Below are 57671 nucleotides of genomic sequence, written 5' to 3'. Positions count from 1 at the left end.
CGGGTATCGCAACTTCGCTGGCACCTTTGCCATCGCCTAACACCAGATCAATTTTCGAACCTTTTGGTAATTTGCTGCCCGGCTTCAATACCTGGCCTGCAAAGTGAACTTCGAGTACACGGTCGCGGGCTATATCGGGTTTGTAGGTGGTGTCGCCCATTTTCAAACCGTAGTTGGATATCGTAGCGATAGCTTCGCGATAATTGCTTTCGGTCAGGTCGGGCAAGGCCACGGGTGGTGCCTGCCGCGTAACCACGGTGAGATAGATGGTACGGTCTTCTTTTACATTGGTACCCGCGTCAGGGTCTTGCTGAACAATGGTGCCGGGTGCTTTATCGCCTATATAAACAGAATCTATCTGGTAATGGAAGCCCTGTTGATCCAATAATTTTGTGGCATCGGCAACCTGCATGCCCTCCAGTTGGGGTATGGGTATGCCCGAACCATGCCGCGTATACAGATCGAGGCTAAAAAATGCCACTACAGTAATCAATATAACACTACCGATGGCCAGGCCAAGGTTAACGAGAAATTGTTTGGTTTTTAAGTACTCGAAAAATTTACGCATGTTATATTCGACAGGCTGCTGATACTTGTTTCAATTGAGTACCAAACATAGGGTAAAATTTTGACACCTCAATGTGTAAATGAGTAAATGTGCTTATGTGCAAATTGTTTGTTTGAAAACAAAATATTTACCATCCACTACTTACTAGCCTACATATTCGCGAATTTACTAATCTGCACATTTTCGCATTTGCACACCTGCACATTCTCAGATTTGCATATAAACCTCATTTGCACACCTGCACATTCTCACCTATCTTTGAACGTATGACAACTAAAAATTTAGCCCTTTTGGCCGGTGGCTTTTCCGGCGAATACGAGGTATCCATCAAGAGCGCCAAATATATAGCCCAAAATATCCGCACCGATAAGTACAAGGTTTATACCATCCTCATATCGCGCCAAAAATGGGTGTATGTTGATGCGGGTGGGATAGAAGTCCCTGTTGATAAAAACGATTTCAGTTTGACCCTTAACGGGGAAAAGATCAACTTCCAGTTCGCTTTTATTACCATACACGGCACGCCGGGCGAAGACGGCAAGATGCAGGGCTATTTTGATATGCTCGGCATCCCGTACAACACCTGCGATGCCACAACATCGGCCATTACCATGAACAAAGCTTATACCAAAGCTATTGTGCACGGCATTGAGGGACTGCATACCGCGCGATCCATCCAATTGTTCCACCATAACGATGTGGACGCGGCGGCTGTGGTATCGCGTTTAAAATTCCCCTTGTTCATCAAACCCAATAACGGCGGCAGCAGTGTGGGGATGAGCAAGGTGCACAACATAGCCGGCCTGCCTGACGCGTTGGAACGAGCCTTTTTAGAAGACCATCAGATTTTGGTGGAAGAGTTTATCAAGGGCCGCGAGTTTAGCATTGGGATAGTGAACCTTAACGGCGAATTAAAGGTATTGCCCGCCACCGAAATCATCAGCGGTAAAGAGTTTTTTGATTACGAAGCCAAATACACTGCCGGGGTATCGCACGAAATTACGCCCGCCGACCTGACCAATGAACAAAACAAAACCATTGTCCGTATTGTGAGCGAAGTTTACCTGCGCCTCAATTGCCGCGGCATGACGCGCCTCGACTTTATTTTGCAGGAAGGCACCGGGGATTTTTACTTCATCGAAATAAATACCACCCCCGGCCAAACCGAAGCCAGCCTGATACCGCAGCAGGTAAAAGCAGCCGGGATGGATATTGTGGAGTTTTATGATGCTTTGATCCACCCTTTGTGATGGAAGATGGAAGACGGAAAATGGAAGATGTGAAACAAAAAATGTCTTTTGTCCCGTCAGCAAGAAAGCTTCGGCCAAAAGCGGGGAAAACAATGGTGGCCTCGTGCGGCTGTAGGGCATAGCAAATTTTTCCTGACGTGTAGGGCAGGCGCGCGAAAGCGGAAAAAGATTGCAGCCCCGGTTTTCGCCGCTTGTGCGTGAAAGGCTTTGCGCGAAAAGAAGCCTCTTTGCTGACAAGCATTTTTGTTACTTTTAATGCCTCAAATTGCGACAGCAATCATTAACACCCTTAAAAAACAAAACAAAACAAAACGTTAATAAAGTAAAAGGCCTCTGCGGCCATAGCAGACACAAACTATGTAACAAACCACCCAGCCAACTATCTAACCCTTAATGCTAAAATTCCAAAATTTTAAAAAACTATACGGCGGGCTACCCGCTTTAAAAATTGCCGATATCAGTCTCGAATCGGGTATTTATTGGGTGAAGGGGGTAAACGGGTCGGGTAAAAGTACCCTGCTTAAATCAATAGCCGGTATATTATCCTTTAATGGCGATATATTGATTGGTAATAACATCAGTATCAAAAAGCAACCCGTAGCTTACCGCAAGCTGGTAAACTTTGCTGAGGCCGAACCGCTTTTTCCCGAATTTTTGACCGGGATGGAGATGATTCGCCTGTTTGCCGATGCTAAAGGCGCAACACAAGGGCAGGAGCAGGGCTATATTGAAAGTATGGGCATGCAGGCCTATGTCAATAACCCCATCGGCACCTACTCCAGCGGCATGCTCAAAAAACTATCGCTCGTACTGGCGTTTTTAGGAAACCCTAAGTTGATCTTATTGGACGAACCGCTCATTACCATCGACACCGCCTCGCTAAAAATATTGTACACCTGGATACACGATTTGAACCGCGACAAAGGTGTAAGCTTTATGCTATCCTCGCACCAGGAACTGGACGCAGTCGAACTGCCGAAAGTGGGCGTTTTGTTGGTTGAAGATAAAACTTTGCAGATCATCAGCTAATGGGCAAGCCGCTGTCAAATATCTTAGTCAAAATTTTCGTCGCGGGCTTTTACCGTGTGCATGGGGGTATTTTGTTCTTCCTGTTCCTGGTGCTGTTTGGTTTGGTGGAACCTAACCAGCTATTATCGTACCATACCGCGCTGATGCTGGCTTTTATTACCAGTCCGTTGATGATGGCCGTTGTATTTGGCGTTTGGCTGTTGTACACTTTTAAATGCTGGCATTATATGGCCGAACAAATCTATAGTCAGCACCAGCAGTTTTTGTTTTACGGCAGTACATCGTACACCAAACAAAAGCAGTTTAAGGCATGGTTTGTTGTTCAGGCCGCGGTTAGTCTCCCTGTGTTGGCCTATGCCGGGGTAAGTATCGGGGTGGCCGTTTATCACCATTACCTGCTTTCGGCATTGTGTATTTTGGCCTACCTCATCCTAATTGTCGCCTTAAGTGCCTGGTTTTACACCCAATTGGTCAACCGTTTGATCGATGGCAGCCGGGCCTCGTTCCTGTTGCGCTTTACGCAGAAATGGAAAAAACCATATTTCAGCCTATACATTTACCAGGTGTTCGATAAGCTAAAGGTAACCTATCTCATCACCAAGTTTTTATCGTACCTCATCATTAACGGTGTATTCCTGCTATTTGCCGATGTAAGCCACGATACCCGTGTAGCTGCCATCGCTATACTCGCCATTGCTGTGGCGCATGCTATCCTGATATTCCAGGAGCGCAGTTTCGAAGAAACCTATCTCATCTTTACCAAAAACCTGCCTTATGGCAAATTTGAATTGTTTGCGTCCTTTATTGCCGTATATGCTTTGTTGCTTTTGCCCGAGGCCGTATGGTTGTTCACCCGTTTTTCGCCCTTGATTGCCTTGGGGCTGTTCTCCTTCGGGATAAGCATCATCATGCTTTTTCATTGCCTATTATACCCCTTCGGCCTCGATATGGAAAAATACATGACCTGGGTATTAGGCTTGTTTGTAGGGCTGTTTTGGCTGGTGATGTTTAAATTGTTGTGGTGGCTTATTCCGGCCATAATTTTGATGGCGTATATCATCAAACCACCCAACCCCCTGGAGCGCGATTATTAATAAATTTTTAGCCACAAAGGCACAAAGACACTAAGCCTGTAAATTCGTGTTTTCGTGGCTTTGTGGCAACAATAACATTGCACATTTTTACAAAAAAATTATGAACTTTATCGCAAACAACTATACCTTCGTATAATCTATTAAATTAGTAGACATTAATCAAAATCAACAACATTATGGGCTTACGATTAGGCGATACCGCGCCAAACTTTACCGCGCAAACCTCGCAAGGCGAGATCACATTTTACGATTATTTAGGCGATAGCTGGGGCGTGCTTTTCTCGCACCCGGGCGATTACACACCTGTTTGTACCACCGAACTGGGCCGCACCGCAGCTTTGAAAGACGAATTTGCCAAACGCAATGTAAAAGTACTGGCATTGAGTGTTGATTCGGTAGAGTCGCACGATGGCTGGATCAAGGATATTAACGAAACACAGGGCGTAGAGGTAAATTTCCCCATCATTGCCGACCCTGACCGCAAGGTTTCGGAAGCTTATGACATGATACACCCCAATGCATCGGTAAACGCTACCGTGCGCTCGTTGTTCATCATTGCGCCCGATAAGACTGTGAAGCTCATCATCACTTACCCCGCATCAACCGGCCGTAATTTTGTAGAGATACTGCGTGTTATCGATTCGTTACAACTAACCGCCAATTACGGTGTTGCCACCCCGGCCGACTGGAAAGACGGTGAAGACGTGGTAGTGGTACCTGCAACCAAAACCGAAGACATACCGGCCAAGTTCCCCAAGGGTTTTACTTTGGTAAAACCATACCTGAGGATTACGCCACAACCAAATAAATAATTTTTCTTGCATTTTATTGTTAATTTAATATCTTTGAAATTGCAGGCTTAATTATTTCATTAAACACTGATAATAAACCGTTTCAGTTTGAAGAATTTGCCCGAATAAAAATTTAATACGTACTAATTATGAAAACTGGAAAAGTAAAATGGTTTAACACTCAAAAAGGTTATGGTTTTATCGTTACCGAAGATGGTAAGGATTTGTTTGTGCATTTTAAAGATGTGCAAGGTGGCGTAAATGCGATCAAAGACAACGATGAAGTGGAGTATGAAGTTGAAGAAGGCAGAAAAGGCTTGCAAGCCGTTAATGTAAAAAAGAAGGCATAAATTTATCAAACCATAAAATGCAGGAAACCTCCCGACAAAACCGGGAGGTTTTTTTGTGCTTTTTAACCGGGTTTTCATTTGTTTACTTATTTTAGCCCAACCAATACCTGTTAACAATATGACCAATACCCATACGGCAAAAATTTCGAGAAACGTCATACTCCTCATCATTGTGGCCGCGCTGGGCTATTTTGTGGATATTTACGACCTTTTGATTTTTTCGATATTACGCAAGGAAAGCCTGCTGGCCATTGGCGTTCCGGCCGACCAGATATTGAGTAAGGGCTTGTACATACAGAACATGCAGATGTTCGGGCTGCTGATCGGCGGTATTTTATGGGGCGTTATCGGTGATAAGTTTGGGCGCATCAAGGTTCTTTTCGGTTCTATCATGTTATATTCTGCAGCCAATTTTGCCAATGGCTTTGTTACCGATGTAGAAACCTATGCCATTATCCGCCTGATAGCCGGTATTGGCCTCGCGGGCGAATTGGGCGCAGGCATCACCCTGGTGAGCGAAAGCATGAGTAAAGAGAATAGGGGCTACGGTACTTCGTTGGTGGCCATTATTGGTTTATTCGGTGCGGTTGCCGCAGCGCAGGCTGCGCGGTTTGGCTGGCAGAAGGCTTATTTTATAGGTGGTGGTTTGGGTGTTTTGCTACTATTGCTGCGTATTGGCACCTTCGAGTCGGGTTTGTATAAGCAGGTGAAAAATAGCACTATATCAAAAGGCAATATCCTCATGCTGTTCAACAACGGCAAACGCTTTTGGAAATACCTATGCTGTATCCTCATCGGTATGCCATTATGGTTTGTGGTGGGTATTTTGATCACCTTGTCGCCCGAGTTTGGCAAGGCTCTCGGCGCGCCAACGCCGCTTAGCGCAGGTACGGGCATTATGTACACTTATATAGGCATATCCATCGGTGGCATATTCGCGGGTTTGCTGGCGCAATTCACCCGTTCGCGCAAGCTTACCATGTTAATTTTCCTGCTGGTTTCTGTAATCAGCGTGGTATGTTACCTCCGGGCAACGGGCATCACCCAAAACCAATTTGTTTGGCTATGCCTGTTTATGGGCACCTGTGTAGGTTATTGGGCAACCTTTGTAACCATCGCTTCCGAGCAGTTTGGCACCAATTTGAGGGCCACCGTAACCACTACTGTACCCAATTTTGTGCGCGGGGCATTGATCCCCATCTCGTTTTCGTTTTTGTTTTTTGTAAAGCAGTTTAACCCGCTAACACCTAAGGGTCCCAAACAGCCCGAGGCCATGATTAACAGTGGTTATATCATGATGGCTATACTGACCTTCATAGCCCTATTTGCGCTAAGCCAGTTAAAAGAAAGCTTTGGTAAAGATTTGGATTATGTTGAAGAATAAAACAAACTATTACCAACTTTGTAGCGTAATAGTTGTAACCTAATTTTATTGAATATGGTAGCCGCAGAAAAGGTGATAATGACCAAAGAGTTGATTGCCGAACAATATCAGCAAATTCAGGATGAGATATGCGCCGGGCTGGAACAGCTTGACGGGAAAGAGCATTTTGTTGAAGAATTATGGCAGCGCGACGGCGGGGGCGGGGGCAGGAGCCGCGTGATACAAAACGGCGCCATATTTGAAAAGGGAGGGGTCAATTTTTCGAGGGTGGAAGGGCAACTGCCTGAAACCATCAAAAACGCCCTGAAAGTTGAACAACAGGATTTTTTTGCCACCGGGGTTTCCATCGTTATCCATCCAAATCACCCGTTGGTACCTATCATACACATGAATATCCGGTATTTCGAAATGGAATCGGGCAAGGCAGGTAAACCGGCCATGAAATGGTTTGGAGGTGGTATTGACCTTACACCGCATTATGTTTTTGAGGATGACGCGCGTTTTTTTCATTCCAAATTAAAAGCGGTTTGCGATGATTTTGGTGGCGATGCCTATCACCGCTTTAAAGTTTGGGCCGACGATTACTTTTACATCAAACACAGGCACGAAACCCGTGGCATTGGCGGCATTTTTTACGACAGGTTAACGGCTACCGACGAACATTCGTGGGACGATATTTTCACCTTCTCAAAAGCAGTTGGGCGTTCGTTTTTGCCTATATATACCGAACTGGTGAACCGCAACCGAAATAAACCATTTACCGAAGCACAACAAGAGTGGCAGTACCAGCGCCGCAGCCGCTATGCGGAGTTTAATTTGGTGTACGATGCCGGTACCAAGTTCGGATTGGAAACCAATGGCCGCATTGAGTCGATATTGATGAGTTTGCCACCGCAAGCACGCTGGCTGTACAATTACCAGGCGGCACCGGGATCGGAAGAGGAAAAAACTTTAGGACTGTTAAAAAAAGGGATTAATTGGGTGTAATGAAGAGGTGGCTCGTACTAATACCGTTTTGTTTTGCGCTATTGTCGTTCAATTTGGCAACTTCCTTAAAAGGCGTATGGATATTTCAGGGCGGCGTATACAACGGTAAAGCCGAGGGCCCGCCAAAGGAATATAAATTACAACGGAACTATACCGATAAAGATTTTACAGCCTATGCTTATCAAAAGGGGTATAAAACCGAGAAATACGAAGCCGGAAACTACACACTAAAAGCCGACTCTTGCCTCGAAACGCAAACGTTTAGCAGCCAGCCCTCGCAGGCGATGGGCAAAACCATCCATTACAACTACAAGATAATCAATGGCGAGCTCATCCTTTCGGGAACATTGCCCAGCGGGATGGTGGTAGAAGAGCATTGGAAGAAAATCAAATAGCTGTTGGCAACATATTTGGCCATTTGGTATTGGGGTCACGGTATCAAAATCATTACAATCCAAAATATCATTCCACAATCAAAAACTTATCAACAGCGTACCCCCGTACCACTTATTTTCTTATCTTCGCAGGTCGCTTAAAAACACACCTAAATTAGATTTCATTTAAGCAATATCGAATAGGACAGAACAATGGCTGAAGATACAGAGAACAACGACCACGGTACCCACGACAGAATAATCCCCATAAACATTGACGAAGAAATGCGATCAGCATACATTGATTATTCAATGTCTGTTATTGTTTCGCGTGCGCTGCCCGATGTGCGCGACGGTTTAAAACCCGTTCACCGCAGGGTACTTTTCGGGATGCTTGACCTGGGTTTAAATGCCAACAAACCCTACAAAAAATCGGCCCGTATAGTGGGTGAGGTGTTGGGTAAATATCACCCGCATGGCGACTCCTCTGTTTACGGCACCATGGTGCGTATGGCGCAAGACTGGAGCTTACGCTACCCATTGGTTGACGGTCAGGGTAACTACGGCTCGATAGATGGTGATAACCCTGCGGCCATGCGTTATACCGAGGCACGTTTGCAAAAAATTGCCGAAGAGATGTTGGCCGACATCAATAAAGATACCATCGATTTCCAGCTCAACTTTGACGATTCGCTGGAAGAGCCGACCGTATTGCCCGCCAAATTCCCTAACCTGTTGGTGAACGGCGCGTCGGGCATAGCGGTAGGTATGGCCACTAATATGGCACCCCATAACCTCACTGAGGTGATCAATGCCACCATGGCTTATATTGATAATAAGGATATTGAGATTGGCGAGCTGATAAAATTTGTAAAGGGCCCCGATTTCCCCACTGCCGGTATCATTTACGGTGTGGAAGGACCAAGGGAAGCATCGGAAACAGGCCGTGGACGTATTGTGTTACGTGCCCGTGCCGAAATAGAGGTGCACGGCGACCGCGAGCGCATCATTGTAACCGAGATACCTTACCAGGTAACTAAATCGGACATGATCGAACGTACCGCCGAGCTGGTGAACGAAAAGAAAATTGAAGGTATATCTGCTATCCGCGATGAATCGAACCGCGAAGGTATCCGGATTATATACGATATAAAACGTGATGCCAATGCTTCTATTGTATTAAATAACTTATTCAAATACACATCGTTACAAACATCATTTAGTGTAAACAACATTGCCCTGGTACATGGCCGGCCGATGTTGTTGAACCTGAAAGACCTGATACACCATTTTGTTGACCACCGCCACGAGGTGGTTGTGCGCCGTACAAAATATGAGTTGGCCGAAGCCGAAAAGCGCGCGCATATACTGGAAGGTTTGTTGATTGCGCTTGACCATTTGGACGAGGTGATCAAACTGATCCGAAACTCAAACACGCCCGAGGATGCACGCGATGGCCTGATGACCACTTTCGCCTTGAGCGAGATACAGGCCCGTGCTATTTTGGACATGACGCTGCGCCGTTTAACCGGTTTGGAGCGTGATAAGATAAAAGCCGAGTATGCCGAGTTGATGAAACTGATAGACTACCTGAAGACCATTTTGGCCGACGAGGGTTTACGTATGCAAATCATCAAAGATGAGTTGACCGAGATAAAAGAGAAATACGGGGATGAGCGCAAGACTGAAATTGTACACTCATCGGCAGAAATGCAAACCGAAGATTTTATTGAGGATGAGTTGGTCGTAATCACCATTTCGCACGAAGGTTACATCAAACGTACGCCTTTAACCGAATACCGCACGCAAGCACGTGGTGGTAAAGGCGCCATAGGCAGCAATAGCCGCGATGCCGACTTTATCGAGCATTTGCTCATCGCATCGAACCACAATTATATGTTGTTTTTTACCGAGGCAGGGCGTTGTTTCTGGCTGCGTGTGTTCGAGATACCGGAAGGTACACGTACTTCAAAGGGCCGTGCCATCCAGAACATCATCAACATACCGAAAGAAGAAAACATCAAGGCTTATATCAAATTAAAGACCTTGAAAGACCAGGAATATCTGGAAAACAACTTCATCATTATGTGTACCCGCAAAGGTACCATCAAGAAGACATCGTTAGAGGCATATTCGCGTCCGCGTGCCAACGGCATCAACGCCATCAACATTAACGAGGGTGATACCTTGCTGGAAGCCACACTGACCAGCGGCAGCAGCGAAATTGTAATGGCACTGCGATCAGGCAGGGCTATTCGCTTTAACGAGTCGACCGTAAGGCCGATGGGCCGCACCGCGACAGGGGTAAGGGGTATTACCTTAGCCAGCGAAACTGACGAAGTTGTGGGTATGATAGCTATCGATGATGCCGAAACAACAGTTTTGGTAGTATCGGAAAATGGCTATGGCAAACGTACCGATATTGAAGATTACCGCGTTACCAACCGTGGCGGCAAGGGTGTTAAAACCATTAATGTAACCGATAAAACCGGGCCGTTAGTGGCTATAAAAGGTGTTACCGATAAGGACGATTTGATGATCATCAACAAATCGGGCATCATTATCCGTATCGCTTTGGATCAGTTAAGATCGATCGGCCGCGCAACGCAAGGGGTGAGGTTAATTACACTGAAAGAGAACGACAGCATCGCATCGGTAGCACAAATAGAACGTGAGGAGGAAGTAGAGGATGAGACAATTACAGGCGAAGAAGGCGCGACAGGGGAGGACAGAAACGACAGCGAGCCAACAGGGGAGGCAGAAACAGGCGATAAACCAGAATAACAACGTTGTACTCATGATCCGTAAAATAGTTTTACTGATTGCCGGTATTTGCTTTACATCATCGGTGGCACTCTGTCAAACAGAGGCGATGAAGGATGTGTCGAATAACCTTGCTTTGTACAACAAAAAAAAAGACCTCAGTTATTTAACTGAGGCAAAAAAAGCGGTAGACGGCTCGTTTAAAACACATGCCGACACGCTTAGCCTGGTGAAGAACGTGTATAAGGCAGCGGTTTATTCGACTATTGTGTATGCCGACTCGCTGAATACCCTTAAACTGCCCGACACCTTGTTGCTGCAAACCACCAAAATGGTGAACAAGCTCATCCAAAACCGGAAAATAAAACGTTTTGCCACCGAAATGGATTATGCCAAAGGTTGCGTTGCCAATGTTTACCTGCGCAAAGCTTTTGATTATTATGCCAAGAACAACTTTCGGCTGGCGATCAGCAATTTTAATATAGCCAAGACTTATGTTCCCTCGGCAAAGGAGATAGATGCCTACCTGGCCAATATTTACTATAAGCAGGGCAATTACAAAACGGCCGTAGTTTACTATGACGGTCTGTTGGCAGAACCAAAGCCCAGGATAGAGCACATACAAGCTGCCACAAGCATTTATAACGCACTGGGCGATACCACAAAAGCCTTGCTTGCTATACAAAAGGGGCTAAACCTGTACCCGCACGATAAATACCTGCTTTTTGATGAAGCCAATATTTACAACAACCGGCACGATTACAAAGCATTGAACAATTTGTTGGACGAGTTGCTGTATCTGGCGTCAACCGACTTGAACGTATTATTTATGGCAGCCACCTGTTGCGATCACCTTAACAAACTGGACCAGGCCAAACAACTTTACAAAAAAGCGATAGACATCAACGCGAACGATTACAACCCGACATTTAATTTAGGCCTGATTTACCTTAAAGAATCGGCAGTAAGCAAAAAGCACGATGAGCAATACTGGGCCGCCGTTTCAAAATCGCGCGATCTGCTCGAAAAAGCAAACGAAATAGATCCAAACAATGAACAATGCTTGAAAACGTTACAAATGTTATATTTGCAAACGAACAACCAAATTCAACTAAAGAAAATAAAAAACAAACTAAATCAATTAACAAACTAACCGGGCATCAATGTGATTTCATTTTTGTTCAGGTATCAACAAAAAAAATAAAAAATCATGAAAATCAAATTTTTGATGACAGGCATCCTCGGCCTCATCGCTGTAAACACAGTTTTTGCTCAAAAAGGGGAGTTGAGTAACGCCCAAGATCAATATAACAAGTACTTTAACATTTACAAGACTCCGGTACTTGCGGCGCAGGCTACAACTGCTATCAACGAAGCAAAGGTATCCATCGACAAGGCTTCGGTAAACGAAAAAACGGCCAATTTGCCTCTGACTTTTGCTGTTAAAGGTGCCGTTTACGCTGCATTAGCTTACCGTGATACTGTATCAAGCACATCAACTCCGTTATTTGCTACTGCCGAAGAAGCCTTAAAAAAAGCCAAAGAAGCAGATACCAAAGGCGAAAACAAAAAAATGATCGATGATGCCTACCAAACCCTTATTGTGATCAAATATAACGCCGGGGTTAAGAGTTACCAAAGCGGCAAGTACGAAGCTGCCTACGAAAATTTTAATTTTTTCCGCTCGGTGAAGCCGGATGATACAACGGCGTTGTATTTAACCGGCTTATCGGCCACGAACGCTAAAATGTATGAGGAAGCTTTGGCCAGCTATAAAAAACTGGTTACCATGCCATACTCAAAAAACCCAAGCATTTATACCGATATGTCGTTCATTTACCTTTCGAAGAAAGACACTGCCGCTGCCATCAAGGTAATTGGCGAGGGCATTGCCAAATATCCAGGCGACCAATACCTGACACGCAGGGAGATAGAACTTAACTTGCAGACCGGTAAAGCAAAAGAGGTGATCAGCAAAATAGAAGCAGCTATAGCTGCAGACCCTAAAAACAAAACGCTTTACTATTATGGTGGCCTGGCTTACTCGGCAGCCGGTATGGACGATAAAGCATTAGATTCGTATAAAAAGGCGATTGAGATAGATCCAACTTATTTTGAAGCGACTATGAACCTTGGTTCGGTGTTGTTAAAGCCAGCCATTGCATTATTTACTGCAGCCAATAAATTGCCGGCAAGCAAACAAAAGGAGTATGACGATGATATGAAGAAGGCAAAGGATTTGTTTGAAATTGCCAAGCCTGTTTTACAAAAAGCAGTTGACTTGAGACCAACGTCGTATGATGCCTTGTTTAACCTGAGGATGTACTACCTTGCTAAGAACGATGCCGCGACTGCAGCTTCTATCAAGAAACAATTAGATGCCTTAAAATAACAGAATAGGGCCCGTGTTTTTATGCACGGGCTTTATTTTGATTTAGTTACTTAACATAATATTAATTATAAGATTGAATTCAAATAAGGAAATATTAAACGTTGTGATAAATAAACAATTGCTCAAACAAAAAAGCCCCGGCTATTTGCCGGAGCTTTGTGTTATTTGGTTAAGGTATAGATTTAGTTTACGCGTTTGAAAAAGTAAACACCGGCATCGGCTGTTACTTTCAACAACAGTTCTTCTTTGTCGTTCTTTACATCAACAAAGAAAACTTTCTCGTCATCCGCATAGCTCGAAAAGCTGTACAGGCTAACAGAGTTTGTAGCTGCCGGGCGGAACTCAATCACGTCGCCAATTTTGTAATCTTTATACTCGGCTGCTATAGCTTTCTGCGCGTCGGCCGGAATTTTGGTAAACTCGGTGTTGTTTGTTACACCGATATAATCACCGGTAAGTGAGTAAAAGGCGGTCATTTTTTTGCCTTCGTAAGTGAACACTGCTTTTTGGCAATCATCATCACTTGTCCAGGTAACGGCTTCGGCACCTTTAAACTCATATTCAAATTGGTTTAAAACACCATTCGAAACATTCGCTTCAGTTTTTGCTTTCGCTTTATCTTTTTTACCGCCATCTGCCGCCATTACGTAGCTTATTGATAAGCTTCCAATCAATAACGCTGTGATATATACTTTTTTCATGACTTTTAAATTTTATTTGTTAATTTTTAAATTACATAACAAAAGTACAGCTACATTAATATAATTGCAAACTAATAGCCATTTTTATAAATATATCATAACAAAACGCTTATTTTGTTGAATTTATCAAATTTTTCACCGTAAACAGTGTCCGTTTTTTCAATTTGTTAAATCAACACCGTTGGGCTTGCTCAAATAGCAGGTAAATTATAGTTTAAAGAAAATAATTTCATTATAGCTAAGTCAAAACAATGTCAAAATCAGCCATTATCGGCAAAACCAGGATACAAAGTCATGCCGCCATCAATAAAAGTAGTGGTCCCGGTAATGTAATCGGCCTCGTCGGATGCAAGCCAGGCGGCCAATTTGCCAATATCCTCGGGCAAACCTATCCTGTTATAGGGTACCAGTGTCAACAATTTCTGCAACGCCTCGGGTGTATCCCATGCGGCACGGTTTATGGGGGTTTGTATTGCACCGGGGCCAATGCCCATTACACGTATTTTATGCGGAGCCAATTCCTGGGCCATGCTTTTCATCAACATCATTACGCCGCCTTTGCTGCTGGCGTAGTTAACATGCCCGCCCCAGGGTATTACCTCATGCACACTGCTCATGCAGATGATTTTGCCGGCAGCCCTGCTCCTGCCCTCAACCACTCCCCTGCGCATGAACTCTTTTACAGCCTCGCGTGAGCATAAAAACTGCCCGGTAAGGTTAATATCGATGACCATTTGCCAATCGGCCAGACTCATCAGGTGAAAAGGTGAGTCCTTTTGCAGGCCTGAATTGTTTACCAGAATATCGACCGTTCCAAATTGTGTTATGGTTTCGGCAAACATGGCCAGCACTTCAGGTTCTTTGCTTACATCAGCTCCGAAACTTATTGCCGTACCACCAAATGCCCTTATTTCGCCCACAGTAATATCTGCAGCAGCTTCGTTGTGGTGATAGTTTATAAGCACTTTAGCACCCTGTTTGGCCAATTCAATAGCCACGCCTTTGCCTATGCCGCTATCGGCGCCGGTTACAATGGCGGCCTGTCCTGTAAGTTTGGGGTTTGTATCCATATGTTCTGTTCAGTTGTTTTTACCAAAATAGATTATTTGCGCAAATGTTTTGCCCATTTGGGATTATTTTTAGATAAACAATGTATTAACTATTGTTTGGAACGGCTTTTGGTAAAACTTGTGTTTAATTTGAACTATTGGACGCAAATTGAATGAAGCGTTTTATTTTGGATTAGCCCATGTCGAAAAAAATACTTGCTGTAGATGATGATCTGTATATTTTGGATGCACTGACCGAATTGCTGATGTATTCGGGCTATGACATTTGTACAACGCCCCGGGGCGAAGACGTGTTCAAAAAAATAGACGAATGTGTACCGGATTTGATACTAATGGATGTAATGTTGGCCGGAATGGATGGCAGGGAGATATGCAGACAGCTAAAAGCTGACAATAAAACAAAAAAAATTCCGATAATCATGATATCGGCAACGCCCAATATGGGCGAATCTGCTGCCTACTCCGGCGCAGATGATTTTATCGGCAAACCATTTGATATTTCGCAGTTACTGGACAGGATAAAATTCCAGTTGGATTAAAGTTCGCGGATATATTGCAGGAACAATTCCATAGCCTTTATTTTACCCTCGGTAACATTAAAGTCTATCTTGTTCATCAGGTAATCTTCAATATCAAAATCTTCGTAATGGGGCAATTCTTTAAATAACTCCGCGCGGTTGTCTAAACCTAATTTTAAGGCGGCGTTAAATTCGGTCAAAAATTCGGCGGGGATGGGTTTATTGGCAATCCAACCGGCAAACATAAATGGCAGCCCGGTAAAATCCTGCCATACCTGAGCCAAATCGTACACAAAAGGGTATTTATCTTTTTTGCCAAATGTGCGGTCGCCAATTTGCACTAAAGCGGTTTTGCTATCGGTGGACATGGAATAATCGGCCGCGTCGACAATCAGTTCGGGTTTTAAAGTCCAATAATTTTTCAATAAAACCTTCGATAAGTTGTTTGATGAGCGCGATTGCGGGTCCAATTGGAGTTTTTCAACATCATGTATGGCACAGTTACTGAAAATAAACACCGAATTAACCGCTCCAACGGCGCCGATGCAATAATCGGACACAATGTTCCATCCGGGAATATTGAGCACGGCAGCGACCGGGATAAGGCCTATATCGACACGGTCGTCAATCAACTTTTGGGCGCAATCGGCAGGGGTATCTAAGCTAAGCTCGATTTTGCTGAGTATTTCGGCATGTTGCAGTCCGTAAATAAAGGGTTTGGTATTGGTATAACTAACAGCGGATATTCGTATTTTTTTCACAGGTCGGTAGCAAGGTGTTGCAAATGGTCGGAATTATTGAACTCGGTTATCTCGAACGTGGTACCATCATATGTTACCTTATAAAGTATCACGTTTTGGTGCGGAAACTCGTCCATTTTGGTTAAGGGCAAATTGGTGAGCAGGCATAAAAAAAGGCGCATGGCGCGGCCGTGCATACAAATCAGTACAGTTTTTTCATCCGGGTGGCTTATGATCTCGTTTAGCGCCCCCTTTTGCCTTTCCTGAACTTCGTTAGGGCTCTCCCCTTCTTCAAATTTCGAGTCGAGGCGACCTTCCAACCAATCGGTCATTATTTTTTTAAATACCACGCGGTTCTCCGGTGTACCGGGCTGGCCTTCGTAAATGCCCCAGGCCAGCTCATCCAGGCCGGCCAGCTTTTGATATGGGAAGCCGAGATCGATAAACTGCTGTACGGTTTGTTGGGTGCGTTTTAGTTCGGATACGTATATTTTATCGAAGTGCGTATCGCGGTAAGCTTTAAAAAAAGCGTCGGCTTGTTTACGCCCCGCGTCGTTCAAATCGGTATCGATGCCACGGCCTTGAATGATACCTTTTTTGTTGAGATCGGTTTGCCCGTGGCGTATAATGTAGAATGTTTTCTGTATCATATTTTAGTTAAGATAACCTGTTATAATTAATTGATAACGGGCAACTTATAAAACTTTGGCTTAAGTTCTTCTTTAAATTCAAAATCGTTATAATCGGTGATGACATTGTACAGCGTATCGCGTTCTAATGGGTGCCTGCCAACCTGTTTGATGAGCTCCACCAGTTGTTTGGTCGACATGGCGGGATGCTGTTCTTCGGCACCGGCCATGGAGTATATTTTGGTGGTATCGTCTAAAGTGCCGTCAATATCATCCACACCAAAATTGAGCGAAAGCTGCGCCGTAGTACGGCTGATCATGGCCCAATAGGCTTTAATATGGTCGAAGTTATCGAGATAAATACGTGCAATGGCATAGTTCCGCAAATCCTCCACTACAGAAACCTCTGGCACGTGCGACATCTGGTTATCCTGGTTACGGAATTTTAGCGGGATGAAAGTTTGGAAGCCGCCGGTTTCATCCTGCAGCGCGCGAAGGCGCTCCATATGGTCCACGCGGTGCCAGTACTTTTCGATATGGCCGTACAGCATGGTGGCGTTTGAGCGCATACCCAGTTTGTGCCATTCGCGGTGAATGTCCAGCCATTGGTCGGCAGTACACTTATCTTTGGCTATTTGCTCGCGTATTTCGGGATGGAATATCTCCGCACCTCCACCAGGTATCGACTCCAGACCTGCCTCTTTCATCAGCTTCATGCCCGTAGCGTAATCAATTTTTGCTTTTTTAAAGATGTAGTGGTATTCCACGGGCGTTAAAGCTTTTACATGCAGCTCGGGACGGTGTTTTTTGATGCGGGTAAACAGTTCGCTGTAAAAGGCCACATCATATTGGGGCAATACACCGCCCACAATGTGCACTTCGGTTACAGGCTCATTATCGTATTTTTTTACGATGTCCATCATCTCGTCCATAGTGTACTCCCAGCCGTCGGCGCGCTGTTTGATGAGGCGTGAATATGAACAGAACTTGCAATCGTACACACACAAGTTAGTGGGCTCGATATGAAAGTTGCGGTTAAAGTAAGTATTGTTGCCGTGGCGTTTTTCGCGGATATAGTTGGCCAATGTGCCTAAATAGGCCAATTCGCCTTTTTCGTACAATAAAACACCTTCATCGAAAGTAATGCGTTCGTTATCGTAAACCTTTTGGGCAATGAGTTTAAGTTCGGGGCTTAAATGCGGATCGTTCAATAACACCTTGAATTTTGATGCAGTATCCATCTTAAAAATTTGCCCAAAGTTAGCAAAAAGGATAATGCCATGAAGGCGGAAATTGGAAAGAATGTTTAAACAAACAAGGGTATGACAATTTCTTCTTTTTTGTGTCTTTGTATCTTCGTGGCAAAATTAATGTAGCCACGAAGGCACGAAGGCACTAAGTTATTTGACCAAATAGGTTGCAGTGGCCGATAAAGCCCCTCCGGTAGCTTTTACGCCCTCTACAATAATGCGGACGGTAGTTTTTGGATCGGCGTTGTAAAAGCTTACGGTGGCCTCTCCTTTCGTGTCGGTAATGATATTAGGCTCCCAGTGGATAGTGGTGCGGAGGTCGGGTTTGGTTTGGTCTTTTGGGGTATCGTATAAAGGTTTATAGAAGGTGCGGGCTTGGTAATAGCCGTTTATAACCGGCATTGATGTTCCGGGGTTATATCCTATGAGGGCATCTTCTTTTAAAGTTAAATAAATGATATACCTATCAACGGTAATCTGTCCGACTTGAGCGTCAAGTCCTGGGTCAATGGTAGTTTGGTCATGAGCATTTACTAAATTGCAAATGAAGTGTTTTACGACGATTCTTTTAAATTTATCAATGGATAATGGGTAATAGATGGCACGATATGACTCTGCTTCATCAAAGTGATCGGTAGTGTAATCCACTCCGTTTATAACAAATTGCGGAGGTAGCAGTTTCATTTTTGGACGATAAAGAATCTGCGGACCGAAAGGGGCATTTGTATAGTATTTAAACGTATCAATACATGGAATAACAACACCTGTAACAGCATCCTCTTTAGATTGCTCTGCTCCTTTCACATGTTGCAGCATATACCATTCAAGGGTTTTATAATGGTAATCCTTGGATGTGATATCAAATACCTGGTCGGGCCCCCAACTCGTCAAGGGTATGCCACTTTTTAGAACCGTTGTTTTTGATGCTCTTATTGTTACCGTTTTTAACGTTTTTGTCCCTTTTAAACTGGCTTCAGTGATTGCCGATTGTCTTTTTATGATAGCTGTCAGTACATTTGCAGGTATATCGGCGGGCGCTTCTGCATCGACAACATCAGCCACCGGTCTAACAGGTAACGTCGTCAATGTATCCATAAAAAACGTACCCAATTTCTCCCCTTTGGCATTTACCGATGACAGCCTTGCAGGATGTTGGCCATAAAATGGCAAACCCAAAAACGAAAAACTCCCGTCGGGCTCTGTGGTGTACGAAAACAGCTTTGCGCCCTTGCTTGCTGATGCATACAGCGTTACATTTAAGCCGGGCATGGGCTTATCGCTCTTCCCGTTCTTTACCTTGCCGGTAATATCTATACCGTCCTCGGCCTTATAACTGATCCTGATGGCGGTATCGGCCAACCTGCGCCAAATAAAATCGCGCCAGCCCTGGGTTAGCAGCAGCATGTCGAGTTGTTTGCTGCGGTTGATGTTGGTGGTATCAAAATAACGATTTGGTTGTTCTATTTCACCTCTCAGTTCCGATTGCAGCATGAGGTACGATTCAATATTTTCGGATTGAACAGGGACTATGCCGGCATCAACCACCGCCATGGAGAGACTGACTTTGCCGGCATTGGTTTTGATATTGACAGTAACTTTTTCTTTGGATTGGTATTGGGTTTTATCAGTTGTGATACTTAATGGAGTGGATTTGTGGCTAATGTAGATAAGCCGCTCACTATGCGGTTTACCTTGGTCATCGGTGAGGGTGATGGCGGTGATGCCATCGGGCAACAGGCTGTTGTCTATCCTGATAAGCGATTGTATATCTGTTATTTGTATAGATTGACTGAAGTATGTTTTACCACCATGCTTTCCTGCTAAGGTAAAGCTGTGGCCTTTTGCTTCAGCAAGTTCAGCATCGTTGCAACTGATGATCACGCTAGTGGTGGAATCGCCATGGTTTATCCGAATCGCAAAACCTTTGGTCAAGGATTGCTGCAAATCGGCGTTCAGGCCTTGTTGATTTTTGGTGCTGATGATTGCATGATAGCTTTGCCCTTGTATCGGCAACAGCACAAACAAACCCATGCCCAAGGTGTCGCAATTGAAATGCGCCACCGTATCGCCTGCCGAACTGAGCACGGCCCCTTTTACGGGGATGCCTTTGCCAAAAATATTTTCTGTTTTTACCGCGACGATGGAACTGATGCCTGTTATCAATGAGCCGCTTTCGGGATAAAAACGGGCGATGGGGATATGATTAATGGCCCGGATTTTTGTCGGAATCACTTTGCTTTGTTTGCTACCTGATTTGTTATTGACTGCGATGGTATCAGTTTTCTTTATTGATGTATTCAGGATGGTTATTTCTTTCTCAAAAACAAAGTTATCGCCAAAGTTGCGCATCCAGTTGGTGTAGGCACGCAGGGTGTATTTACCGGTTGGGATGGAATCGGATAGGGAAATATCGCCGTTGCCTGTGCCATAGTCCAAGCGGATAATCTCGGATGTGACGACCTTTGCGGAATCCTGTTCGATCAAATCGACATACAGATTGCCGCTGGTGCCAATGGGTTGGTTGTTTTGTGCATTGACGAGGTAGGCCTTGAACCATAAGGTATCGCCCTGGGCGTACAGGTTGCGGTCGGTATGGAGGTATGCTTTTTCGAAAAATAGTTTGAACGCGGGTTTGTTCTGGGCTTTTAAATTAAAAGCGCAGGCAATAATCACAACAACTAAAAAACAGCGTTTCAAGATGGTTTATTTGTGGTAAACTGGTTTATAATCAAACATACATAAAATTGCAAAGTAAACAGGTTGTAGTAATAAGCCTTTTTCGTTATTTTTGTTAAGACAAGTATTTTAAATTCAAATAGCTATGAACCTTCAGTTTATTCATGATAATAAGGGTAACACTACCGGGGTGTTTATCCCGATAGAAGAATGGCAGTCGTTGAAAGATAAGTATGCTGATTTAGACATAGAAGAAGCAAATCAACCAGATGAGTTAAGTGATTGGGAAAAAAAGCTTATAGATGAGCGTTTAAAGGATTACTTTGAAAACCCCACCGATGTGCGTGATATTCATGAAACCATTAGGGATATTGAGAAAACTTTGTGAACTATAGCATTGTACACAAGCCGAAGGTATTTTGGGACATTGACGATGCTGTCGTGTATTACAAAGCCATTTCACCAAAACTTGCCAAGCAATTCGTCTTCAGATTTAAACAAGCCGTTACCCATATAGAACGTACCCCAGTTGGCTTTCAAATAAAGTATCGGGAAGTAAGAACTTTAATGCTTAAGCAGTTTCCTTATAAAATTCATTATTTTATTGATAATGATAACAAACAGATTGTTATTCTTGCTGTGGTAAATGCATATAGAAAACCAATGGATTATTCGAACAGGTAATCCTTACATCTTACTCTATGAAAATTGAAACAATTGCTGTACACGCCGGGAACATGAACAATGACTCATCGGGCGCGGTTGTCCAGCCTCTTGTTACCTCGACCACCTTTAAACGCGCCGAAGATGGCGGTTATGCCAGCGGGTATATTTACAGTCGCTCCAGCAACCCGAACCGTACCGCGCTCGAAAATGTTTTGACTAAGCTGGAAGGTGGCGCCGATGCCACGGCCTTCTCATCAGGCAACGCGGCGGGGATGGCGGTTTTCCAATCGCTGAAACCGGGCAGCCATGTGATAGCGCCCGATGATATGTACCACGGCCTGCGCAACCAGCTTAGAAACCTGTTCGCGGATATTTTGACCTTCGATTTTATCGATGTGAACGATTTGGCCATTTTGGACGATTATATCAACCCGCATACGGCGTTGATATGGCTGGAAACACCATCGAACCCGCTGTTAAAAGTTACCGATATAAAAAATGTAGCGGACATCGCAAAAAAGAGAAAGATCAAAGTGGTGGTTGATAATACTTTTGCCACACCCATTTGTCAGCAACCTTTGAGCTTAGGCGCCGATTTGGTGATGCACTCGACCACCAAATACCTTGGCGGGCACAGCGATGTGATGGGCGGCGCACTGATATGCAAAGAAAAAGATGAATGGTGGCAAAAGATACGCCAGGTACAGGAATATGGCGGTGCCATCCCCTCGCCGCACGATTGTTATATGTTAGTGCGGAGCATCAAAACCCTGCCCTACCGTATGCGTGGCCATGTGAGCAACGCTTTGTTGTTAGCTCAATACTTAGAGGCACAGCCCCAGGTTGAAAGGGTATTGTACCCCGGCCTGTATTCGCACCCGCAATACGACATCGCTAAACATCAAATGCTGAGTTTTGGCGGTATGTTGTCCTTTTGTGTAAAAGGTGATGCTGATGATGCTAAAAAGGTCATCAACGCGCTTAAGCTGTTTACCCAGGCCACCAGTTTAGGTGGTGTGGAAAGTTTGATAGAGCACCGCTACTCGGTAGAAGGGCCGGACAGTAAAACGCCAAAAAACCTGCTCCGGGTATCGGTAGGATTGGAAAATATTGAGGATTTGATAGAAGATATTTCATTGGCTATCAATACATTGTAAATTTATTCCAAATATAGTTTTGAATAATGGTTTTAGGTACCCTATATTTGGAACATTATTTGGTAGCAATTACCAAGATCAATCCCCTCAACAAGGTTTGATTTATAAAGAAGTGGCGAGAGATCAGGCTCATTAACCCACTGGCAACCCTCCTTAACCGGAGAAGGTGCCAAATCCTGGCCCGGTGAATGGATTACCGGGGGATATAAATGAATAACCATGAAAATGCTGTTTCAATTTTTAGAAAAATTTAATTCCCGGAAAAATTTCCGCCAGGTTCCTGCATACGCTTATTCCCCAAATAGCCGAATGCAAATGTGTTGTTGCTGTATTTGTTGCTAAAGGCAAGTTTATTTAGCGTGCTAAGTAATATCAACAACAAAATGGGGCTGTAAGTCCCGAAAAGAACACACACCTGTCCAGATTAAAAAATTCAATTTCTAAAAACTTAAAATTTAAATCCTATGTCAAATTTAAAATTCGAAACATTACAGCTTCATGCAGGGCAGCAGCCAGATTCCGCAACCGGCGCGCGTGCCGTACCTTTGTACCAAACCACATCGTATGTATTTAAAAATGCCGAGCACGGCGCAAACCTGTTCGCGTTAAAAGAGTTTGGTAATATTTACACCCGTTTAATGAACCCCACTACCGATGTTTTTGAGCAGCGGATAGCGGCATTGGAAGGCGGCGTAGCCGGATTGGCCACCGCATCGGGTCAGGCGGCACAGTTTATTGCATTGAACAATATTTTGCAGGCAGGTGATAACTTTGTAACCTCCCCCTTTATTTATGGTGGTACTCACAACCAATTTAAAGTAGCTTTTAAACGCTTAGGCGTTGAGGCGCGGTTTGCTAATGATGATACCGCAGAAAGCTTTGAAAAGCTGATTGACGGCAATACCAAAGCATTGTACCTGGAAACCATCGGTAACCCCGGCTTTAACATCGCCGATTTTGACAAGGTATCGGCTTTGGCGCAGAAGTACGATTTGCCGCTGATTGTAGACAATACCTTTGGCGCAGCCGGATACCTGTTCCGCCCGTTGGAGCATGGCGCACATGTGGTGGTACAAAGCGCCACCAAATGGATTGGCGGACATGGCACCAGCATTGGCGGTGTGATTGTTGATGGCGGCAACTACAACTGGGGCAATGGCAAATACCCGCAATTTACCGAGCCCAGCGAAGGATACCATGGTTTGGTATTTTCGGATGTGTTTGGCATTGGCGGACCATTTGGCAATATCCAGTACATCATCCGCGCAAGGGTTGAAGGTTTAAGGGATTTCGGTCCGTCGCAATCGCCGTTCAATTCGTTCCTGTTTATACAAGGTATCGAAACTTTGTCGCTGCGTGTACAACGCCATGTAGATAACGCGCTGGAACTGGCCGAATGGTTAGAAAAACATCCACAGGTGGCCAAAGTGAACTATCCGGGACTGGAATCATCGCCGCACCATGCTTTGGCTAAGAAATATTTAAAGAATGGTTTTGGCGCTGTGTTGACCTTTGAAGTGAAAGGCGACAAAGAAAATGCCGGCCGTTTTATCGATAACCTGAAACTGGTAAGCCATTTGGCCAATGTGGGTGATGCGAAGACGCTGATCATCCAACCATCTGCAACCACACATCAGCAATTATCGGATGAAGAACAACTATCGGCAGGAGTGTTGCCAAACCAGTTGCGTGTAGCGGTTGGTATTGAGCATATCGACGATATTAAAGCAGATTTTGAAGTCGCTTTCGCGAAAATAGCAGAGTTAGAGCCTGAATTGGCATAAAAAACTATAAAGCCTCTCCTGTTTACGGGAGAGGCGAATTTTACAGATGAGCGTAAACAAATTTAAGTACAAAAAAGATTTTCAACTGGAATCGGGCAAGCATTTGCCGGGTATTGAGGTGGCGTACCACACTTTTGGTAAACTGAATGCCCATAAAAACAATGTGATATGGGTGTGCCATGCATTGACCGCCAACTCGGACGTGCTGGACTGGTGGTCGGGTTTGTTTGGCGAGGAATGTTATTTTAATGAAGAGGAGCATTTTATTGTTTGCGCCAATGTGCTGACATCGGCTTATGGCAGTACCCATCCATTGAGCACCAATCCGGCGATAGGCGAACCTTATTATCTTGATTTCCCGCAGTGCAGCATCCGCGATATTGTAAAAGCGCATCAGTTATTGGCCGACCATTTAGGCATCGAGCAAATAAAAGTTATTATTGGTGGTTCGCTTGGCGGGCAACAAGCTTTGGAATGGAGCATTAGCCAACCTGAACGGATTAACCATGCCATACTCATTGCTACCAATGCCAAGAGTTCACCCTGGTTGATAGCGTTTAACGAGTCGCAAAGGCTTTCGATTGCTGCCGACCCTACCTTTTATAATAATACGCCCAATGGCGGCGCTAATGGCCTAAAAGCGGCACGAAGCATTGCACTCCTATCCTACCGTGGCTATCAAACTTATAACGTTACCCAGCAAGACAATAATGATGACCTGTTGGACGAATACAAGGCATCATCGTACCAAAGTTACCAAGGCGATAAACTGGTGAAAAGGTTTAACGCCTATAGTTACTGGTATTTGAGCAAAGCGATGGACTCGCACAATGTAGGCCGTGGCCGCGAAAGCGTAGAAGCCGCTTTAGCTCTTGTTAAGGCAAAAACGCTGGTTATTGGTATATCGTCGGATATTTTGTACCCCGTTGTTGAGCAGCATTACCTGGCAAAACACATCGAAGGCGCAACGTATGTTGAATTTGATTCAATTTACGGGCACGACAGCTTTTTAATAGAAACTGAAATATTGACTAAAACCGTTGCCGCTTTTTTGAGCGGTGCCAACGGTAAAATTGTAAAATTGCATACCGCATAATAAATGAGCAAGAAATTAAAAATCGGGATATTTGGTTTTGGCGTGGTTGGACAAGGACTGCACGATATCATCATTACCAAAAACCTGAACCTGGAGATCGTAAAGTTTGTCATTAAAGACCCCACCAAGAAAAGGACACTACCGCAGAGTTTATTTACTACCGACAGAGACATTGTTTTGGACGACCCGGAAATCAATACGGTGGTTGAAATGATAAACGATAGCGAGGCGGCCTTCCAAATCGTAAAAAAAGCATTGTCATCGGGCAAGAACGTGGTTTCGGCCAGTAAAAAAATGATAGCCGAGAATTTGGCAGAACTGATACAACTCCAAAAAGAACATGGTACTTCCTTATTATACGAAGGTAGTGTTTGCGGCAGTATCCCTATCATCCGTAATTTGGAGGAGTATTACGACAATGAGTTGCTTCACTCCATCAGCGGGATATTTAACGGTTCATCCAATTACATCCTCTCGAAAGTATACAACGAGGGTTTGGATTATGATAAGGCTTTAAAACAGGCGCAAGACCTCGGCTTTGCCGAAACCGACCCTACCATGGACGTTGGCGGTTATGATGCCAAGCATAAACTCATCATAGCGGTAGCGCATGCATACGGGGTGATTGTAACGCCCGAAGAGGTATTGAATATCGGCATACAAAACCTGTCGCCATACGAGTTGCAGTACGCTAAAGAAAAAGGCGTAAAGATAAAATTAGTGCCCGTTGCCAAGGAGCTGGACGACAAGCATTTGGCGATGTTCGTGATGCCGAAACTGGTTGGTCAAAACGAATTTTTGTACAATGTTGACAATGAATACAATGGCGTAGTGGTGCAGGCTGCTTTTGCCGATCAGCAATTCTTTTTTGGGAAAGGCGCAGGCGGGCACCCAACGGGTTCGGCGGTACTGTCGGACATTGCGGCGCTGCGTTACGATTACCAGTACGAGTACAAGAAAGCGCATGGCAAAAAGGAACTGAAGTTTACAAACGATATTGAACTGAGCATTTACCTGCGTTATGATGAAGAGGCTCTGGTTGAGGCTTTAGGCTTTGACGAGATACAGGAGCGCTATTTTTCGGGCAATTTTAAATATGTGATCGGAAAAGTGAAATTGCAACATCTGATTGCCAACCAACACCGTATATCAGCCAGTAACGCGTTTGTAGCTTTTGCTGGTCAGTTGGTTGATGTGAAGTTGACATAGCAGCAAACGCGGTTGGCTAAAGTTTTTTAGTAGATTTCTTTAGTTACGGAAAGGGGGCCTTCATCGGGCCCTCTTTTTTTGTATCATTAAAGGATGTGACCAATATCACATTTTGGGGTTTTGCAATAGTTTATCTTTGCAAATGTTTAAGCCCAAACTAATAGACACCCTAAAAAACTACAATAGGGCGCAGTTTTTTAAAGATCTGGTGGCCGGGGTTATTGTTGGGATCGTGGCCTTGCCATTGGCCATCGCCTTTGCCATCGCCTCGGGCGTATCTCCCGAAAAGGGTATTTTTACAGCCATCATCGCGGGTTTTGTTATTTCGGCATTGGGCGGCAGCCGCGTGCAGATAGGCGGGCCTACCGGTGCTTTTATTGTAGTGGTGTATGGCATTGTACAGCAATTTGGTGTCAACGGTTTAATCATGGCCACTTTTATTGCCGGAATATTGCTCATTATTATGGGCCTGGCAAAATTTGGCAGCGCCATTAAATACATCCCCTACCCTTTGATCATCGGTTTTACGACGGGTATCGCGGTGATCATCTTCTCATCGGAAATGAAGGACTTTTTTGGTCTGAAAATGGGTGCCGTACCGGCTGATTTTATCAGCAAATGGCTCGCTTACGCCGAACATATTTCGTTTGTGAACATATACGCTGTGGCAATTGGGGCTTTTACCGTGTTGGTGATCTTGTTATGGCCAAAAGTAACGCATAAGGTGCCGGGCTCGCTCATCGCCATTGTGATCACCACGCTGGTGGTGCATTTCTTTAAACTACCTGTCGAAACCATCGGCAGCCGCTTTGGCGCTATACCCTCTTCGTTGCCGCACCCCGTTATGCCGGGCGTAAGCCTTTCGGTTATACAGCAACTCATCAGGCCGGCGTTTACCATCGCACTTTTGGGCAGTGTGGAGTCGTTATTATCAGCCGTGGTGGCCGATGGCATGATCGGCGGCAGCCACCGCTCCAATACCGAACTCATCGCGCAAGGCTTTGCCAATATCTGTTCCTCACTGTTTGGCGGCATCCCGGCAACGGGTGCCATAGCGCGTACAGCTACCAATATCAAAAACGGCGGGCGCACACCTGTTGCGGGGATTGTGCATGCGCTCACTTTGTTGGTCATTATGCTTTTTGTGGGGAAATGGGCAGCGCTTATCCCGATGGCAACCTTGGGCGGCATACTGGTGATTGTAGCCTGGAACATGAGCGAAATGGAAAGCTTTATCAATGTGGCTAAAGGTTCCAGAAGCGACGCGGCCGTTTTGGTGTCGACTTTTTTGCTGACTGTTTTTGTTGACCTGACGGTAGCGATAGAAATAGGGATGATACTGGCGGCATTTTTATTTATGCGCAGGATGATGAAAACCAGTTCGGTGGAACACGCGATATACAAGTATGACAGCGAAAGCGATGTATTGAGCGGCCCTGTCGATTTGCCCGAAGGTGTGGATGTTTTTGAAATAAACGGACCGTTATTTTTTGGGGTGGCTTATAAGTTTAAAGATGCCATGAAGATAATCGAGAAACCTGCCCGTATACTCATCATCAGGATGCGGCATGTGCCGATTATCGACGCCACGGGCATCAGGACACTGAAAGAAGTGAACAAAGACGTGCAAAGCAAGGGCACCAAATTGATTTTGGCCGAAGTAAACAGCGAACAGGTGATAGAAGAGCTAAAAAAAGCGCGTTTGATGTTCCGGATAGGCAAGGCTAACGTTACAGACAGTTATGAAAAAGCACTGGAACGGGCGAACGAAATATTAGCGCACAAAGATTAGGCTACGGCCTTGTGCTGCAAAATGGCCACCACATAGGGCGTCAGCACTTTTACGTTATGTTGTACGTGTAGGGGGATATCGATATAATCACCTTCTTTTAGAACAACGGCCTTGCCGCCAATGGTGCAGCGGCATGATCCTTTTAATATCAACAGGCTTTCCAATACATCTTCATGCGATTCATCGGGTACATCGATTTTGGAGATGACCAGCATTTGTGTTACACCGTGGTATTTGCGTAACAGCTTCAATGTAAAGTCCTCAATATCAGTAGGTATGAGGTGTTTTACGCACGTAAGCCAGCTGTCGGCGTCCGAATTTTTATTGATTTCGGGAAGATTATTGATGTTGAGGGCCACCTTGGTATTGGTTTGGTCGATCGCGTCTAAAATTTTTTTTTTAGCAGCGGGCTCGGGGTGATCGCATTATCTTGGGCAAAATATTCGAAAGCAAATTCGATATTGGTCAGCTCCTCTTTAACCCGCGGGTAGAGCATGCTCATCTGCACAACGAAGGCGGCGTCTTCGTCGTTTAGCATACCGAGGCAATACTCCTCTAATACGCCGCTATAGATAAATTGCTCAATGTCCAATTTAATTGTGGGGTTTGGTGTACAAATGTAATAATTACATTTTAAAAACCTATACGTAAAAATACGCAATTGATTGACGCAAAAGTACTTATTTTGTTACAATACACTTAAAACCACATTGGTTATGCAACTCAATAGTGTAAATATTGCACTGAAAGTTATGTTTAACAGAAGATTTTTTGAAATTAGCACCTTATAAACCAAAAATGATGAGATACCTGAAATTAACTGCCTTTTGTTTACTTTTATTGTTTTGCTCGTTCTCGGTTCAGCAAAAGCAAAATATTAATCTGGTTTTTATTGGCGACAGCATAACGCACGGCGCACGATTTAAAGACCCGGCTACACAAGCCCCTCCCGTTTTCGCCGTTGCTTATTTAAGGCAGGCAGGTTTTAGTAATGTACAAATGAGCAACCAGGGCGTTAGCGGCTTCACCACCGTGGATTTTTTACCGGCCACGCATACCGTATTTGCAAAAGTAAGGGCTGCTGCCGATGCCTTTTATACGGATAAGCAGGCTCAACTTATCTTCTCCATTATGTTGGGTACTAACGACAGCGCCATTACCGGTCCGCATGGCTCGCCGGTGCAACCACAGGATTACAGCGCCAACCTGAAAACCATTACCGATAGTTTGCTGGCGGCCTACCCTGCCTGTAAAGTCGTAATCAACTACCCTATTTGGTATAGCCCGAACACGCATAACAACGGTGCTGCCTACAACCAGCAAGGTTTTGACCGCATACTTACCTACCTGCCCGAAATTGATAAATTAGTTAAGCAATACCGCAGAACCAACAAGGGCCATGTTTTTTTAGGCGATACTAAAGCCTACGACTACTTTAAAAATAATTACCTTACCGATTTTTGGGCCGAAAACGGCAAGGACGGCACCTTTTACCTGCATCCGAACGAAAAGGGGGCTGTGGCTTTAGGGAATTTTTGGGGAGAGGCGATTGGGAAGGTGTTGTGAGTGAGGTTAAACCGTATTAATTACTTAAAACTGGCTCCATATAACAATCTAAAAAATCTTCAGTAACACCTCGTATTTTTCTCTTTTGACAAAGTGCATATAATTCCTCAACAGCTGAATAAGGAAAAAAGAGTGTCTTCAAATCGTGGAATTGAGGCTTATTGGCCTCATGTATAACTTTGCTTCTATCCTCGTCCGGAGCTACAATTACATACCTTGTTGGAAATGGTGGGAATTTATCTTTGAAGTTTTTCATTCTTGACAATCCACTTGTAACTCCAGTTGAGTGCTCAACTTCCATTACAGCAGGCATTAGTTTGCCATTCTTGAACCATATGCAATCAATCAGCAATGCTGCTTTTATCGCATCTTCATAAGCTGACATTAATTTTTCATCTCTTAAAGAAGATATGACTCCATCAAATTCACCTATTTTTTTATTCTGATATTGAATGCCTTTATCGTTTTGAGCAATCCAAGTCCGAAAATTTAATTGATGTCCTATAAAGTACAGCGCAACTTGAATCTGAGCATGCCTGCGATCCAAGGCGATATTAAATTTAGATAAACTTTTAGGTTCTGGTAATACCAAAGAATCATAAACAGCCTCCAAAGTTGGAACTTCAGAAATAACAATATTTGTATTTACTTTGTTAGTAACACCATTTGTGTGAGGGTTTTCAGGTGACCAAACTATGTGCTTGTGTCCGTTTTTGACTTTTGATACCCCGTTCATACTCTCTATTCTCCCCGGATAGCAAAAATTAAATTGGCTTGTATTCGCAAGTAAGGCTTCAAAAACACTACGTGTATTATATGAAGCACCAAGTATCCTGTCGATATTGACGGGATGATTCGGTGTGGGCGCATTGGCGATACGCCAAATCATTTCTGTAGAAATAGATTCTACTTTACGATTAGCTGAAGTCTCACCTTTGGTCGGATTCCATCGGATGAATTTTATAGGCCCCTCTGCTGAATCAATAGTCTTAATCTGTATTAATCCTTTATTTTTTGGATTTAAATAATTGAATGCCGATTTTTTATCAAGCTGATTTATGAATGCTACTAAGTTGCTCGCTGTTAGTTTCTCCATGTGCGATTTCCAGATTTTTTATAGAATTATTAAAAATAAAGTCTACAATATTAGTCGCTAAACCTTTAGCGGCCAAATAAGGTACTCCATTCCCAATACTTTTAAACATATTCGACAGCGAAATATTTGATGGTATAACAAACTCTTTCGGCAACGATTGTATAGCTAATGCTTCAGCAACAGATATTCGCCTTGGCTTGTATGGGTGTAAGTGAACCTCATTGTTTCCATAAGCTGCTGTTGGAGAATACCTCCATCGGTGTAGGCGTTTATATGACTTTTTCAAATCGTCACCTTCTTGTATCGACAGAAACTTAGTTAAGCCCGCACGTGGAGTAAAATAATTCGAACTATTGGGGTGATTTAATACATCATTCTTCTTAAACCAATATTCAACCGTAAGTTCAATTGGGACGTTTAAAGGCGTTGGCAAAATAGAGTTCTCGGTGAAAGGGTCTAAATAAGGCCATGGCTTTGAGAAAATATCCTTTTGGTCATATGAAGTATTTTGTTCCCAATTGAAGTTTTTTATCAAAGGAGAACCATTTGTTTTAAATCCGCAATCAGTAAGCATATCTTTTTGGAACCCAAGCAAAATAATCCTTTCCCGATCCTGAGGTGCTCCAAACTCTATGGAATTGATTAATTTTGGCAATGATATATCTATTTACACAAAATAAATTTGTAATTGTCGTTTTAAATGTAGATATTTACACCATAATTAAAAACAACGATTATGGTACTCGACTTCAAAAGCATCTTAGACTTAGTTAAAGCGTTCCCCGACGAAAAAACTTGCATGGAATACCTTGCTGAAATGCGTTGGAATGGTGATGTTGTTAGCCCATTTGACGAAACATCAAAGGTTTATATAACAGCACGTGGCTTTAAATGTAAGAACACAGGTAAGTACTTCAATGCTAAGGTTGGTACTATATTCGAAGATACTAAGATCCCTTTAATTAAATGGTTTATGGCTCTGTACTTATTCAGCAGCCATAAAAAAGGTATATCATCACATCAATTAGCTAAAGACATTGACGTAACGCAAAAAACCGCTTGGTTTATGTTACACCGTTTACGTTATGCTTTTGATAGTCCTGCTTTTGCAGAGGCTTTACAAAATACTGTTGAAATCGATGAAACTTACATTGGTGGTAAAGACAAAAACAAGCACGAAAGTAAAAAATCCGGCGGTCGTGGACGTGGTACTGGCAAAGCATCTGTATTGGGCATGATCGAGCGCGGCGGTGTTGTTGTTGCTAAGGTTGTTCCCGATACCACACAAGCCACCTTAGAGCCTATTATCGGTTACTTTATCCAGGCTGGCTCTAATGTTATGACAGACGAGTACAACGCCTACAATAACCTTAAAACAGTTTACAATCATGCTAAGGTTCACCATGGTGCAAAAGAGTATGTTAATGGCATGGCGCACACAAACGGTATCGAAAACTTTTGGTCACATTTGAAACGTGGTATCGATGGAATTTACCATTGGGTTAGCCCTTACCACTTACAATCTTACGTTAATGAATATACCTTACGTTTTAACACACGTACATTCACAACATCAGGTAGATTTGATTTAGTTTTGAGTAATGCAGCAGGTCGTTTAACTTATAAAGAATTGACAAAATGAGCGATTTAATAGAAATTAAAAAACCGTTAAGGGCTATTTATGGGTCTGACAAAACACCTTTAAAATTAGGGGCTGTCGAGATACCGTGTTATGTATTAGAGGATGGCACCAGAGTACTATCTGGGCGTGGATTGCAATCGGTTCTCGGATCAACGTCTAAAAGTGGTCAATGGCTAAAGGGATTTATTAATAAAAAGTCAATTTTTCCGTTTTTTTATGCCGGGGTTTTAGACCTACTTAACAACCCAATACCATTTACAAGACCAGATGCAGGTGGCTCACAATCAATTACTTATGGCTATGAAGCCACGTTGTTAATTGATTTGATAGATGCTATAATCGATGCAGAACGTGCCGGCGTTTTAATCGACCAAATTATTGTTGAAAGTGCGCACATATTAAGCAAATCGCTTAAACGCCTCTCTATTATTGCTTTAATAGATGAAGCAACAGGGTATCAATACGAGAGAGAGAAAGAGGCACTTCAAACCATTTTAAAAGAGTTAATAGACGACGAAATCAACCCCCGCCGTGATACATTTCCCTTGTCTTTTTATAGAGAAATATTTAGGTTGTGGGGTATTCCGTTCACAGAAAAAAACATTAAAAGAAAGCCCCGATTTATAGGTCATATTACAAATAGGTTTGTTTATTTAAACATGCCAGCAGGAACATACATTTTAGAAAAGATAAAAGGAAAAACGCCAAAAACAAAGGGCGGAAATTACAAATTTAGATTTCATCAGTCTTTAACTCCCGAAAAGGGGTGGGAAGAACTTAGAAAAGTTATTTACGCTGTTGAGGCATTAGCATCTATATCCGATACAAAGGATAAATTTAAACATTGGATCAATGAGAAATATGGGCAACGAATGCTGTTTTCTTATGATGAGTTAGATGCACTTTCAAAGGAAAACGATGAGATAAAAAACGGATTAAACATACCCGACAACCTTATCGAGAAAGCTAATTTCGGTCAACTACTCGGTGCGGTCACCAAAGCGGGTAAACCAAAAGACGAAAAATAAAATGTGCTGTTAATAAATTTTGACCATTAAAGTTCAAAAAATCTTTTACTTTTAAACACTTAACCTTTCTTATGGAAAAAATAAAATTTATCGACCTGTTTTGCGGAATTGGCGGATTTAGAATAGCAATGGATCAGGCATGTAAGGAAAACGACATTATTCCCGAATGTGTATTTTCATCTGACATCGATAAATATTGCCAAAACTCCTATGAAAACAACTTTGGTGAGCGTCCATACGGCGACATTACTACCATTGATCCCAAAGACATACCCGACCACGATATTTTATACGGTGGGTTCCCCGTGCCAGCCATTTAGCATTATAGGCAATATGAGAGGCTTTGCCGACATTAGGGGTACATTGTTTCACAACATAGCAAATATTATAAAAGTAAAGCAGCCAAAGGCTTTTATACTTGAAAATGTAAAACAGTTAGTCGGACACGATGAGGGTAAAACCCTTAAAGTTATTTTAAAGGTATTAAGAGAGGAATTGAATTATACTGTAACAGTTGCCGTACTTAATGCACTTGATTATGGACTGCCACAAAAGCGGGAAAGGGTTGTAATCGTTGGGCATAAAGAACCCATCTTATTTACTTATCCACAACCGATAAGGCCGTTTAAGCCGTTAAGTTATATACTTGAAAAGAAAGTCGATAAAAAACATTTTGCGTCTGATTATATCGTTGCAAAAAGGAAGGAAAGGCATACATCTGCTTACAACCCGTCTATATGGCACGAAAACAAATCGGGCAACATTTGCTCTTATCCATATTCTTGTGCTTTACGTGCGGGGGCTTCCTATAACTATCTTTTGGTTAATGGAGAGCGCAGATTAACGCCCCGTGAGATGTTTAGATTGCAGGGCTTCCCCGATACCTATAAAATTACCAAAGTCGATACACAGGCACGTAAACAAGCCGGTAACGCTGTCCCTGTAAACATGGTTAAGGCTGTTATCTTAAAGTTGTTGCCCTATGTAGCTAAAACAATGGATATGACATCTGTTTTGAAAGAGTATGATATTTCGTAACATTGTGTTATGGATAACCAACAACCTAAGCTTAGAACAGTAAACAAATCAGTACCGCCATATCCTTTAAATAAGTTTCCTAAAGATTTTCCATTTCGGGTTGGTGAGCAATTGATTTACATTCTCGCTACGAGGGGTCAAACCGATATTTAGGGTAAGGAATGGGAAATAATATTTAGTAACGCCATTGATGCAGAATGGACACCGAGTAATGTCGGACTTGACGATATAAGAAAGGGCAATACAGCGTGGGGCGCAAAATCTATACTAAGCACAAGCCCGTCAAATGCTACTAAAATCAGGCTAATTTCAGGCCGAAATGACTTGATAAACTCTTACGATAACTATAATGTCCAACCAGGTAAATTACCCGATGAGCATGGTGAAAAGGTATTGGGCATATACAATGCAAGGGTTTCAGCAATAAGAGAAAAATTTCAGCACTTACGTACAGTTGTGCTAATTCGTTCTAAAAGTTTATTAGAGTGTGTCGTTTATGAAGTAGATGCTATTAGGTATGATCCTGAACTATTTTATTGGGAATGGGCTAAAGACAAAAAGAAAAACAACTTGTACGGTTATTATAAAGATACTAAAGAGCAAAAATTTACGTGGCAATCGGGCGGTCAGCAATTCACAATATTTGAAACCGTACCCCAAGAAAGATTAGTTATTAACCTGCATAAGCCGGACGTGGTTTCAAAGGATTTCGTTTTAGATAAAGTTGGATTTAAGCCCGATTGGGTAACTATAACCCATTTGGTGTAAATAGATATATCATTGCCTTAATTTTTCAGTTAAATAATATCCTGCTTTTATTAATTTCAATTTGAGGGCATCGAAAAACTCCCTATGTTTCTTTGTACGGTATAGCCCTTTAACATTTTCGAATAAGAAGAAATCGGGTTTATTTCTGCAAATCAATTCAACATAAGTCCCAGACAATTTTCCGTTTTCACCGTTCTCTCCTTTATTTTTCCCCCCGACTGAAAAATCAGGACAAGGCGGCCCGCCAATAAATCCAATATGTTTATATTCTGCTTTTGCTTCAACGATATTCTTGTTCAACCAAATAGAATTAAAATTTGTGAGGTATTCGGTGATATCGCACACATGATGGCCGAACTTTGGGGGCGCAATATTTAACGATTTACGGGACTCTTTATAAATATCCATAAATGCTTTGTGGTATTCATTCACAAATAGCGTATCATAGAATCCAGTAGCTTCAAAACCTAAATCCAAAAATCCAGCCCCTGAAAAAAATGAAAATATACCAATTTTATTAGTTTTCATTTTAATTATCTTATTTACAAAGTAAGCGATTTAGTATAAGATTTTTTTGTAATTGTCCAATAAATCGTTACATTAAAACCGATTAATTATAAACACATCACATTTTATGAACATAGTGTTTGAACCATATATATTAATCGGTTAATAAATTTGATGTGTTTGCAAATCCCGACAAAAATCGCTATATTATATGTTATTAGCAGCTAATTAGCCCCCTCTAAATCTCTGCCGGGTGTGGAGACTTAAAAAAAATAAATATTGTATTTTTGTTTTGACAGACAACATGCTTACGACCTTGATTATATCGATTATCATTAAGAAAGATACCATGAAAAGACAAATGAGGCATATCCACCCCGGTGAAATTTTACGGGAAGAAATTATTGCAGTAAATGAATTGACGGTTACCCAAGCGGCTAAGATGTTGGGTATTTCTCGGCAGAGCCTCAATAATATCATCCATGAGCGGTCGGATATTACGCCCGAAATGTCGTACAGGATAGCACAGGTGTTTGGTGGTACCGCCGATATTTGGGCCAACCTGCAAACCAAATTCAATTTGCATTTAGCAGCCGAAAAAATGAAAGGGCTAAGTTTAAAGCCTTATCAGTATCAGCATTCGGCTTAGGTTTTTTGCAAATCCTGTAGAAAATCGCTATATTGTGTGGATTGCAGCATAGCGCAAAGGTCGGAGCGGATGGCGTGAAAAAGTTCTTACAATTACCCCCCCCCCTTTCCCGATAGCTATCGGGATGAGTGGCAGTGGCAGTCCCGATAGCTATCGGGAAAAGTAGCAGTAGTTGAAAAGTGTTCTTTTATTTCCTACTATTTCCCCCCTTGTTGGTTCATTGGTTCACCAGTTCATTAGTGCCTGTCGCCGGGTTACCTATCGCGCAGAGGTTGCTTCGTCGTGCCTCCTCGCAATGACATAATTTTAATATATTGATTATCAATTACTTAAAATCATTCTGACAATCAATTATTCAATCCCTGCCAGTCGCCAGGCTGGCATCAATCATTGTAGCCGCAGGTTCCCGCCCGTGCCACCAGGTGGAGAGGGATGAGCCGGTGACGTTCATGAGGGGGCCGAAGACGGCGGGCGCGAGGCCGATGGTGGCCATACCGCCCATCAGCAATGCCAGGCCGGAGGCCAGTCCGCTGTTTTGCATGCCTACTTCGAGGGATATGGTACGGCAGTCGGCCTCGGGGAAACGCATGAGCCGGCTAAACCAATAGCCGAGGGTAAAGCCCAAGGTATTGTGGATGAACACGGCGAGGATGAGCAACAGGCCAACTTTGAGGAGGCTGTCGCGCCCGGCAGCCGTGATGACGGTGATGATGAGGGCGATGCCGATCATGGAGATGGAAGGCATGATACGGTCGAGCCATTTGAGTTTTCCCCGCAACAGGAAATGGAACAGCAACCCGGCCAGGATGGGGATAATGACCACTTGGGTGGTATCCCAGGCCATTTTCCAAAAGTCGACCTCCACCAAACGCCCGGCAAGCAAGCGCATGAGCAATGGGGTAAACAAGGGCGATAGCAACGTAGATATGGCTGTTACGGCTATAGATAGTGCCAAATTAGCTTTGGCCAAATACGACATGACATTGGAAGCCAAGCCGCTCGGGCAACAACCCACCAAAATGATACCGGCGGCAATCTCTTTTGGGAAGCTGAATAGGCTGACCAGGGTAAAACCGATGAGCGGCATCACGGTATAGTGGCATACCACCCCTACCAATATCTTTTTGGGCATTTTGAATACGGTGGAGAGTTCTTTGAGGCTCAATTCGCTGCCCATACCAAACATGATGACCTGTAGCAAAGGGATGATGAGTTTGGAGAGCTTGAAGCCATCCACACTCACAAAATATTGTGGATAATACATGGCGAGGCTCACCACGCCAAAGATGATAATAGGGAACGCGAAACCTTTTAACCTGGGCTGTTGCCGGTATGCAAATGCCAAAGAAGCAAAGAACAGGAATAGCACCAGGCCGCTCCATTGGCTTGCAATTATCAAACTGAGAAGGCCATAGGCTATGAGCAATAATGCCGGCGGGGTATAATACAGGAGTGTTTTGGTAAGGTTTTTAGTCATATATGGTTGAATGATATGGCTATCAAATCTAACGATTATGGCGCACAGATGCTACCGCAAAATAAACCACCAGCCCGCCGTGGTAATGAGCGACAAAATGATGCCGATACCAATAATGAGGTTGGATAGTTTGGGGTTGAGACCATATTCGTCGGCAACGACGGCGGAGGTGAGCAAGGTAGGCATCGCGGCCTCGAAGATGCTGATTTGGGGGATGATGCCACGGTATCCCAAGGAAAAGAAGATGGCCAATACCAATGCCGGCGCGAGGATAAGTTTGTACAGCAAGGTAACGGATACGAGTTTGAGTTCGGCCAGCCAGCCTTTGAATTGGAGTTGCAAACCGATGGAGAACAAAGCCATGGGTGCTACTGTGGCTGCCAATTTATCGAAGAACGGTGCCGCGGGCGAGATATTCACAAAGTGCGGCAATATGAGCGCGGCCATGCATCCCAGAAATGGCGGAAAACGTAAAACCCGCTTGATAACCGGGCTTGCGGAAAGCTTGTGTTTTTGTGAAGCCTTTATGGCGGTAACCACGCCAAAGGTTGAAAGGATGAGGAAAGTTACCTGGTCGCAAATGATGGCGATGCTGATGTATTGCTCGCCAAAATAGGCGGCAATGAGCGGGAAACCCACAAAAGAGGTGTTGGCCATGCCGGAGGAAAGCTTGAGGCCGCCTTCGGTGAGCTTGTCGACCGGGTTTGCTTTGGTGAAGAGTTTGACCATGACCCATCCGCCAAACCAAACGATGAGCGGCGATATGGCCGGGATGAACATTTCATGCGTCCAATGGATATAGGGCAGGTATTTGAAGGATACGGCGGGCAGGGCGATATAAATTACCCAGGCGTTGATGCCACGGTGCGCGTCGGCAGGCAAGGTTTTAGCGTGGCGGAAGAGCATGCCGGCCAGCATACACACGACTATGAGTACAAAGTTTACCATCGGTGGCAAATATCATATCTTTTACCAAATAAAGGATAAGAAATGGCGCAGGCTTTCATGTTAATTTCATACAAGCCGACGAATTTGGCAGCATAAATCACCACTCATGAAAAAGCTATCCAGACTGAATTACCTTATTGTTATTGTGGGCTGTACGTTGTTAGGACTATCCAACCAAAACGGCTGGCATTAAGTGAGGTTACGGTCTTTAAACCAAACTTCGTCGGGTTTGGCATCGAAGCCCGACATGAGGGCAACCAGCTCGACCGGGTCGGCAGAAGTAAGTACCAGTTTACGGTTGGCCGGCTTTAAAAAGCGCTGTTCCACCATAACATCCATTTGCTTGAGCAGGAAATCGTAAAAGCCGTTTACGTTGAGTACGCCGATGGGTTTGTTGTGCAGGCCGAGTTGCAGCCAGGTGAGCACCTCAAAAAACTCTTCGAGGGTACCAAAACCACCGGGCAGCGTGATGATGCCGTCGCAAAGGTCGTTCATCAATTGTTTGCGTTGGTGCATGTTTTCTACCACGTGCATTTCGGTAAGGCCGGTATGGCCCACTTCTTTGTCCATTAAAAACCCGGGGATAACGCCAATCGCTTTGCCGCCGCGGGTTAGTATCGCATCGGCTATCAAACCCATCACCCCTACCTTTCCGCCACCAAAAATCAGGGCGATTTCACGACTTACCATTACTTCGGCCAATAGTTCGACGGCTTGTTTCAGGTTGGGGTCGCCATTAAAATTGGCACCGCAGAATACGCAGATGAATTTCATACTATAATATGTGTTATTTGGCTTTAAAAAAATGGTCGGCAAAATCGAGGTACTGTTCCCAATCATAGTCGGTAACGTCGTGTTTTCCGGGACGGATATGATAAGCCACCTGCCCCATCACCGGATGGCTTAGCGGCGGGATACTATCGGCAGGCAGGCCTTTTTTGCCCAACAACTGATAGACCACCGAACAGGCTTTGGCCGATTGGAACTCGCCATCGGGGTCGGAATTTTTGTCTTCCACCGCGCTGGCTACGTAAAGCGGCCGTGGGGCAATCAAACTTAATAAAAAGTGCTGGTCGAACGGCAAACTGGCCTCCTTATCATTATACTGCCTGAAATTGGCGCAAAACCAGTTTGGAAAGCCCCCGGTGAGGTGCCTGAGGGCTTCACCGCTTTGCCTTGCAAATAAAGACGCGCCGCCTTTGCCCGATTCGTTACTGATAACGAGCGCGAAACGGGTATCAGTCGCACCCGCCCACAAAGCTGCCTTCCCCAAACGGGAATGACCAAAAACGGCCACTTGTTTGGCATTGATGTCTTTATCGGTCTCAAAATAGTCCATAGCGCGGCTTAGGCCCCAGGCCCATGCGCCCACGGTGCTAAAGTTATCGCCTATACCCTGCAATTCGGGGTATAATGCCCGTACGCCACGCGAAAAGCCGCCTTTAAAATCAGGGTCGATATCGCCATCGTAAATGGTCGCGAGGGCGTAGCCCCGGTCGATAATTTTATCGACAGCCCATGGACCCGTGTTTACGCCGCGACTGGCCGCTGTAGCGTGGTAATTGACCATACCTTTGGGGCGGGTGTCCACCCAGGCGGTATCGATGAGTACGGCGGAATCGGCCACGATGGTTTGGTTGCCGTAAAAATTAAGGCCCAAAATAACCCGAGGGTGCTTCACCTTGTTTGGCAGGTAAATAAGGATAGTCATTTGCGGGCCGTTGGTTTTGCCATTAAAATAGACGATGACCTGTTTGCGGGTAGCTTTGCCGTTTAAAGCCGTTTTGCTTTGCTCCACAACCTTAAAAACCATGTTTTGAGGTTTGGGCGGCATTTGCCCGTACATCTGTTTAGTGTAAAAACCGAGTATTTCCTGACGGCGTTTGTCCCATTGGGCCGGGGCGGTAACTTTGGTGCCGTTGTTCATCAGCAATACATCGGGCAAGGTATAAACCAACGCGGGCGCAGGTTGCTGCGAAAAGGCAAAAAACCTGCTGAACAGCATAAAAAGCAATAATGTTGTGGCCCGCTTCATAAAACTAAAGTAGGCAAATTATTGAACCGTAAGACGAATGTTCAAAAGTTTTGGCATAAAAAAAGCCCCTAAAAGAGGCTCTTAAAGTTTCTGACATTTTTATCAGGCGCGGCGTATCACGCCTAAAATAAGCGCGATAATGGCGATGACCAATAAAATATGTATCAGGCTACCTACATTGTAAACAAATAGGCCCACCGCCCAGCCAATGATAAGGATAACAGCAATAAGGTACAAAAGACTTCTCATGATAATATGTTTTAATTATGATTTGTTTAGTGAACAACTAAAACCATTCCATGTTTGAGGGCAGAGCAAAAAAACAAAGCCCCCGATGTTGGGCGGGGGCTTAAAATAGTTTTAAAAGGCGTTATCTATTTAAAATGCATTGCCTAATATTCGTCTTCGTTAAAAAAGAAGTCATCTTTTGTAGGGTAATCAGGCCATATTTCCTCTATATTTTCATACGGTTCGCCGTCATCTTCCAATGCCTGCAGGTTTTCAATTACCTCAACGGGGGCACCTGAGCGTATCGCGTAATCTATCAATTCGTCTTTTGTTGCAGGCCATGGTGCATCTTCCAAATGCGATGCGAGTTCGAGTGTCCAATACATATGTTTTATCTAAATTTCTGTTAATCTGTTATTTTGCAAAAGTATAATATTTTAGTTCTGATTATCAAATTATTTTTCATCGATTTTAATTGTTTTTTATTTGCGATGAAACTTTGATAAATTTTTCAATTTTCTCAAGGTTTTAACAAGTATCACACCCTCGGTATCCATTGATTTTCAGGTATTTGCTGTTCGTTTCCAATCTTCCGCGCCAGCGTAAAAAGATAGTCGCTTAAACGGTTTAGATACACAATCACTTTATCGTCAACAAAACTATCCTCGCTCAAGTGTACGCTCAAGCGTTCGGCGCGCCTGCATACACAACGTGCAATATGGCAAAAAGATACAGCGTTGCTACCCCCCGGCAATATAAAATGACGCAAGGCTGGTAATTCGGCATCCATCAGGTCTATCTGATTTTCCAGCAGTTCAATGTCGGTAGCGTGCAGGTCGGGTATTTTCATTTTGGATGTATCGGGATCGGATGCCAGACTTGAGCCGATAGTGAACAACCTGTCCTGTACTTCCTTCAAAACCACTTTATGCCTTTCGGCAATACCCTGGTCGCGGATGAGACCGACGTACGAGTTTAACTCATCAACTGTGCCATAGCTTTCGATACGCACGTGATGTTTTGGCACGCGAGAACCGCCAATGAGCGATGTAAGGCCCTTATCCCCTGTTTTAGTGTATATTTTCATGCTTATACAAATAAATAAGATTTGAGGATGCTTTTAAGCAATGTTGATAATTTTTTATCTGTTGAAAGTAAAACAAACATAAGGGGCCTGTAGTGGTTTAATTTACGTGCATCTTTTGAGTAATATTGTACCGCATGAGCATTTCGATGAAAAAAACCTTTGCTTTTACCCCTGTTATTTGCCTGCTGACCCTTACGCTCACTTTATTTGGTTTTAAATGTGGCACGTCGGCCAATATTGCCCCTGGTAAAATTACGGTTGCTTCGTTTTTTACCGAAAAGGATTTTGATACCCTGTTCCCTTTGCGGGACAAGTTTTACACTTATCAGGCTTTTATCAAAGCGATAAACGAAATGGCGCTTATTAAAGTAAAAGTGGAAAAGCGATCCATTTCCATCTATAAAATTACCCGCACCGATAAACGTACCGGCATTGCCAAAGTGGTGCGACAGGATGATGACTGGAACGAGCCATGGGCCCAGAAAATGGCTTATGCCGTAGCGGACATTGACTATGGTAATTTTTGCAGCGAAAAAGACCTCACCACCGATAAAACCGAACTCGCCGCTTTTTTGGCCAATATAGCCCACGAAACCAGGCACGGGCAAAACGGCTTGTATAACGATGGCCTGATGTATACCCACGAGTTGAACACTTCGTTACAATACATATCGGACAGTGATGATTACCCTGCTGTGAAGGGGAAATTGTATTACGGCCGCGGTCCGCTACAGTTAAGCTTTAACGGCAATTATGGTTATGCATCCACCTTTATATTTGGCGACAAAAACGTATTGCTCAAAAATCCGGATTTGGTAAGTACCGATGCCGTTACCGCTTTTAAAACAGCCATCTACTTTTGGATGACACCCGTTACCACAAAACCATCGGCACACGATGTGATGACGGGCAAATGGAAGCCCAATGCCGACGATTCAGCCAAGGGAAGAACACCGGGTTTTGGCATGACCATCAACATCATCAACGGCGCGGTGGAGTGTAACCAGGGCGAGGGTGTTTTTGCTATGAATGATCGCATTGGTTACTTTCAATACTTCCTGAAACAAATGAACGTGAAAAATACCGAGGTTGCATGCTCCTGCGGAAAGATGCAGCCCTACCCATAAATATCAACACCAATGAATAAGCGGTAAATACCGTATATTAGAAAACAAATCATAAAAATGTCGAAAAAAGAACAAAACCATTCTATCAAACAAGTACTCACTCAACTGGTACTCAATGTTTTTGAGCAGAATGGCAATCAACAATTAAATTACAAGCAGGTATCTGCAAAACTCAACATACTGGACCCGCAGGATAAACTCGTTATCCTCGAAATATTAAAAGACGAAGCCTTTAAGCAAAGCCTGAAAGAAGTATCGCCGGGCAAATTCCAATTGCTGGAGCTAAAGACCTTTATTGAAGGCAAGGTGGATATGACCAATGATGGGTCCGCCTTTATTGTTACCGACGACGAAGACGAGACCGATATTTTTGTTGCCCCACGCAAATTACGCAACGCCCTTAACGGCGATTGGGTAAAAGTTTATGTATACGGCAAAAGCAAGGGCAAACGCAAAGAGGGTGAGGTAATCGAAATTATCAAACGGGCCAAAATGGAGTTTACCGGTATTGTAAAACTATCGGAAAGGTTTGCATTTTTTGTGCCGGATGACCGCAAGATGTTGCACGATATTTTCATCCCTTTAAATGAATTGAACGGTGCTAAGAATGGCGAAAAGGCCGTGGCGCAAATTACCGACTGGCCGGTTGAAGCAAAAAACCCGGTGGGGCGCATCAAAGACGTATTGGGCAAGCAAGGCGAGAACGATACCGAGATGAACGCCATACTGGCCGAGTATGGTTTCCCCCTCTCCTTTCCGGCCGAGGTGGAGCATGAGGCCAATGCCATATCGGATATCATCACCCCGCAGGAAATTGCCAAACGCCGCGATTTTAGGGATACACTTACTTTTACCATCGACCCGTTTGATGCGAAGGATTTTGATGATGCTATTTCATTTAAATATCTGGACAACGGACATTATGAGGTTGGTGTGCATATTGCCGATGTATCGCACTATATTATACCTGATTCGGCTTTGGACAAAGAGGCTTACGAGCGCGGAACATCGGTTTATTTAGTGGACCGTGTGATACCGATGTTGCCCGAGCGATTATCGAACGGTTTATGCTCCTTGCGGCCAAAAGAAGATAAACTTTGCTTTTCGGCGGTGTTTGAGCTGGATGAGGATGCTTATATTATTAATGAGTGGTTTGGAAAGACCGTCATCCACAGCGACAGGCGCTTTACCTATGAAGAAGTACAGGAAATTATTGAAGCACAGGATGGGGAATACGCCAAAGAAATCCTAACGCTCAATAAACTGGCTTATAAGCTGCGCGGGCGCAAATTTAAGAACGGTGCCATTAGTTTTGAGACGACAGAGGTAAAATTTAAACTGGATGAAGCCGGTAAGCCGATTGGTGTTTATGTAAAAGAGCGTAAAGATGCGCATAAATTGATTGAGGACTTTATGTTGCTGGCCAACCGTAAAGTGGCTGAATATGTGGCTACCTTAGGCAAAGGCAAAAACAAGTACACATTTGTTTACCGCTCGCACGATTCACCAAAACAGGAGTCGCTGGCCAATTTCGCGCTGTTTGCGGCCAGGTTTGGGTATAAAATCAATACCAAATCGGACAAGGAAACGGCCCGTTCCCTCAACTTTTTGATGGAAGATGTGGAAGGAAAAAAAGAACAAAACGTATTGACCAGTCTGGCGATACGCTCGATGGCCAAGGCTATCTACACCACCAAAAAGACCAGCCACTATGGTTTGGCCTTCGATTATTACACCCACTTTACCTCGCCTATACGCCGTTACCCGGATGTAATGTCGCACCGTTTGTTGCAGCATTATTTGCACCATGGGCAATCGGCCAATGCCGAGCATTACGAATTAATGTGTGTGCACAGCTCGCAAATGGAGAAAAAGGCTGCCGATGCCGAGCGCGCTTCGGTGAAATACAAACAGGCCGAATATTTGAAAGAACAGGTGGGCAACACTTTCGCGGGTATCATTTCGGGTGTTACCGAATGGGGGATGTATGTGGAAATTATCGAAAACAAATGCGAGGGCATGATACGTTTGAGGGATATTTCGGACGATTTTTACACTTTGGACGAAAAGAACTATGCCATCATCGGTCAGCGTAAGAAGAAGATATACCAATTGGGCGACGAGGTGAAGATACGCGTGAAGACAGTGGACTTGACAAAAAAACAAATAGATTTTACTTTGGTGCAGGATTAGTTTGTTGCCACGAAGGCCTATCAATTTTAGTTTTTGTTGCCACGAAGACACGGAGGCACTAAGCCTGTCAATTTTTAATGCTTCTTTAGTTTTTGTTGCCACGAAGACACGGAGGCACTAAGTATATCTGTTTGATGTTTTGATGGATTTGCCTTTCCTTTGTGTCTTAGTACCTTTGTGGCAAAATAAATATGACCGACTTCAAAAAGCTTTCACTTAGAGAAGAAGAAATTGCTACTATTATCGTCAACGCTGCATTCAATGTGCATAAAGAGCTTGGGCCGGGTTTGTTGGAGCGGGTTTATGAGGTTTGCTTTTGCCATGAGTTAAAGAAAGCAGGATTAAGCTATTTGCGTCAGCTTGATATACCTATTGTTTATGATAACCTGATATTTGATGAAGGCTTAAGGTTAGATGTTTTGGTTGAAGATTTGATTATTTGTGAACTTAAAGCGGTTGATTTGGTTAACCCTGTTTGGGAGGCGCAAGTATTAAGTCATCTTAAACTAACGGGCAAACGGCTTGGGTTTCTCATCAACTTCAATGTGCCATTTATTAAGCAAGGTATAAAGCGGTTTATATTGTAGTTTTTTTTTGTTGCCACAGGGGCACTAAGCTTGTTGCTTTAGTTTTTTGGTGCCACGAAGGCACGGAGGCACTAAGCCTGTCAATTTGAGGCTTGTTTGTGGTTTTTGTTGCCACAAAGGCACTAAGCCTATTCATTCATTTGTGTCTTAGTGCCTTAGTGGCTAAAATAATTTTGTTTCTTTGTATCAAATATGCATACCATCCCCCAATTACAAAAGCTGATTACCGATGCGCTTGCGGTGAAAAAGTATGGCAGTACCCCGGTTGAGTTGTACGAACCGATAGACTATATCATGTCATTAGGCGGTAAGCGCCTGCGACCTTGTTTGGTATTGATGGCCTGCGACTTGTTTGGGGGCGATGTGGATCAGGCTATTCAACCCGCATTGGCTATTGAGGTGTTCCACAATTTTACGTTGATGCATGACGATATTATGGACAAGGCCCCATTGCGTCGCGGAAAGCAAACCGTGCACGAAAAATGGAACCCCAATATAGCCATCCTTGCCGGCGATGTGATGATGGTGGAAGCCAATAAGCTGATGATGCAGGTGAATGACAGCATATTAAGGCAGGTATTGGATACATTTAACGACACCGCCGTGGGCGTTTGCGAAGGCCAGCAGATTGACATGAATTTTGAGACGCAGGATAATGTGGATATTGCTGCATACGTGAACATGATACGCCTTAAAACGGCTGTTTTGTTGGGTGGGGCACTTAAAATTGGTGCCATTATAGGCGGTGCCGGTGCCGATGATGCCTCGCTGCTGTATGATTTTGGGGTACAACTGGGCATCGCTTTTCAACTGCAGGACGATATACTGGATGTTTACGGCGACCCGGAAAAATTTGGTAAACAAGTGGGCGGCGATATCCTGTCGAACAAAAAGACTTTCCTGCTTATTAAGGCGCTTGAGTTGGCGCAGGGCGATACGCTGACCGAGCTGAACCATTGGTTAAGTGCTACTGACTATAACCCTGCCGAAAAGGTTGCCGCTGTTAAGGCTATTTATAACCAGCTGTCGGTAAAAGAGCAGGCCGAAGAGGAAATGAACAAATACGCCCGCATGGCCATCAGCAACCTCCGCTGGATTGGTTTGGACGAAGAGCGCAAAAGTATCATCGCGCATTTCGCGGATGATTTGTTGGTGAGGGAGCATTAAGATTCCAGAAATCGAAACCTCTATTTGTAAGATATTGATTATCTTTGCCTATATGACGTTTTCGCCTCAACATATCGATTATATAAGAAGCTTTTTTTCCAGTCGCCCGGTTAAGAAGGCTTATTTGTTTGGCTCTTACGCGAGAAACGAGGCTGATACAAATAGTGATGTCGACATATTGGTGGAGCTTGACCATGCCAAGCCCATTGGCATGCAATTTTTTGCCTATAAGGATGAACTTGAAACGTTGCTAAAGATAAAAGTGGACATAGTTAGTGATGAAGGCATTTCGAAATATGTTAAACCTTTTATTGATCAAGACAAGGTTTTGATATATGAAAGGTAGTATTGGCGAGTGACGGTTTCGAATTAATTTATCGATTAGCAAGTGCAGAGGTTGCTTCGCTATCGCTCGCAATGACGCTTTTTTATTATCCTAAAAGGTTCCCTGTAAACTCCATGCGTATTTTGGTTTGGAATCCTTCGATGGTTTTGAAGATTTCTTTTAGGGTTACGCGTTCGATTTTGGTAAGGGTTTCGGGGTCGATATAGTTATCGGGGGCGGTTTTGTCGCGGATGATTTGGATAGCTTGTTTGCGCAGGCGCATACCCATCAGGTAATAGTACGATTGAATGAGCTCCTGGTAAGCGGTTTCGGTAAATACGCCTTTCTTCATTAGCGCTTTGAGGCGTTCACCTGTATTAACCTCGAAAATACGGTTTTTGAGGGCGTACACGCGGGCCAGATCGACAATGGGCGTCATAGTGCGTTTGATATCGAAAACCTCCTGGCTGCCTTGTGTAAAGGTTTTGATGTTTTTAAAGAAGGTAAGGGGCGGCTCGTATTGCAAAGCGTTTTTTGCCATGTGGAAGAACAGTTTTTCCATAGGCTTTTGCAGTTCTTCGTCGAGGAAATCCTTTAGCTCGGTCATGATGCTTTCGTCGCCGTAAATGGAGCGGCAATCGAAAAAAGTGGAGAATTTGATGACGCTTTCGGGCACGCTCTCGGCCATCCAGCTCATGTAATTGCGTTTCCAGTAAGACAGTGAATGTGTCCACTCGGGGTTTTGAGCCATATAGCCGCCTTCGCAGTACACAAAGCCGATAAAGTTTAACTTGTCGGACACTATGCGCGCAAATTCGAGGAAGTAGGCCCTCACCTCTTCGCGGTGTTCGTTGGCTTTGTCTTCGTAAATAATGGCGTTGTCCTGGTCGGTTTTAAAGGTTTGTTCTTTGCGGCCCTCGCTGCCCAATACCATAAAAACAAATTTGGCCGGCGGCGTACCCAATTCTTCTATCACACTCTCAATCACCTTTTGGGCAATTGTATCGGCAACGGTAGTAATTACCTGGTTCACAATTTCGGCGTTGACGCCACGGCCCAGCAGTTGGGTTACCATTTGCGGCACGGCATCCCATTTGCGTTTCAGTTCGTCAACAGAAATAGCCAACTTTACTGATTGTATAAACACCATGGGCGATTGTGCCTGGTCGCTTAATAATTTACTGCGGCTGATAGAACCCACAAACACGCCGTTTTTTTCGATGAGCAAATAGCGGGTTTTGGTGCGGAACATCATCAGGAGTGCCTCGTACACATAAGCATCCAAACTGATGGACACGATGGGGTTATCCATAATGTTTTTGACCGGATCGTTGGCATTGCCGGCTTTGGCTACCACGTTATCCCGCAAGGTAATATCGGTTACATAGCCGATGATTTTTGAGCCGCCATCGTTAACAAAAATACAGCTGGTTTTATGCGCGGCCATTTTACGGGCCACTTCGTATATGGGTGTATCGGCACTGCAGGAGAGCAGGTCGCGGTACTCGATGCTTTCAATTTTGCGTGAATAGAGCTGCTCGGATGCTACATAGCTTTCCTCGAAAGTGGCCGGGTGCTTAAAAAAATGCGCGAACTCTTCGTTGAGCATCTGCCTGCCAAACTCGGATGAAAAATATTGAAAAAAGTCGTCGTAGTCGCGGCAAAGCGCCCTAAAATCGCGGCGATGCAAAAAGTAGACCGTGGTGCCTTTTTTGGCGATGACGGTACGAATGGACATGCGGCCGTTGAGCAGTACCGATATGCCGCCATAACAATAGCCGGGTATATGAACCTGCAACTGGCGTTTGTTTTGGGCGCTATCGTAAAAAAAAGATTCGTATTCGCCTTCAACAATCAGGTCGACGCCACGCAGTTTGGTGATTTCCTGCTGGTAGATCAAGGTATCCTTACTGTACCAAACTTCCTGCAATTGTGGGGCCACCTGTTGCAAAACCTCCTCGGGAAGCAAGCTGAACGGTTCGTGCTGTTTTAAAAATTCCAACCTGCTCATCATAACCAATATGCTATTAAAACGGTTATTACTATCAAAAATAACATGGGTAGTGCACAGCCGCTTTGCAATACCGGCTTTTTGGCTTTTAACCTGTCGGTTTGTTGTTTGGCTATCTTTTCATCGGTAATGTTGCCCATACGTTGCAGCTCAAAAAAACTTTCGGCTGTAGCCAAAGCATCGGTAATGGCGTTATGCTGGTTGGGCAATTGTTTGTTGAACAATAAGCTGTACAACTGGCTCAACTTTAAATGTTTTGTGCGTGGGCTGCGCAAAAAGTTTTCGGTAGCCAGCATGGTACAAAACATGGGCAGATGGTCCATTGGTTGCGGTATGCCTGTGCGATAAAAATCGACGCCGGTGATGTGGTAATCCAACTCCATAAAATGCCCAACAACCAAAGGCTGGTATTTGTTCAGGTCGTCGGCCAAGAGGGTCATAATATCTTTGCGGTATTCGCCATGCATGTTCAAAAAGCTGCGCGTAATGCCGTGGATGTTGAAGGCCTCGACACTGATATCAAAATCGTCATCTTTAATATAATGGTCTTCGCGTTTTACTTCCACCTCGTCGGCAGTGTAAACTACCCAGGATATTTGCACCGCGTGGGGCCAATTGCTGTCGTCGCTATATGGCAGGTTCCAGTTTTTTGGCAGTCCTGAAGTTTCGGTATCTATAAATAACAAATATTTTTGCACGGAATAAAATTAGAAAATATTTGTTAGGTTAGTGTGAACTATAAGTTTAATACAATTGTATGACGTTCAAATCAGACATATTTATCCTTCCGGGACTGGGAAATTCGGGCGAACAGCATTGGCAAACGCATTGGGAACGCCAGTATGGTTTTAAGCGCATAAACCAAAGCGAATGGGACGCGCCTGTAATGGAAACATGGATAAGCACCATTGACGAGGCCTTAAAGCCTTATGATTTGCAAAATGTGATATTGGTGGGCCATAGCCTGGCCTGCAGTACTGTTGCTTTTTGGGCTGCAAAATATGGCCGTAAAATAAAAGGCGCTTTGTTGGTTGGCCCAAGCGATACGGAAGCCGATACCTACCCTCCGGGCACTACCGGCTTTAAACCGATGCCGGTATACAAACTACCCTTCGCGAGTATTACCGTGGCGAGTACGGATGATTATTATGTAAGCCTTGAGCGGGCCACTTATTTTGCCAATTGCTGGGGAAGTAAACTGGCCACCATAGGCAATGCAGGGCATATCAATGTGGCATCGGGATATACGGTTTGGGATGAAGGGCTGGAGTTTTTGAAGGAATTGGATGGATAAGTGTTGTTTGTGGTAATACAAACAACGACAGAGTGCAAAAAAATAGCGATGGGTTTTAGGCCATCGCTATTTTTGTAATCGTTGGTATTTTTTTACAATTTTAAGCCGTAAGCAATACGCAGACCTACCAGGCCGTAGTTATCGCCCTGACCGGAGAAGTTTTCGTAACGTAAACCTACATCTAAGCCTTTAACATTGGCATAACCAATGCCGGGAGATAAGATGAGTTTGATATTATCGGCATAGCTTGTTTCGAAGCCGGCACCAACCTCGCCACTGAAATAAATATTACTGGTGGCGAAATACTTCATACCTAATTTAACCGGCACAATGCCTTGTGCGCTTGGTGTAACGCCGTTGAAAGATTTGGCAAATACATTATAGTACCCCGAGGTAAGCATGTACGAGATATTTGATTTGGTATCGTACTGCAACCTGGCGGTACCGCCTAATTCAAAATTGGAGAAACTGTTAAGATCGCCGGTAGGCAGGCCTGCTTCTACACCAACGCCGAGGCGCCATGTATCGCCGGGATTAGAGGTTTGTGCTTTAACATTTGATGCGAACAATAGGGCCACGGCTGCAAAGGCTGACGCGATCCACTTGGTTGACTTTTTCATGATAATTTTATTTTTAGTTTGAATAAATGAACTGTGTTATTTGCAGTTCGGGTAGGCTTTACGCAAACATATTGCCAAAATTGCAGTTTTAAGGGCTTTTTATGGTCAAACTGCTATTAATCAATGCTTAGCAAGGGCTGTGCTGCGGGGCAATATTTTGGCTCTGATGCACTAAATTGTTGACGAAACTGTCTGCATTTGTTGACGGTTTTGGGATTTTCATATCAAATCCACAAAAGGACACACCCCTCCGCTTCCCGAAAGAAGGTCGGGACAAGCTCTCTTAAGAGGGGAACTTTTAGGGTAAAAAAAATAGCGATGAGTTTGAAACCCATCGCTATTTTTGAAAGAAAATATTCTGTTTATTTTAAAGAAGCCGATACTTTTTCGGCAGCTTTTAAATGGTCTTCTATTTTCGATTGGTATTTTTCAACAACATCCCTTATTTCAGTATAGTTGCTGGTTTTGTTGATTTCGAATAATTCGGCGGCATCTTTGTGGCCCGAAACCATTAATGCCATATAAGCTTTGTCGAAAGCGGCACCTGTTTTCTTAGACAGGCTGTCGAGTATGGTTTTGTGGTCGTAATCAACGGTATCGCGAACGATAACAAATTTGTGTGCAGCTAACGAATCGACATCGGCACCCATAGCAGTATGGTCGGTTATCATCATATCAGCGAAAGCGGTAACATCGGCATTGGTAGAGTTCTTTTTGGCGATTTTAGACGCGTCGATTTCTACTAAGCCACCTTCGTGGATGGTTTTGATAAATGTTACTCCGTTGATATCGACTTTAGTTTTTGTAGCGTACGAATTTCCCCTTCCTTCGGTGCACGATTGCAGTGTCCATACTCCGGTTAATATTGCAAGGGCTAAACTTAGTTTTTTCATTATAGCGTATCGTTTGGTTGTTTGTGGCAAAACTAATAATAAATAGTGTATAGGCGATGGCTTGGTTGAAAATTTTTGAATGAAAATCGAAGCTCGCGTCTCTATTTAAACTTATGTTTTAGCGCGGCCAGTTTTGCGGCCATATCGGTTTCGGGTTCGGGTTGGCGCTCGCGCGGTTTTGGCGGCACGGGTTTTTGGTATGTTGGTTTGGTATAGGATGGCTTTGGGGCCGCAGGTTTGGGCGTTTCGTTTTCCTTCATGCTCAAGGCGATGCGCTTGCGGTTGATATCCACATCGGTAACCGTAACCTTTACCTTTTGGCCTACTTTTAATACCTCGTTGGGGTCTTTGATGTAGCGGTTGGTAATCTGGCTCAGGTGTACCAGGCCATCCTGGTGAACGCCGATATCCACAAAGGCGCCAAAGTTGGTGATATTGGTTACGATGCCGGGCAATTGCATGCCTGTTTTAAGGTCCTCTATTTTATTGACGCCATCGGTAAAGCTGAAGGCTTCGAACTGTTCGCGCGGATCACGGCCGGGTTTAGCCAGTTCGGCCATGATATCGGTTAGCGTGGGCAAACCAATTTCGGTACTCACATATTTTTGCAGCGGGATGCGTTTGCGCGCCTGCTCATCTTTCATCAAATCTTCCACCGTGCATCCGGCATCTTTGGCCATTTGCTCTACCAGGGCATAACGCTCGGGGTGTACAGCACTGGCATCCAATGGGTTTTTGGCATTGCGGATGCGTAAGAAGCCTGCAGCCTGTTCAAAAGCCTTATCGCCCAAACGGGCCACCAGTTTCAGGTCGGCACGGCGTTTAAAGGCTCCGTTTGTATTGCGGTAATCCACAATATTTTGCGCCAGTTGCGGGCCGAGGCCGGATACATAAGCCAGTATCTGTTTGGAGGCTGTATTCAGCTCCACGCCTACCGCGTTCACACAACTCATTACTGTATCATCGAGCGAGGTTTGTAGTTTGGTTTGGTCGACATCGTGCTGGTACTGGCCTACGCCGATGGATTTAGGGTCGATTTTAACGAGTTCGGCCAATGGGTCCATCAGCCTGCGGCCTATGGATACCGCGCCGCGTACGGTGATATCTTTATCGGGAAACTCCTCGCGTGCTACATCGGATGCGGAATAAATGGACGCGCCGCTTTCGTTCACCATCACAATGGCAATCCCCGTCAAGTTAAGCCCACGGATAAACGTTTCTGTTTCGCGACCTGCCGTGCCGTTACCTATCCCGATAGCTTCAATATTGTAACGTTCGCACAGGTGTTTTACCGTCTTTTCGGCCTCAGCCAAGCCACCCGCGCCGGTGTGCGGGAATATGGCCGTGCTTTCGAGCAGTTTGCCCTGCTCATCCAAACACACCACTTTGCAGCCTGTACGGAAACCCGGATCGACAGCCATTACACGTTTTTGGCCAAGAGGCGCGCCCAATAATAACTGGCGCACATTTTCGGCAAATACTTTGATGGCTTCTTCATCGGCCCGTTTTTTGGTGAGGAGGCGCACTTCGGTCTCCATAGACGGTTTGAGCAGGCGCTTATAACCATCGGATATGGCCAGTTTTACCTGCGCCGAAGCATCGTTATTGCCTTTAATGAATTTACTTTCTAAGATGCCCAGGGCATCATCTTCGGGTGGCTGCATATCGAGCCATAATATTTCTTCCTTTTCGCCGCGGCGCATGGCCAGTATGCGGTGCGATGGCGCGGTTTTTACAGGCTCGTTCCATTCAAAATAGTCTTTGTATTTAATGCCTGCTTCTTCTTTCCCGGCAATTACTTTTGATTCGAAGGTGCCTTTTTCGATAAACAGGTCGCGCACACGGCTGCGTACTTCGGCATCTTCGCATATGGTCTCGGCCAAAATATCGCGGGCACCGGCCAGGGCTTCTTCAACATTGGCTACACCTTTTTCTTCGCTGATGTATTTGGCGGCTTCGGCATCCAGGTCGATACGGTTTTGTGTGATGATGGTATCGGCCAGGGGCTGCAGACCTTTTTCGCGGGCCGCGGTAGCCCGTGTTTTGCGTTTAGGGCGATATGGCAGGTAAATATCCTCCAATATGGTCATGCTTTCGGCGGCGTTTACCGCTTGTTCAAGGTCGGGGGTTAATTTGCCCATATCGGACAGCGATTTTAAAATGGCCTCGCGGCGTTTGTCCAATTCGCGCAGTTGTTGGGTGCGGTCGCGGATGGCGGCCACCTGCACCTCGTCGAGGCTGCCGGTCATTTCCTTGCGGTAGCGTGATATAAAGGGGACGGTAGCACCCTCATCTAACAAGGCGACGGTGGCGTGTACCTGCTTTTCGGAAATGGAAAGTTCGGCGGCAATTTTTTTATCGTGGGATATCATAGATAGGCATCAGAATTTGAGGTAGCGAATTTGGTGTGTTTCGGGGAAAAAACAAAGGGTTGGCGTGGGATTATTTGGGGGCTGTAGTCGGAGACTACAAGCATAGTCGTTCGTAGACAGAGTCTACGGACAGCCGTCGGTTGATGGATAGGCGACCCTCTCTTCAGCAAGCGGGATAGAGGGTGAAAAAAACTTTGAAGTTGGCTTTATTTATTGCGATGGGTTTTTTCGCTCACTCAAGCCAGGCACAACCCGCTCAAGAGAATAGTTGAAACCCATCGCAATGATGGCAACGGCCGGATAAAAAAGTGTAAAAATTAAAATTATTTACCAAGCGAAACAAAAATACGCCGCGGGTATAACAAGGGCGATTGGGATAATTGTACCCATTTTAACCAAATGAAAAATAATTTACAAATGATTTTAATCACACAATTTTATTAATGCGATACTTAAAAAATTATGGTTGTAGGATAACAATTATTGTCTCAATAATATAGAAATTATAATTTTTTTTTAAGAATTTTTAACTATTTTTCAAAAAAATTATTACGCGAATTATACAGAAAGTATTTTTACCTCTAATGGTACTTTTTGTGTCGGGCCAAGTGGTCTGCGCGCAATACTTGTCGCGTTCGGTAGTAGCCAACCAGGCCGAGACCCTTACCTCGCCAAATTTGATACTTACCTATGTGCTTGGCGAACCTATTTCGGACTTTTTGCCGAACACTACCCCCGGCACCAACGCCCCGATATTTTTAACCGCGGGTTTTCACCAGCCCGACATTGATGTGCAGACCATGCTGGGCACCAACATCTCAAGTTCGTTGGTATTATACCCCAACCCGGCCAGCGGCGGCACTGTGAAATTGGCCTTTAACCATGTACCTGATGGAATCTATACCGTAAACTTAGTTGATGCTTCGGGCAAAATTTTGCAAACACAGTCAGTAACCTACTCCAACCATAATTTTTTTTACCTCACCTTGGATGTTTCCCACTTAGCCGGGGGCATTTATTTTATCAGTGTGGTGAACCAATTGAACTTTCAGGGACAGGTTAAACTTATCAAAATTTAGACAACCCTTACACCTTATATAATGAAGAAAAATCTACTCATCCTGCTCATTTCCGTTTTCGCGTTATGTGGTACGGCCATGGCGCAATCAACCGCATTTAAATACCAGGCTGTAGCCAGGAGTGCCAATGGTGGTTTGCTCACCAACACCGCGCTCAACGTGAGGTTGTCCATCCGGACAAGTGCGCCCGGCGGTACGGTGGAATATCAGGAAACGCAAAGCACCACGACCGACCAATTTGGTTTGTTTAGTCTGGAAGTGGGCAGCGGCACCCCTACCGTGGGCACATTTGCCGGTGTAAACTGGACCAGCGCTCAAAAATACATTCAAACAGAAGTGGATTTAGGGAGCGGGTACGTGGTGATGGGCGTTTCCAAATTATTAAGCGTGCCTTATGCCATCAACTCGTTTAATCCGGGGAATCCGGGTAAAACGGGTGCTACCGGCGCAAACGGAGCAACCGGTGTTACAGGGGCTACCGGCGCCACAGGTAATAATGGAACAAATGGTGTAACGGGCGCAACTGGAGCTACGGGTGCTAATGGCACGAATGGCGTAACCGGTGCAACTGGTGCTACAGGAAACAATGGGATTAACGGTTCTACCGGAGCTACAGGTGCTCAAGGTATTCAGGGTGTGCAAGGTATAACTGGTTCGACAGGTCCAACCGGTGCTCAGGGCATCACAGGTTCAACTGGCTTGACAGGTGCTCCAGGCACTCAGGGTATACAAGGTATAACAGGCGCACAGGGTGTTACAGGTCCAGTCGGTTCAACTGGAACCACCGGTTCGACAGGTGCTACCGGAGCCCAAGGTGTTACGGGTGCGGTCGGCGCAACTGGTTCTACCGGGGCGACTGGTACGACAGGTGCACAAGGTGTTACAGGTGCTCCAGGCATTCAGGGTATACAAGGTATAACAGGTGCACAGGGTGTTCCAGGTTCTATCGGATCACAAGGCGTTACCGGGGCCACTGGTTCAACTGGAGCTACTGGAGCACAGGGCGTTACGGGTGCTACTGGTTCAACCGGTACTACTGGTGCACAGGGTGTTACAGGTTCTATCGGCGCTACTGGAGCACAAGGCGTTACGGGTGCTACTGGTTCAACTGGAGCTACTGGAGCACAGGGCGTTACGGGTGCTACTGGTTCAACCGGTACTACTGGTGCACAGGGTGTTACAGGTTCTATCGGTGCTACTGGTGCACAAGGCGTTACGGGTGCTACTGGTTCAACCGGTACTACTGGTTCAACCGGTACTACTGGTTCAACCGGTACTACTGGTGCACAGGGTGTTACAGGTTCTATCGGCGCTACTGGTTCTACAGGATCACAAGGCGTTACCGGGTCGACCGGGGCCACTGGTTCAACAGGTGCTACCGGCTCGACAGGAGCAACTGGTGCAATAGGCGTAACAGGTGTAACGGGTTCTACCGGTGTTACAGGCTCTATCGGAGCAACTGGTGTAACGGGTTCTACAGGTGTTACAGGTTCCATCGGAGCAACTGGTGTAACGGGTTCTACTGGGGCAACTGGTTCTACCGGTGCAACGGGAGCTACTGGAGTAACAGGCTCTATCGGAGCAACTGGTGTAACGGGTTCTACCGGGGCAACTGGTTCTACCGGGGCAACGGGAGCTACTGGAGTAACAGGCTCTATCGGAGC

General features: G+C 44.5%; 57 protein-coding genes and 1 riboswitch (1 of these 58 running past the window's edge). Of the genes, 32 read left to right on the top strand and 25 right to left on the bottom strand.

All coding sequences use genetic code 11. The features are described from left to right. Positions 1-568, bottom strand: the 5' portion of a protein-coding gene (locus tag QZX97_RS15705; RefSeq protein ID WP_295649466.1) for a PASTA domain-containing protein. Its footprint begins 200 nt before the window's first position; only the first 568 of its 768 coding nucleotides appear in the window; its start codon is at positions 566-568; its stop codon lies beyond the left edge, outside the window. 266 nt (positions 569-834) lie between these two features. Here QZX97_RS15705 and QZX97_RS15700 point away from each other — a divergent pair, with 266 nt between their 5' ends. The 11 genes from QZX97_RS15700 to QZX97_RS15650 all read left to right on the top strand — a co-directional run bounded on the left by QZX97_RS15700 (position 835) and on the right by QZX97_RS15650 (position 12982). Next, positions 835-1818, top strand: a complete 984-nt coding sequence (locus QZX97_RS15700; protein WP_295649465.1) for a D-alanine--D-alanine ligase — start codon at positions 835-837, stop codon at positions 1816-1818. A gap of 393 nt (positions 1819-2211) precedes the next feature. Continuing rightward, a complete protein-coding gene (locus QZX97_RS15695) occupies positions 2212-2847 on the top strand; it encodes an ABC transporter ATP-binding protein (protein WP_295649463.1) in 636 nt (211 codons plus the stop codon). Continuing rightward, complete coding sequence (locus QZX97_RS15690) at positions 2847-3941, top strand: hypothetical protein (RefSeq protein ID WP_295649461.1); 1095 nt, start codon at positions 2847-2849, stop codon at positions 3939-3941. The genes QZX97_RS15695 and QZX97_RS15690 overlap by 1 nt, the downstream gene beginning before the upstream one ends. 176 nt (positions 3942-4117) lie before the next feature. Continuing rightward, the gene (locus QZX97_RS15685; RefSeq protein ID WP_295649458.1) at positions 4118-4753 is read left to right on the top strand and encodes a peroxiredoxin; all 636 of its coding nucleotides are present in this window, start codon (positions 4118-4120) and stop codon (positions 4751-4753) included. Positions 4754-4881: 128 nt separating this feature from the next. After that, positions 4882-5082 (top strand): cold-shock protein, encoded by a 201-nt coding sequence (locus QZX97_RS15680; protein ID WP_295649456.1) that lies wholly within the window; start codon positions 4882-4884, stop codon positions 5080-5082. A gap of 118 nt (positions 5083-5200) precedes the next feature. Then, complete coding sequence (locus tag QZX97_RS15675) at positions 5201-6466, top strand: MFS transporter (RefSeq protein ID WP_295649453.1); 1266 nt, start codon at positions 5201-5203, stop codon at positions 6464-6466. Between the two features lie 75 nt (positions 6467-6541). Beyond that, positions 6542-7453 carry an oxygen-dependent coproporphyrinogen oxidase gene (gene hemF, locus QZX97_RS15670; RefSeq protein WP_295649477.1) on the top strand — a complete coding sequence of 304 codons (912 nt, stop codon included), beginning with the start codon at positions 6542-6544 and terminating at the stop codon, positions 7451-7453. Continuing rightward, a complete protein-coding gene (locus tag QZX97_RS15665) occupies positions 7453-7848 on the top strand; it encodes a hypothetical protein (RefSeq protein WP_295649450.1) in 396 nt (131 codons plus the stop codon). The genes hemF and QZX97_RS15665 overlap by 1 nt, the downstream gene beginning before the upstream one ends. Before the next feature lie 192 nt (positions 7849-8040). Beyond that, positions 8041-10611, top strand: coding sequence for a DNA gyrase subunit A (gene gyrA, locus QZX97_RS15660; protein WP_295649448.1), 2571 nt, complete (start codon positions 8041-8043; stop codon positions 10609-10611). Positions 10612-10624: 13 nt separating this feature from the next. Continuing rightward, positions 10625-11743, top strand: a complete 1119-nt coding sequence (locus tag QZX97_RS15655) for a tetratricopeptide repeat protein (RefSeq protein WP_295649445.1) — start codon at positions 10625-10627, stop codon at positions 11741-11743. 57 nt (positions 11744-11800) lie between these two features. Continuing rightward, complete coding sequence (locus tag QZX97_RS15650) at positions 11801-12982, top strand: tetratricopeptide repeat protein (RefSeq protein ID WP_295649443.1); 1182 nt, start codon at positions 11801-11803, stop codon at positions 12980-12982. A gap of 182 nt (positions 12983-13164) precedes the next feature. Here QZX97_RS15650 and QZX97_RS15645 read toward each other — a convergent pair whose 3' ends face one another. Both QZX97_RS15645 and QZX97_RS15640 read right to left on the bottom strand, forming a co-directional pair. Then, entirely contained in the window at positions 13165-13683 is a 519-nt protein-coding gene (locus tag QZX97_RS15645; protein ID WP_295649440.1) for a hypothetical protein, read from the bottom strand. 260 nt (positions 13684-13943) lie between these two features. Then, the gene (locus tag QZX97_RS15640; RefSeq protein ID WP_295649438.1) at positions 13944-14753 is read right to left on the bottom strand and encodes an SDR family oxidoreductase; all 810 of its coding nucleotides are present in this window, start codon (positions 14751-14753) and stop codon (positions 13944-13946) included. Positions 14754-14932: 179 nt separating this feature from the next. Here QZX97_RS15640 and QZX97_RS15635 point away from each other — a divergent pair, with 179 nt between their 5' ends. After that, positions 14933-15292, top strand: a complete 360-nt coding sequence (locus tag QZX97_RS15635) for a response regulator transcription factor (RefSeq protein WP_295649436.1) — start codon at positions 14933-14935, stop codon at positions 15290-15292. On the opposite strand, the gene QZX97_RS15630 is transcribed toward QZX97_RS15635, so the two are convergent. From QZX97_RS15630 to QZX97_RS15615, 4 genes are all read right to left on the bottom strand, one after another. Then, the gene (locus QZX97_RS15630) at positions 15289-16032 is read right to left on the bottom strand and encodes a menaquinone biosynthesis protein (protein WP_295649434.1); all 744 of its coding nucleotides are present in this window, start codon (positions 16030-16032) and stop codon (positions 15289-15291) included. The genes QZX97_RS15635 and QZX97_RS15630 overlap by 4 nt on opposite strands. Then, complete coding sequence (locus tag QZX97_RS15625) at positions 16029-16661, bottom strand: histidine phosphatase family protein (RefSeq protein WP_295649431.1); 633 nt, start codon at positions 16659-16661, stop codon at positions 16029-16031. The genes QZX97_RS15630 and QZX97_RS15625 overlap by 4 nt, the downstream gene beginning before the upstream one ends. 26 nt (positions 16662-16687) lie before the next feature. Further along, positions 16688-17881: an aminofutalosine synthase MqnE gene (mqnE, locus tag QZX97_RS15620; RefSeq protein WP_295649428.1), complete on the bottom strand. Its 1194-nt coding sequence runs from the start codon at positions 17879-17881 to the stop codon at positions 16688-16690. 159 nt (positions 17882-18040) lie between these two features. Next, a complete protein-coding gene (locus tag QZX97_RS15615; protein WP_295649425.1) occupies positions 18041-20587 on the bottom strand; it encodes an MG2 domain-containing protein in 2547 nt (848 codons plus the stop codon). 124 nt (positions 20588-20711) lie between these two features. Here QZX97_RS15615 and QZX97_RS15610 point away from each other — a divergent pair, with 124 nt between their 5' ends. The 6 genes from QZX97_RS15610 to QZX97_RS15585 all read left to right on the top strand — a co-directional run bounded on the left by QZX97_RS15610 (position 20712) and on the right by QZX97_RS15585 (position 28270). Continuing rightward, positions 20712-20954, top strand: coding sequence for a hypothetical protein (locus QZX97_RS15610; RefSeq protein ID WP_295649423.1), 243 nt, complete (start codon positions 20712-20714; stop codon positions 20952-20954). A gap of 313 nt (positions 20955-21267) precedes the next feature. Next, positions 21268-22389 carry a PLP-dependent aspartate aminotransferase family protein gene (locus QZX97_RS15605; RefSeq protein WP_295649420.1) on the top strand — a complete coding sequence of 374 codons (1122 nt, stop codon included), beginning with the start codon at positions 21268-21270 and terminating at the stop codon, positions 22387-22389. A gap of 99 nt (positions 22390-22488) precedes the next feature. Continuing rightward, a riboswitch (SAM riboswitch) is annotated at positions 22489-22601 on the top strand. A gap of 252 nt (positions 22602-22853) precedes the next feature. Beyond that, positions 22854-24173 (top strand): O-acetylhomoserine aminocarboxypropyltransferase/cysteine synthase, encoded by a 1320-nt coding sequence (locus QZX97_RS15600; protein WP_295649418.1) that lies wholly within the window; start codon positions 22854-22856, stop codon positions 24171-24173. A gap of 46 nt (positions 24174-24219) precedes the next feature. After that, positions 24220-25269, top strand: coding sequence for a homoserine O-acetyltransferase (metX, locus tag QZX97_RS15595; RefSeq protein ID WP_295649416.1), 1050 nt, complete (start codon positions 24220-24222; stop codon positions 25267-25269). A 3-nt stretch (positions 25270-25272) separates the two neighbouring features. Next, positions 25273-26478 (top strand): homoserine dehydrogenase, encoded by a 1206-nt coding sequence (locus QZX97_RS15590; RefSeq protein ID WP_295649413.1) that lies wholly within the window; start codon positions 25273-25275, stop codon positions 26476-26478. Between the two features lie 142 nt (positions 26479-26620). Further along, positions 26621-28270 carry a SulP family inorganic anion transporter gene (locus QZX97_RS15585; protein ID WP_295649410.1) on the top strand — a complete coding sequence of 550 codons (1650 nt, stop codon included), beginning with the start codon at positions 26621-26623 and terminating at the stop codon, positions 28268-28270. Here the strand turns inward: QZX97_RS15585 and QZX97_RS15580 are convergent. Then, positions 28267-28629 carry a cupin domain-containing protein gene (locus QZX97_RS15580; RefSeq protein WP_295664775.1) on the bottom strand — a complete coding sequence of 121 codons (363 nt, stop codon included), beginning with the start codon at positions 28627-28629 and terminating at the stop codon, positions 28267-28269. The genes QZX97_RS15585 and QZX97_RS15580 overlap by 4 nt on opposite strands. A 26-nt stretch (positions 28630-28655) precedes the next feature. Beyond that, on the bottom strand, positions 28656-28862 hold the full coding sequence (locus QZX97_RS15575; protein WP_295649405.1) for a hypothetical protein: 207 nt from the start codon (positions 28860-28862) through the stop codon (positions 28656-28658). Positions 28863-29068: 206 nt separating this feature from the next. On the opposite strand from QZX97_RS15575, the gene QZX97_RS15570 reads away from it, so the two are divergent. Next, the gene (locus tag QZX97_RS15570) at positions 29069-29836 is read left to right on the top strand and encodes a GDSL-type esterase/lipase family protein (protein ID WP_295649402.1); all 768 of its coding nucleotides are present in this window, start codon (positions 29069-29071) and stop codon (positions 29834-29836) included. A 16-nt stretch (positions 29837-29852) separates the two neighbouring features. Here QZX97_RS15570 and QZX97_RS15565 read toward each other — a convergent pair whose 3' ends face one another. Both QZX97_RS15565 and QZX97_RS15560 read right to left on the bottom strand, forming a co-directional pair. Next, positions 29853-30932 (bottom strand): hypothetical protein, encoded by a 1080-nt coding sequence (locus QZX97_RS15565; protein WP_295649399.1) that lies wholly within the window; start codon positions 30930-30932, stop codon positions 29853-29855. After that, positions 30883-31587 (bottom strand): DNA cytosine methyltransferase, encoded by a 705-nt coding sequence (locus tag QZX97_RS15560; protein WP_295649397.1) that lies wholly within the window; start codon positions 31585-31587, stop codon positions 30883-30885. Before QZX97_RS15560 ends, QZX97_RS15565 begins: the two co-directional genes overlap by 50 nt. 81 nt (positions 31588-31668) lie before the next feature. Between QZX97_RS15560 and QZX97_RS15555 the strand changes: the two genes are divergently transcribed. The 5 genes from QZX97_RS15555 (at position 31669) to QZX97_RS15535 (ending at position 35408) form a co-directional block, all read left to right on the top strand. Further along, on the top strand, positions 31669-32574 hold the full coding sequence (locus tag QZX97_RS15555) for an IS1595 family transposase (protein WP_295649395.1): 906 nt from the start codon (positions 31669-31671) through the stop codon (positions 32572-32574). Then, positions 32571-33602, top strand: coding sequence for a P63C domain-containing protein (locus QZX97_RS15550; protein WP_295649393.1), 1032 nt, complete (start codon positions 32571-32573; stop codon positions 33600-33602). The genes QZX97_RS15555 and QZX97_RS15550 overlap by 4 nt, the downstream gene beginning before the upstream one ends. Before the next feature lie 71 nt (positions 33603-33673). Then, positions 33674-33922, top strand: a complete 249-nt coding sequence (locus QZX97_RS15545; RefSeq protein WP_295649392.1) for a DNA cytosine methyltransferase — start codon at positions 33674-33676, stop codon at positions 33920-33922. Positions 33923-33935: 13 nt separating this feature from the next. Next, positions 33936-34640: a DNA (cytosine-5-)-methyltransferase gene (dcm, locus tag QZX97_RS15540; RefSeq protein WP_295649391.1), complete on the top strand. Its 705-nt coding sequence runs from the start codon at positions 33936-33938 to the stop codon at positions 34638-34640. A gap of 324 nt (positions 34641-34964) precedes the next feature. After that, positions 34965-35408 carry a hypothetical protein gene (locus tag QZX97_RS15535; RefSeq protein WP_295649388.1) on the top strand — a complete coding sequence of 148 codons (444 nt, stop codon included), beginning with the start codon at positions 34965-34967 and terminating at the stop codon, positions 35406-35408. Positions 35409-35417: 9 nt separating this feature from the next. Here QZX97_RS15535 and QZX97_RS15530 read toward each other — a convergent pair whose 3' ends face one another. Beyond that, positions 35418-35936, bottom strand: a complete 519-nt coding sequence (locus tag QZX97_RS15530) for a DNA cytosine methyltransferase (protein WP_295649386.1) — start codon at positions 35934-35936, stop codon at positions 35418-35420. A gap of 328 nt (positions 35937-36264) precedes the next feature. Here QZX97_RS15530 and QZX97_RS15525 point away from each other — a divergent pair, with 328 nt between their 5' ends. Further along, positions 36265-36564, top strand: coding sequence for a HigA family addiction module antitoxin (locus tag QZX97_RS15525; RefSeq protein WP_295649384.1), 300 nt, complete (start codon positions 36265-36267; stop codon positions 36562-36564). A 355-nt stretch (positions 36565-36919) separates the two neighbouring features. Here the strand turns inward: QZX97_RS15525 and QZX97_RS15520 are convergent, their stop codons facing one another. The 7 genes from QZX97_RS15520 to QZX97_RS15490 form a co-directional block, all read right to left on the bottom strand. Further along, positions 36920-38041: a bile acid:sodium symporter family protein gene (locus QZX97_RS15520; protein ID WP_295649381.1), complete on the bottom strand. Its 1122-nt coding sequence runs from the start codon at positions 38039-38041 to the stop codon at positions 36920-36922. Positions 38042-38092: 51 nt separating this feature from the next. Then, the gene (locus QZX97_RS15515) at positions 38093-38989 is read right to left on the bottom strand and encodes an AEC family transporter (RefSeq protein WP_295649379.1); all 897 of its coding nucleotides are present in this window, start codon (positions 38987-38989) and stop codon (positions 38093-38095) included. 189 nt (positions 38990-39178) lie between these two features. Further along, positions 39179-39763, bottom strand: coding sequence for a TIGR00730 family Rossman fold protein (locus QZX97_RS15510; RefSeq protein ID WP_295649377.1), 585 nt, complete (start codon positions 39761-39763; stop codon positions 39179-39181). Between the two features lie 13 nt (positions 39764-39776). After that, a complete protein-coding gene (locus QZX97_RS15505) occupies positions 39777-41024 on the bottom strand; it encodes an acetylxylan esterase (RefSeq protein ID WP_295649375.1) in 1248 nt (415 codons plus the stop codon). Between the two features lie 102 nt (positions 41025-41126). Next, entirely contained in the window at positions 41127-41273 is a 147-nt protein-coding gene (locus QZX97_RS15500; RefSeq protein ID WP_295649373.1) for a lmo0937 family membrane protein, read from the bottom strand. 143 nt (positions 41274-41416) lie between these two features. Next, entirely contained in the window at positions 41417-41638 is a 222-nt protein-coding gene (locus tag QZX97_RS15495; protein WP_002996718.1) for a DUF2795 domain-containing protein, read from the bottom strand. A gap of 152 nt (positions 41639-41790) precedes the next feature. Next, positions 41791-42339: a cob(I)yrinic acid a,c-diamide adenosyltransferase gene (locus QZX97_RS15490; protein ID WP_295649370.1), complete on the bottom strand. Its 549-nt coding sequence runs from the start codon at positions 42337-42339 to the stop codon at positions 41791-41793. Between the two features lie 146 nt (positions 42340-42485). Between QZX97_RS15490 and QZX97_RS15485 the strand changes: the two genes are divergently transcribed. From QZX97_RS15485 to QZX97_RS15465, 5 genes are all read left to right on the top strand, one after another. After that, the gene (locus tag QZX97_RS15485) at positions 42486-43466 is read left to right on the top strand and encodes a chitinase (protein ID WP_295649367.1); all 981 of its coding nucleotides are present in this window, start codon (positions 42486-42488) and stop codon (positions 43464-43466) included. 57 nt (positions 43467-43523) lie between these two features. Continuing rightward, positions 43524-45659, top strand: coding sequence for a ribonuclease R (gene rnr, locus QZX97_RS15480; protein ID WP_295649364.1), 2136 nt, complete (start codon positions 43524-43526; stop codon positions 45657-45659). 191 nt (positions 45660-45850) lie between these two features. Further along, positions 45851-46246: a GxxExxY protein gene (locus QZX97_RS15475; RefSeq protein ID WP_295649361.1), complete on the top strand. Its 396-nt coding sequence runs from the start codon at positions 45851-45853 to the stop codon at positions 46244-46246. Positions 46247-46438: 192 nt separating this feature from the next. Then, positions 46439-47413, top strand: a complete 975-nt coding sequence (locus QZX97_RS15470) for a polyprenyl synthetase family protein (RefSeq protein WP_295649358.1) — start codon at positions 46439-46441, stop codon at positions 47411-47413. Between the two features lie 52 nt (positions 47414-47465). Beyond that, positions 47466-47759: a nucleotidyltransferase domain-containing protein gene (locus QZX97_RS15465; protein ID WP_295649356.1), complete on the top strand. Its 294-nt coding sequence runs from the start codon at positions 47466-47468 to the stop codon at positions 47757-47759. Between the two features lie 85 nt (positions 47760-47844). On the opposite strand, the gene QZX97_RS15460 is transcribed toward QZX97_RS15465, so the two are convergent. Together QZX97_RS15460 and QZX97_RS15455 are read right to left on the bottom strand one after the other, a co-directional pair. Further along, a complete protein-coding gene (locus QZX97_RS15460) occupies positions 47845-49752 on the bottom strand; it encodes a DUF294 nucleotidyltransferase-like domain-containing protein (RefSeq protein ID WP_295649354.1) in 1908 nt (635 codons plus the stop codon). Next, positions 49749-50447, bottom strand: coding sequence for a 3'-5' exonuclease (locus QZX97_RS15455; RefSeq protein ID WP_295649351.1), 699 nt, complete (start codon positions 50445-50447; stop codon positions 49749-49751). Before QZX97_RS15455 ends, QZX97_RS15460 begins: the two co-directional genes overlap by 4 nt. A gap of 59 nt (positions 50448-50506) precedes the next feature. On the opposite strand from QZX97_RS15455, the gene QZX97_RS15450 reads away from it, so the two are divergent. Next, positions 50507-51043, top strand: coding sequence for an alpha/beta hydrolase (locus QZX97_RS15450; RefSeq protein ID WP_295649349.1), 537 nt, complete (start codon positions 50507-50509; stop codon positions 51041-51043). Between the two features lie 92 nt (positions 51044-51135). Here the strand turns inward: QZX97_RS15450 and QZX97_RS15445 are convergent, their stop codons facing one another. The 3 genes from QZX97_RS15445 to QZX97_RS15435 all read right to left on the bottom strand — a co-directional run bounded on the left by QZX97_RS15445 (position 51136) and on the right by QZX97_RS15435 (position 54928). Further along, positions 51136-51663: a hypothetical protein gene (locus QZX97_RS15445; protein WP_295649345.1), complete on the bottom strand. Its 528-nt coding sequence runs from the start codon at positions 51661-51663 to the stop codon at positions 51136-51138. Between the two features lie 362 nt (positions 51664-52025). After that, the gene (locus tag QZX97_RS15440; protein ID WP_295649342.1) at positions 52026-52556 is read right to left on the bottom strand and encodes a DUF4142 domain-containing protein; all 531 of its coding nucleotides are present in this window, start codon (positions 52554-52556) and stop codon (positions 52026-52028) included. A 101-nt stretch (positions 52557-52657) separates the two neighbouring features. Further along, complete coding sequence (locus QZX97_RS15435; RefSeq protein ID WP_295664772.1) at positions 52658-54928, bottom strand: Tex family protein; 2271 nt, start codon at positions 54926-54928, stop codon at positions 52658-52660. A 584-nt stretch (positions 54929-55512) separates the two neighbouring features. Between QZX97_RS15435 and QZX97_RS15430 the strand changes: the two genes are divergently transcribed. Then, a complete protein-coding gene (locus QZX97_RS15430; protein WP_295649339.1) occupies positions 55513-56007 on the top strand; it encodes a T9SS type A sorting domain-containing protein in 495 nt (164 codons plus the stop codon). Between the two features lie 899 nt (positions 56008-56906). On the opposite strand, the gene QZX97_RS19125 is transcribed toward QZX97_RS15430, so the two are convergent. Beyond that, entirely contained in the window at positions 56907-57665 is a 759-nt protein-coding gene (locus tag QZX97_RS19125) for a DUF4573 domain-containing protein (RefSeq protein ID WP_363152697.1), read from the bottom strand. Positions 57666-57671 lie beyond the last annotated feature (6 nt).

This window comes from uncultured Mucilaginibacter sp. (assembly GCF_903893715.1).
Classification (GTDB): Bacteria; Bacteroidota; Bacteroidia; order Sphingobacteriales; family Sphingobacteriaceae; genus Mucilaginibacter.
Note: the sequence above shows the minus strand (reverse complement) of the source record. Positions and strands in the feature narration are given on the sequence as shown.

What these genes read in the sequence shown, in the direction of transcription:
- QZX97_RS15700 (WP_295649465.1), top strand. Translation starts at nt 835, where the DNA reads ATGACAACTAAAAATTTAGCCCTTTTGGCCGGTGGCTTTTCCGGCGAA.
- QZX97_RS15695 (WP_295649463.1), top strand. Translation starts at nt 2,212, where the DNA reads ATGCTAAAATTCCAAAATTTTAAAAAACTATACGGCGGGCTACCCGCT.
- QZX97_RS15690 (WP_295649461.1), top strand. Translation starts at nt 2,847, where the DNA reads ATGGGCAAGCCGCTGTCAAATATCTTAGTCAAAATTTTCGTCGCGGGC.
- QZX97_RS15685 (WP_295649458.1), top strand. Translation starts at nt 4,118, where the DNA reads ATGGGCTTACGATTAGGCGATACCGCGCCAAACTTTACCGCGCAAACC.
- QZX97_RS15680 (WP_295649456.1), top strand. Translation starts at nt 4,882, where the DNA reads ATGAAAACTGGAAAAGTAAAATGGTTTAACACTCAAAAAGGTTATGGT.
- QZX97_RS15675 (WP_295649453.1), top strand. Translation starts at nt 5,201, where the DNA reads ATGACCAATACCCATACGGCAAAAATTTCGAGAAACGTCATACTCCTC.
- QZX97_RS15665 (WP_295649450.1), top strand. Translation starts at nt 7,453, where the DNA reads ATGAAGAGGTGGCTCGTACTAATACCGTTTTGTTTTGCGCTATTGTCG.
- gyrA (WP_295649448.1), top strand. Translation starts at nt 8,041, where the DNA reads ATGGCTGAAGATACAGAGAACAACGACCACGGTACCCACGACAGAATA.
- QZX97_RS15655 (WP_295649445.1), top strand. Translation starts at nt 10,625, where the DNA reads ATGATCCGTAAAATAGTTTTACTGATTGCCGGTATTTGCTTTACATCA.
- QZX97_RS15650 (WP_295649443.1), top strand. Translation starts at nt 11,801, where the DNA reads ATGAAAATCAAATTTTTGATGACAGGCATCCTCGGCCTCATCGCTGTA.
- QZX97_RS15645 (WP_295649440.1), bottom strand. Translation starts at nt 13,683, where the DNA reads ATGAAAAAAGTATATATCACAGCGTTATTGATTGGAAGCTTATCAATA.
- QZX97_RS15640 (WP_295649438.1), bottom strand. Translation starts at nt 14,753, where the DNA reads ATGGATACAAACCCCAAACTTACAGGACAGGCCGCCATTGTAACCGGC.
- QZX97_RS15635 (WP_295649436.1), top strand. Translation starts at nt 14,933, where the DNA reads ATGTCGAAAAAAATACTTGCTGTAGATGATGATCTGTATATTTTGGAT.
- QZX97_RS15625 (WP_295649431.1), bottom strand. Translation starts at nt 16,661, where the DNA reads ATGATACAGAAAACATTCTACATTATACGCCACGGGCAAACCGATCTC.
- mqnE (WP_295649428.1), bottom strand. Translation starts at nt 17,881, where the DNA reads ATGGATACTGCATCAAAATTCAAGGTGTTATTGAACGATCCGCATTTA.
- QZX97_RS15610 (WP_295649423.1), top strand. Translation starts at nt 20,712, where the DNA reads ATGAACCTTCAGTTTATTCATGATAATAAGGGTAACACTACCGGGGTG.
- QZX97_RS15605 (WP_295649420.1), top strand. Translation starts at nt 21,268, where the DNA reads ATGAAAATTGAAACAATTGCTGTACACGCCGGGAACATGAACAATGAC.
- QZX97_RS15600 (WP_295649418.1), top strand. Translation starts at nt 22,854, where the DNA reads ATGTCAAATTTAAAATTCGAAACATTACAGCTTCATGCAGGGCAGCAG.
- metX (WP_295649416.1), top strand. Translation starts at nt 24,220, where the DNA reads ATGAGCGTAAACAAATTTAAGTACAAAAAAGATTTTCAACTGGAATCG.
- QZX97_RS15590 (WP_295649413.1), top strand. Translation starts at nt 25,273, where the DNA reads ATGAGCAAGAAATTAAAAATCGGGATATTTGGTTTTGGCGTGGTTGGA.
- QZX97_RS15585 (WP_295649410.1), top strand. Translation starts at nt 26,621, where the DNA reads ATGTTTAAGCCCAAACTAATAGACACCCTAAAAAACTACAATAGGGCG.
- QZX97_RS15570 (WP_295649402.1), top strand. Translation starts at nt 29,069, where the DNA reads ATGATGAGATACCTGAAATTAACTGCCTTTTGTTTACTTTTATTGTTT.
- QZX97_RS15565 (WP_295649399.1), bottom strand. Translation starts at nt 30,932, where the DNA reads ATGGAGAAACTAACAGCGAGCAACTTAGTAGCATTCATAAATCAGCTT.
- QZX97_RS15555 (WP_295649395.1), top strand. Translation starts at nt 31,669, where the DNA reads ATGGTACTCGACTTCAAAAGCATCTTAGACTTAGTTAAAGCGTTCCCC.
- QZX97_RS15550 (WP_295649393.1), top strand. Translation starts at nt 32,571, where the DNA reads ATGAGCGATTTAATAGAAATTAAAAAACCGTTAAGGGCTATTTATGGG.
- QZX97_RS15545 (WP_295649392.1), top strand. Translation starts at nt 33,674, where the DNA reads ATGGAAAAAATAAAATTTATCGACCTGTTTTGCGGAATTGGCGGATTT.
- dcm (WP_295649391.1), top strand. Translation starts at nt 33,936, where the DNA reads ATGAGAGGCTTTGCCGACATTAGGGGTACATTGTTTCACAACATAGCA.
- QZX97_RS15530 (WP_295649386.1), bottom strand. Translation starts at nt 35,936, where the DNA reads ATGAAAACTAATAAAATTGGTATATTTTCATTTTTTTCAGGGGCTGGA.
- QZX97_RS15525 (WP_295649384.1), top strand. Translation starts at nt 36,265, where the DNA reads ATGAAAAGACAAATGAGGCATATCCACCCCGGTGAAATTTTACGGGAA.
- QZX97_RS15520 (WP_295649381.1), bottom strand. Translation starts at nt 38,041, where the DNA reads ATGACTAAAAACCTTACCAAAACACTCCTGTATTATACCCCGCCGGCA.
- QZX97_RS15515 (WP_295649379.1), bottom strand. Translation starts at nt 38,989, where the DNA reads ATGGTAAACTTTGTACTCATAGTCGTGTGTATGCTGGCCGGCATGCTC.
- QZX97_RS15510 (WP_295649377.1), bottom strand. Translation starts at nt 39,763, where the DNA reads ATGAAATTCATCTGCGTATTCTGCGGTGCCAATTTTAATGGCGACCCC.
- QZX97_RS15505 (WP_295649375.1), bottom strand. Translation starts at nt 41,024, where the DNA reads ATGAAGCGGGCCACAACATTATTGCTTTTTATGCTGTTCAGCAGGTTT.
- QZX97_RS15500 (WP_295649373.1), bottom strand. Translation starts at nt 41,273, where the DNA reads ATGAGAAGTCTTTTGTACCTTATTGCTGTTATCCTTATCATTGGCTGG.
- QZX97_RS15495 (WP_002996718.1), bottom strand. Translation starts at nt 41,638, where the DNA reads ATGTATTGGACACTCGAACTCGCATCGCATTTGGAAGATGCACCATGG.
- QZX97_RS15490 (WP_295649370.1), bottom strand. Translation starts at nt 42,339, where the DNA reads ATGAAAATATACACTAAAACAGGGGATAAGGGCCTTACATCGCTCATT.
- QZX97_RS15485 (WP_295649367.1), top strand. Translation starts at nt 42,486, where the DNA reads ATGAAAAAAACCTTTGCTTTTACCCCTGTTATTTGCCTGCTGACCCTT.
- rnr (WP_295649364.1), top strand. Translation starts at nt 43,524, where the DNA reads ATGTCGAAAAAAGAACAAAACCATTCTATCAAACAAGTACTCACTCAA.
- QZX97_RS15475 (WP_295649361.1), top strand. Translation starts at nt 45,851, where the DNA reads ATGACCGACTTCAAAAAGCTTTCACTTAGAGAAGAAGAAATTGCTACT.
- QZX97_RS15470 (WP_295649358.1), top strand. Translation starts at nt 46,439, where the DNA reads ATGCATACCATCCCCCAATTACAAAAGCTGATTACCGATGCGCTTGCG.
- QZX97_RS15465 (WP_295649356.1), top strand. Translation starts at nt 47,466, where the DNA reads ATGACGTTTTCGCCTCAACATATCGATTATATAAGAAGCTTTTTTTCC.
- QZX97_RS15460 (WP_295649354.1), bottom strand. Translation starts at nt 49,752, where the DNA reads ATGATGAGCAGGTTGGAATTTTTAAAACAGCACGAACCGTTCAGCTTG.
- QZX97_RS15450 (WP_295649349.1), top strand. Translation starts at nt 50,507, where the DNA reads ATGACGTTCAAATCAGACATATTTATCCTTCCGGGACTGGGAAATTCG.
- QZX97_RS15445 (WP_295649345.1), bottom strand. Translation starts at nt 51,663, where the DNA reads ATGAAAAAGTCAACCAAGTGGATCGCGTCAGCCTTTGCAGCCGTGGCC.
- QZX97_RS15440 (WP_295649342.1), bottom strand. Translation starts at nt 52,556, where the DNA reads ATGAAAAAACTAAGTTTAGCCCTTGCAATATTAACCGGAGTATGGACA.
- QZX97_RS15435 (WP_295664772.1), bottom strand. Translation starts at nt 54,928, where the DNA reads ATGATATCCCACGATAAAAAAATTGCCGCCGAACTTTCCATTTCCGAA.
- QZX97_RS15430 (WP_295649339.1), top strand. Translation starts at nt 55,513, where the DNA reads ATGGTACTTTTTGTGTCGGGCCAAGTGGTCTGCGCGCAATACTTGTCG.